The 56,144-nt window shown below is 69.3% G+C and carries 54 protein-coding genes (2 of these 54 only partly in view); 23 read left to right on the forward strand and 31 right to left on the reverse strand.

Annotation, left to right across the window (positions count from 1 at the left end):
- The 3 genes in view from cofD to Q9R39_RS02155 are tightly spaced (each overlapping or abutting the next) and all read left to right on the forward strand, a layout consistent with a single transcriptional unit that may run on beyond the window.
- Positions 1-560, forward strand: partial view of a 2-phospho-L-lactate transferase gene (cofD, locus tag Q9R39_RS02145; protein WP_159371176.1) — the 3' portion only. 478 nt of this gene lie to the left of the window's left edge; the window shows 560 of its 1,038 coding nt (coding positions 479-1,038); its start codon lies beyond the left edge, outside the window; the stop codon is at positions 558-560.
- Positions 557-1,906 (forward strand): coenzyme F420-0:L-glutamate ligase, encoded by a 1,350-nt coding sequence (locus tag Q9R39_RS02150; protein WP_311277031.1) that lies wholly within the window; start codon positions 557-559, stop codon positions 1,904-1,906. The genes cofD and Q9R39_RS02150 overlap by 4 nt, the downstream gene beginning before the upstream one ends.
- Entirely contained in the window at positions 1,903-2,499 is a 597-nt protein-coding gene (locus tag Q9R39_RS02155; protein WP_078112950.1) for an NUDIX hydrolase, read from the forward strand. Before Q9R39_RS02150 ends, Q9R39_RS02155 begins: the two co-directional genes overlap by 4 nt.
- Here Q9R39_RS02155 and glgC read toward each other — a convergent pair.
- Positions 2,496-3,710 carry a glucose-1-phosphate adenylyltransferase gene (gene glgC, locus Q9R39_RS02160; RefSeq protein ID WP_078112951.1) on the reverse strand — a complete coding sequence of 405 codons (1,215 nt, stop codon included), beginning with the start codon at positions 3,708-3,710 and terminating at the stop codon, positions 2,496-2,498. The genes Q9R39_RS02155 and glgC overlap by 4 nt on opposite strands.
- 129 nt (positions 3,711-3,839) lie before the next feature.
- On the opposite strand from glgC, the gene glgA reads away from it, so the two are divergent.
- Entirely contained in the window at positions 3,840-5,003 is a 1,164-nt protein-coding gene (gene glgA, locus Q9R39_RS02165) for a glycogen synthase (RefSeq protein ID WP_226513690.1), read from the forward strand.
- Here the strand turns inward: glgA and Q9R39_RS02170 are convergent.
- The 10 genes from Q9R39_RS02170 to Q9R39_RS02215 form a co-directional block, all read right to left on the reverse strand.
- Positions 4,982-5,953, reverse strand: coding sequence for a putative RNA methyltransferase (locus tag Q9R39_RS02170; RefSeq protein ID WP_078112952.1), 972 nt, complete (start codon positions 5,951-5,953; stop codon positions 4,982-4,984). The two genes, glgA and Q9R39_RS02170, sit on opposite strands and share 22 nt — an antisense overlap.
- Before the next feature lie 2 nt (positions 5,954-5,955).
- Complete coding sequence (locus Q9R39_RS02175; protein WP_004019232.1) at positions 5,956-6,123, reverse strand: DUF3117 domain-containing protein; 168 nt, start codon at positions 6,121-6,123, stop codon at positions 5,956-5,958.
- Positions 6,124-6,228: 105 nt separating this feature from the next.
- A complete protein-coding gene (locus Q9R39_RS02180) occupies positions 6,229-6,627 on the reverse strand; it encodes a DivIVA domain-containing protein (protein ID WP_055475940.1) in 399 nt (132 codons plus the stop codon).
- Between the two features lie 138 nt (positions 6,628-6,765).
- Positions 6,766-7,794 (reverse strand): glucosyl-3-phosphoglycerate synthase, encoded by a 1,029-nt coding sequence (locus tag Q9R39_RS02185; RefSeq protein ID WP_055475896.1) that lies wholly within the window; start codon positions 7,792-7,794, stop codon positions 6,766-6,768.
- A complete protein-coding gene (gene folP, locus Q9R39_RS02190; RefSeq protein WP_137809065.1) occupies positions 7,791-8,615 on the reverse strand; it encodes a dihydropteroate synthase in 825 nt (274 codons plus the stop codon). Before folP ends, Q9R39_RS02185 begins: the two co-directional genes overlap by 4 nt.
- A gap of 71 nt (positions 8,616-8,686) precedes the next feature.
- The gene (locus Q9R39_RS02195; RefSeq protein ID WP_078112954.1) at positions 8,687-10,492 is read right to left on the reverse strand and encodes a long-chain-acyl-CoA synthetase; all 1,806 of its coding nucleotides are present in this window, start codon (positions 10,490-10,492) and stop codon (positions 8,687-8,689) included.
- Between the two features lie 55 nt (positions 10,493-10,547).
- A complete protein-coding gene (locus Q9R39_RS02200) occupies positions 10,548-11,105 on the reverse strand; it encodes a TIGR00730 family Rossman fold protein (RefSeq protein ID WP_078112955.1) in 558 nt (185 codons plus the stop codon).
- A 43-nt stretch (positions 11,106-11,148) separates the two neighbouring features.
- The gene (locus Q9R39_RS02205) at positions 11,149-11,928 is read right to left on the reverse strand and encodes a TIGR00730 family Rossman fold protein (protein WP_065632642.1); all 780 of its coding nucleotides are present in this window, start codon (positions 11,926-11,928) and stop codon (positions 11,149-11,151) included.
- A 46-nt stretch (positions 11,929-11,974) separates the two neighbouring features.
- Positions 11,975-13,072, reverse strand: coding sequence for a succinyl-diaminopimelate desuccinylase (dapE, locus tag Q9R39_RS02210; protein WP_065632641.1), 1,098 nt, complete (start codon positions 13,070-13,072; stop codon positions 11,975-11,977).
- A 4-nt stretch (positions 13,073-13,076) separates the two neighbouring features.
- A complete protein-coding gene (locus Q9R39_RS02215; protein ID WP_137809066.1) occupies positions 13,077-13,592 on the reverse strand; it encodes a DM13 domain-containing protein in 516 nt (171 codons plus the stop codon).
- A gap of 178 nt (positions 13,593-13,770) precedes the next feature.
- On the opposite strand from Q9R39_RS02215, the gene dapD reads away from it, so the two are divergent.
- Together dapD and Q9R39_RS02225 are read left to right on the forward strand one after the other, a co-directional pair.
- Positions 13,771-14,736: a 2,3,4,5-tetrahydropyridine-2,6-dicarboxylate N-succinyltransferase gene (gene dapD / locus Q9R39_RS02220; RefSeq protein WP_311277032.1), complete on the forward strand. Its 966-nt coding sequence runs from the start codon at positions 13,771-13,773 to the stop codon at positions 14,734-14,736.
- Positions 14,737-14,784: 48 nt separating this feature from the next.
- The gene (locus Q9R39_RS02225; RefSeq protein ID WP_086534711.1) at positions 14,785-15,027 is read left to right on the forward strand and encodes a DUF3072 domain-containing protein; all 243 of its coding nucleotides are present in this window, start codon (positions 14,785-14,787) and stop codon (positions 15,025-15,027) included.
- A gap of 12 nt (positions 15,028-15,039) precedes the next feature.
- Here Q9R39_RS02225 and dapC read toward each other — a convergent pair whose 3' ends face one another.
- Both dapC and fdxA read right to left on the reverse strand, forming a co-directional pair.
- The gene (dapC, locus tag Q9R39_RS02230; RefSeq protein ID WP_269553265.1) at positions 15,040-16,182 is read right to left on the reverse strand and encodes a succinyldiaminopimelate transaminase; all 1,143 of its coding nucleotides are present in this window, start codon (positions 16,180-16,182) and stop codon (positions 15,040-15,042) included.
- Positions 16,183-16,192: 10 nt separating this feature from the next.
- Positions 16,193-16,522 (reverse strand): ferredoxin, encoded by a 330-nt coding sequence (gene fdxA, locus Q9R39_RS02235; RefSeq protein WP_058252527.1) that lies wholly within the window; start codon positions 16,520-16,522, stop codon positions 16,193-16,195.
- Between the two features lie 441 nt (positions 16,523-16,963).
- Here fdxA and Q9R39_RS02240 point away from each other — a divergent pair, with 441 nt between their 5' ends.
- Both Q9R39_RS02240 and Q9R39_RS02245 read left to right on the forward strand, forming a co-directional pair.
- Positions 16,964-17,617, forward strand: a complete 654-nt coding sequence (locus Q9R39_RS02240) for a cysteine dioxygenase family protein (RefSeq protein WP_311277033.1) — start codon at positions 16,964-16,966, stop codon at positions 17,615-17,617.
- Entirely contained in the window at positions 17,614-17,988 is a 375-nt protein-coding gene (locus Q9R39_RS02245) for a rhodanese-like domain-containing protein (protein WP_058252526.1), read from the forward strand. The genes Q9R39_RS02240 and Q9R39_RS02245 overlap by 4 nt, the downstream gene beginning before the upstream one ends.
- Positions 17,989-18,018: 30 nt before the next feature.
- Here the strand turns inward: Q9R39_RS02245 and cofG are convergent, their stop codons facing one another.
- From cofG to typA, 7 genes are all read right to left on the reverse strand, one after another.
- Positions 18,019-19,266: a 7,8-didemethyl-8-hydroxy-5-deazariboflavin synthase CofG gene (gene cofG / locus Q9R39_RS02250; RefSeq protein WP_068970765.1), complete on the reverse strand. Its 1,248-nt coding sequence runs from the start codon at positions 19,264-19,266 to the stop codon at positions 18,019-18,021.
- A complete protein-coding gene (locus Q9R39_RS02255) occupies positions 19,263-20,765 on the reverse strand; it encodes an NAD(P)/FAD-dependent oxidoreductase (protein WP_311277066.1) in 1,503 nt (500 codons plus the stop codon). Before Q9R39_RS02255 ends, cofG begins: the two co-directional genes overlap by 4 nt.
- Positions 20,766-20,818: 53 nt before the next feature.
- Positions 20,819-21,958, reverse strand: a complete 1,140-nt coding sequence (locus Q9R39_RS02260; RefSeq protein WP_068970766.1) for an FO synthase — start codon at positions 21,956-21,958, stop codon at positions 20,819-20,821.
- A gap of 60 nt (positions 21,959-22,018) precedes the next feature.
- Positions 22,019-22,417 carry a facilitated glucose transporter gene (locus Q9R39_RS02265; RefSeq protein ID WP_068970767.1) on the reverse strand — a complete coding sequence of 133 codons (399 nt, stop codon included), beginning with the start codon at positions 22,415-22,417 and terminating at the stop codon, positions 22,019-22,021.
- A gap of 4 nt (positions 22,418-22,421) precedes the next feature.
- The gene (mshB, locus tag Q9R39_RS02270) at positions 22,422-23,312 is read right to left on the reverse strand and encodes an N-acetyl-1-D-myo-inositol-2-amino-2-deoxy-alpha-D-glucopyranoside deacetylase (RefSeq protein ID WP_068970768.1); all 891 of its coding nucleotides are present in this window, start codon (positions 23,310-23,312) and stop codon (positions 22,422-22,424) included.
- Positions 23,309-25,282 carry an ABC transporter family substrate-binding protein gene (locus Q9R39_RS02275; RefSeq protein ID WP_068970772.1) on the reverse strand — a complete coding sequence of 658 codons (1,974 nt, stop codon included), beginning with the start codon at positions 25,280-25,282 and terminating at the stop codon, positions 23,309-23,311. The genes mshB and Q9R39_RS02275 overlap by 4 nt, the downstream gene beginning before the upstream one ends.
- A 69-nt stretch (positions 25,283-25,351) precedes the next feature.
- Entirely contained in the window at positions 25,352-27,262 is a 1,911-nt protein-coding gene (typA, locus tag Q9R39_RS02280; RefSeq protein ID WP_058252521.1) for a translational GTPase TypA, read from the reverse strand.
- Between the two features lie 209 nt (positions 27,263-27,471).
- Between typA and Q9R39_RS02285 the strand changes: the two genes are divergently transcribed.
- Positions 27,472-27,648, forward strand: a complete 177-nt coding sequence (locus Q9R39_RS02285) for a hypothetical protein (protein ID WP_091344396.1) — start codon at positions 27,472-27,474, stop codon at positions 27,646-27,648.
- A gap of 7 nt (positions 27,649-27,655) precedes the next feature.
- Here the strand turns inward: Q9R39_RS02285 and Q9R39_RS02290 are convergent, their stop codons facing one another.
- From Q9R39_RS02290 to Q9R39_RS02305, 4 genes are all read right to left on the reverse strand, one after another.
- Positions 27,656-28,504: a DMT family transporter gene (locus tag Q9R39_RS02290; protein ID WP_265966694.1), complete on the reverse strand. Its 849-nt coding sequence runs from the start codon at positions 28,502-28,504 to the stop codon at positions 27,656-27,658.
- Between the two features lie 70 nt (positions 28,505-28,574).
- Entirely contained in the window at positions 28,575-29,618 is a 1,044-nt protein-coding gene (locus tag Q9R39_RS02295) for an ABC transporter ATP-binding protein (RefSeq protein ID WP_058252520.1), read from the reverse strand.
- Positions 29,615-31,270, reverse strand: coding sequence for an ABC transporter permease subunit (locus Q9R39_RS02300; protein ID WP_311277067.1), 1,656 nt, complete (start codon positions 31,268-31,270; stop codon positions 29,615-29,617). The genes Q9R39_RS02295 and Q9R39_RS02300 overlap by 4 nt, the downstream gene beginning before the upstream one ends.
- 7 nt (positions 31,271-31,277) lie before the next feature.
- Positions 31,278-32,345, reverse strand: coding sequence for a thiamine ABC transporter substrate binding subunit (locus tag Q9R39_RS02305; protein ID WP_068970770.1), 1,068 nt, complete (start codon positions 32,343-32,345; stop codon positions 31,278-31,280).
- Between the two features lie 299 nt (positions 32,346-32,644).
- On the opposite strand from Q9R39_RS02305, the gene Q9R39_RS02310 reads away from it, so the two are divergent.
- The 5 genes from Q9R39_RS02310 to Q9R39_RS02330 all read left to right on the forward strand — a co-directional run bounded on the left by Q9R39_RS02310 (position 32,645) and on the right by Q9R39_RS02330 (position 37,399).
- Positions 32,645-33,475: a hypothetical protein gene (locus Q9R39_RS02310; RefSeq protein ID WP_311277034.1), complete on the forward strand. Its 831-nt coding sequence runs from the start codon at positions 32,645-32,647 to the stop codon at positions 33,473-33,475.
- Positions 33,476-33,611: 136 nt separating this feature from the next.
- The gene (locus tag Q9R39_RS02315; protein ID WP_165629803.1) at positions 33,612-34,268 is read left to right on the forward strand and encodes a GAP family protein; all 657 of its coding nucleotides are present in this window, start codon (positions 33,612-33,614) and stop codon (positions 34,266-34,268) included.
- Between the two features lie 233 nt (positions 34,269-34,501).
- Positions 34,502-35,404 carry a hypothetical protein gene (locus Q9R39_RS02320; protein ID WP_311277035.1) on the forward strand — a complete coding sequence of 301 codons (903 nt, stop codon included), beginning with the start codon at positions 34,502-34,504 and terminating at the stop codon, positions 35,402-35,404.
- Positions 35,405-35,456: 52 nt separating this feature from the next.
- Positions 35,457-36,740 (forward strand): lipase family protein, encoded by a 1,284-nt coding sequence (locus tag Q9R39_RS02325; protein WP_311277036.1) that lies wholly within the window; start codon positions 35,457-35,459, stop codon positions 36,738-36,740.
- Entirely contained in the window at positions 36,737-37,399 is a 663-nt protein-coding gene (locus tag Q9R39_RS02330; RefSeq protein WP_311277037.1) for a lysoplasmalogenase family protein, read from the forward strand. The genes Q9R39_RS02325 and Q9R39_RS02330 overlap by 4 nt, the downstream gene beginning before the upstream one ends.
- Before the next feature lies 1 nt (position 37,400).
- Here Q9R39_RS02330 and Q9R39_RS02335 read toward each other — a convergent pair whose 3' ends face one another.
- Positions 37,401-37,946, reverse strand: a complete 546-nt coding sequence (locus Q9R39_RS02335; protein WP_311277038.1) for a hypothetical protein — start codon at positions 37,944-37,946, stop codon at positions 37,401-37,403.
- A 49-nt stretch (positions 37,947-37,995) separates the two neighbouring features.
- Here Q9R39_RS02335 and Q9R39_RS02340 point away from each other — a divergent pair, with 49 nt between their 5' ends.
- A complete protein-coding gene (locus Q9R39_RS02340) occupies positions 37,996-38,583 on the forward strand; it encodes an HhH-GPD-type base excision DNA repair protein (RefSeq protein WP_280359874.1) in 588 nt (195 codons plus the stop codon).
- A gap of 69 nt (positions 38,584-38,652) precedes the next feature.
- Positions 38,653-39,606, forward strand: coding sequence for a hypothetical protein (locus tag Q9R39_RS02345; protein ID WP_396275636.1), 954 nt, complete (start codon positions 38,653-38,655; stop codon positions 39,604-39,606).
- Between the two features lie 27 nt (positions 39,607-39,633).
- Here the strand turns inward: Q9R39_RS02345 and Q9R39_RS02350 are convergent, their stop codons facing one another.
- From Q9R39_RS02350 to Q9R39_RS02360, 3 genes are all read right to left on the reverse strand, one after another.
- Positions 39,634-41,451 carry a DUF222 domain-containing protein gene (locus Q9R39_RS02350; protein ID WP_311277039.1) on the reverse strand — a complete coding sequence of 606 codons (1,818 nt, stop codon included), beginning with the start codon at positions 41,449-41,451 and terminating at the stop codon, positions 39,634-39,636.
- A gap of 433 nt (positions 41,452-41,884) precedes the next feature.
- Positions 41,885-43,180: a WS/DGAT domain-containing protein gene (locus Q9R39_RS02355; RefSeq protein ID WP_311277040.1), complete on the reverse strand. Its 1,296-nt coding sequence runs from the start codon at positions 43,178-43,180 to the stop codon at positions 41,885-41,887.
- Between the two features lie 26 nt (positions 43,181-43,206).
- Entirely contained in the window at positions 43,207-44,448 is a 1,242-nt protein-coding gene (locus Q9R39_RS02360; RefSeq protein ID WP_311277041.1) for an acyl-CoA dehydrogenase family protein, read from the reverse strand.
- Positions 44,449-44,623: 175 nt separating this feature from the next.
- Between Q9R39_RS02360 and Q9R39_RS02365 the strand changes: the two genes are divergently transcribed.
- The 4 genes from Q9R39_RS02365 to Q9R39_RS02380 all read left to right on the forward strand — a co-directional run bounded on the left by Q9R39_RS02365 (position 44,624) and on the right by Q9R39_RS02380 (position 50,909).
- Positions 44,624-47,029 (forward strand): acetyl-CoA acetyltransferase, encoded by a 2,406-nt coding sequence (locus tag Q9R39_RS02365; protein WP_396275637.1) that lies wholly within the window; start codon positions 44,624-44,626, stop codon positions 47,027-47,029.
- 143 nt (positions 47,030-47,172) lie between these two features.
- Entirely contained in the window at positions 47,173-48,414 is a 1,242-nt protein-coding gene (locus Q9R39_RS02370; protein ID WP_311277043.1) for an AI-2E family transporter, read from the forward strand.
- Positions 48,415-48,504: 90 nt separating this feature from the next.
- A complete protein-coding gene (locus Q9R39_RS02375; protein ID WP_065631040.1) occupies positions 48,505-49,737 on the forward strand; it encodes an acyl-CoA dehydrogenase family protein in 1,233 nt (410 codons plus the stop codon).
- Positions 49,738-49,757: 20 nt separating this feature from the next.
- Positions 49,758-50,909, forward strand: coding sequence for an acyl-CoA dehydrogenase family protein (locus Q9R39_RS02380; RefSeq protein WP_058252504.1), 1,152 nt, complete (start codon positions 49,758-49,760; stop codon positions 50,907-50,909).
- 61 nt (positions 50,910-50,970) lie between these two features.
- Here Q9R39_RS02380 and Q9R39_RS02385 read toward each other — a convergent pair whose 3' ends face one another.
- Positions 50,971-51,759, reverse strand: coding sequence for an enoyl-CoA hydratase (locus Q9R39_RS02385; protein ID WP_065631042.1), 789 nt, complete (start codon positions 51,757-51,759; stop codon positions 50,971-50,973).
- A gap of 59 nt (positions 51,760-51,818) precedes the next feature.
- Between Q9R39_RS02385 and Q9R39_RS02390 the strand changes: the two genes are divergently transcribed.
- Positions 51,819-52,904, forward strand: coding sequence for an NADH:flavin oxidoreductase/NADH oxidase (locus Q9R39_RS02390; RefSeq protein ID WP_311277044.1), 1,086 nt, complete (start codon positions 51,819-51,821; stop codon positions 52,902-52,904).
- 61 nt (positions 52,905-52,965) lie between these two features.
- Here the strand turns inward: Q9R39_RS02390 and Q9R39_RS02395 are convergent, their stop codons facing one another.
- A complete protein-coding gene (locus tag Q9R39_RS02395; RefSeq protein WP_205333538.1) occupies positions 52,966-53,643 on the reverse strand; it encodes a TetR/AcrR family transcriptional regulator in 678 nt (225 codons plus the stop codon).
- 82 nt (positions 53,644-53,725) lie between these two features.
- Here Q9R39_RS02395 and Q9R39_RS02400 point away from each other — a divergent pair, with 82 nt between their 5' ends.
- The gene (locus Q9R39_RS02400) at positions 53,726-55,033 is read left to right on the forward strand and encodes a cytochrome P450 (protein WP_311277045.1); all 1,308 of its coding nucleotides are present in this window, start codon (positions 53,726-53,728) and stop codon (positions 55,031-55,033) included.
- Positions 55,034-55,311: 278 nt separating this feature from the next.
- Positions 55,312-55,647 carry a transglycosylase family protein gene (locus Q9R39_RS02405; protein WP_311277046.1) on the forward strand — a complete coding sequence of 112 codons (336 nt, stop codon included), beginning with the start codon at positions 55,312-55,314 and terminating at the stop codon, positions 55,645-55,647.
- A 105-nt stretch (positions 55,648-55,752) separates the two neighbouring features.
- Here Q9R39_RS02405 and Q9R39_RS02410 read toward each other — a convergent pair whose 3' ends face one another.
- Positions 55,753-56,144: the 3' portion of a hypothetical protein gene (locus Q9R39_RS02410; RefSeq protein WP_058252499.1), read on the reverse strand. Its footprint extends 28 nt past the window's final position; the window shows 392 of its 420 coding nt (coding positions 29-420); its start codon lies off the right edge, out of view; the stop codon is at positions 55,753-55,755.

Genomic DNA, 56,144 nt, shown 5'->3' on the forward strand with positions numbered 1-56,144 from the left:
TCGCCAAACCCGACGGCGAGGACGGCGAACGGGTCGCGATCCACTTCCAGGAATGGTGGGTACGCCATCGCGCGCAGATCCCCACCTTCGGCTTCGCGCAGGTCGGTTCGGACGACACGGCGCCGGCACCCGGCGTCCTCGACGCGATCGCCGACGCCGATGTCATCCTCCTCGCGCCGTCGAACCCGGTCGTGAGCATCGGCGCCATCGTCAGTGTTCCCGGGATGCGCAGCGCGCTGCGCCAGACCAAGGCCCCGGTGGTCGGGATCTCACCGGTCATCGACAACCGTCCCCTGCGCGGCATGGCCGACGAGTGCCTGTCCGTGATCGAGGTCGAGTCCTCGGCACAGGGGATCGCCGGACACTACGGCGCCCGCAGCGGCAACGGGATTCTCGACGGTTGGCTCATCGCCGAGGGTGACCACGCCGCTGTCGACGGCATCGCCGTCGGCGCCGCACCGCTGCTCATGACCGACCCCGCGGCCACCGCGCAGATGGTGCGTGCGGCCTGCGCGCTCGTCGACGTACCGCTGCCCGAGACCAACAAGGGCGTGCGGTGACCGCTCGCCCCGACCACCGCGCACCGGGACATCTCGAGATCCGGCCGGTGACCGGCCTGCCCGAGTTCACCGCCGACTCCGACGTCGCGGGTGAGATCCTCGGCGCCGCACCCTGGCTCGAGTCCGGCGACGTCCTGGTGGTCACCAGCAAGATCATCTCCAAGGCCGAAGGGCGGATGGTCGACGCGCCCAGCGACCCCGAGGAGCGGGACGCACTGCGTCGTCGCCTCGTCGACGCCGAATCGGTGCGCGTCCTGGCCCGCAAGAACCGAACCCTGATCACCGAGAACCGCCTCGGCCTGGTGCAGGCAGCGGCCGGGATCGACGGCTCGAATGTGCGCAGCGACCAACTGGCACTCCTGCCGGAGAACCCCGACCGCAGTGCGGCGTCACTGCGGCGTGCCATAGCCGACGCCGCCGGCCTCGACGTCGCGGTGATCATCACCGACACGATGGGTCGGGCCTGGCGGACCGGACAGACCGACGTCGCCATCGGCGCGGCCGGCATCGCCGTGACCCATCCCTACGAGGGCGGCGTCGACGACTACGGGAATCCGTTGATCGTCACCGAGATAGCGGTGGCCGACGAACTCGCCGCTGCGGCGGACCTCGTCAAGGGCAAGCTCGCCGCCGTCCCGGTCGCCGTCGTCCGCGGATTCGCTCCGGCCGACGACGGCACCACCGCCGCCGACCTCATCCGTCCCTACGACGAGGACCTGTTCCGTCTCGGGACCGAAGAGGCGATCGCACAGGGCCGCCGAGAGGCCATCCGCACCCGGCGTTCGGTGCGCACCTTCGCCGACCGGCCCGTCGACCCCGCGGAGATGCGCGACGCCCTCGCCGAGGCGCTCACCGCCCCGGCACCCCACCACACACATCCGGTCCGCTTCGTGTGGCTGCGTTCCGCCTCGCGACGCCGCGAACTGCTCGACGCGATGACGCGCGACTGGCGCACCGACCTCGAATCGGACTCCAAGACAGCCGAATCCATCGAGAAGCGACTTCGACGCGGGCAGATCCTCTACGACGCCCCGGAACTGGTGATCCCGTTCCTCGTACCCGAGGGCGCCCACGACTACCCCGATGATCGTCGCAACGCCGCCGAGCACACGATGTTCACCGTGGCCGCGGGCGGGGCGGTCGCGACCCTGCTCACCGCGCTGGCGGTCCGCGACATCGGCAGCTGCTGGGTCGGGTCGACCATCTTCGCCGCGCCGGCGGTGCGCCGCGTCCTCGATCTGGATCCGAGTTGGGAACCGCTGGGGGCCGTCGCCATCGGACATCCGCTCGAACCGGCCGGGTTGCGCGACCCCGCCCCCACCGCGGAGTGGGTCGTCGAACTGTGACCGCCGAGTCGCTGCACGCCTCCGCCGTCGAGGCCCTGACACGGTGGGAGACACCCGATCCCGCCCAGGACTCCCTGCGTCACGCATATCTCGAGTTCCTCGCCGCGTCCCCGGACGGGTGTCTTCGGGCCTGCGCACCAGGACATCTGACGGGTTCGGCGATCGTCTTCGACGCGACGCGCCGACACGTTCTGCTGACCCTGCACCCCCGCGTCGGGAAGTGGATACAGCTCGGCGGTCACTGCGAACCCTCCGACGATTCCCTCGCCGGCGCGGCGCTACGCGAGGCGCGAGAAGAGTCGGGCATGCCCGAACTCGTGCTCGACACCGCCGACCCCACGCTCGCCGGTGACGGGATGGTCCACCTCCACACCCACCCGATCACCTGCTCCTTGGGAGTCCCCACCCGCCACCTCGACGTCCGCTACCGGGTGGTCGCCGCCCCGACGCCCGACGGCGAACTCCCCCGCGTCGTATGCAGTGACGAGTCCGTGGACCTCCGCTGGTGGCCGGTCGACGCGCTTCCGGACGACGCCGGAGACGACATCGCGACGCTCATCGACGCGGCCCTACGCGACGGGCGGCGGCGCTAAACCTGGATGTTCTTGCCGACGGTGACCACACCGCCGGCGCTCACCGAGAACCGTTCGCGGTCGGCCTCGAGATCGACACCGAGCTGCTCGCCGTCACCGACCACGACGTTCTTGTCGAGGATGGCCTTGCGGACCACCGCGCCCTTGCCGACGCGCACGCCGGGCATCAGCACGCTGCCCTCGACCACCGCGCCGTCCTCGACGATGACGTTCGACGACAGCACGGAGTTGCGCACCGTGCCGGCGGAGATGATGCATCCGGAACCGACCACGGAGTCCTCCGCGACCCCGCCCTGGACGAACTTGGCGGGCGGCAGGTTGTGGGTCTCGCCGCGGATGGGCCAGCGGCCGTTGTAGAGGTTGAAGATCGGGTGGACCGACACCAGGTCCATGTGCGCCTCGTAGAACGCATCCAGGGTTCCGACGTCGCGCCAGTAACCGGTGTCGCGTTCGGTGGCACCGGGTACCTGGTTGTCCTTGAAGTCGTAGACGAAGGCGGTGTCCCGGCGCACGAAGGCCGGGATGATGTCACCGCCCATGTCGTGGTCGGAGTCCGAGTCGGCGGCGTCGGCGCGCAGCGCGTCGACCAGCGCCTCGGTGGTGAACACATAGTTGCCCATCGACGCGAACGTCACGTCGGGATCGTCCGGCGTGCCGGGCGGATCGGCCGGCTTCTCCAGGAAGCGGGTGATCTTCCCGCTCTCGTCGGAGTCGATGCAGCCGAAGGCCACCGCCTCTGCTCGGGGCACGCGGATCCCGGCCACCGTGACGTCGGCGCCGGATTCGATGTGCGCGGCCACCATCTGCGACGGATCCATCCGGTACACGTGATCGGCTCCGAAGACGACGATGTACTCGGGTCGTTCGTCGGTGATGAGGTTCATCGACTGGAAGATCGCATCGGCACTGCCGGTGTACCAGCGTGGTCCGAGTCGCTGCTGGGCCGGCACCGGGGTGATGTACTCGCCGTGGAATCCCGACGTCCACCAGGTCTGCGAGATGTGCCGGTCCAGCGAATGCGACTTGTACTGTGTCAGCACGCAAATGCGCTCGTAACCGGCGTTGACCAGGTTCGACAGCACGAAGTCGATGAGCCGGTAGGCGCCGCCGAAGGGCACCGCAGGTTTGGCGCGGTCCATCGTCAGCGGGTACAGACGCTTGCCTTCGCCGCCTGCGAGGACGATGCCGAGGACGTGCGGCTCAGATCTCACTCCCCCAACTTAACCGCGATCGAAGCCGTCGGCCAGATGACCGGGCGGTCAGTATGCGTGGCGTCGGTCGCGACCAGGGTTTGGCAGCACCGATGGCGATCTGCGCGCGTTGGCACTAGCGTCGAGATCATGCGGGTGGCGATGATGACACGGGAATATCCACCTGAGGTCTACGGCGGCGCCGGGGTCCACGTCACCGAATTGGTCCGGTATCTGCGCGATCTCATCACCGTCGACGTGCACTGCATGGGCGCCGAGCGGGAGACCGCCGCGGTGTACACCCCCGACCCGGGGTTGGCCGGGGCGAATGCGGCGATCACCACGTTGTCGGCCGATCTGCGGATGGTGGTGGGTGCGTCCGGTGCCGACGTCGTGCACTCCCACACCTGGTACACCGGCCTTGCCGGGCACCTGGCGGGACAGCTCTACGACGTGCCGCACGTGCTGACCGCCCACTCGCTCGAACCGTCGCGCCCGTGGAAGGCCGAGCAACTCGGCGGCGGGTACCGGGTGTCGAGCTGGGTGGAACGCAACGCGGTGGAGTACGCCGACGCGGTGATCGCGGTGAGCTCGGGGATGCGCACCGAGATCTGTGACACCTACCCGCGTCTGGACCCTGAGCGTGTCCATGTGGTGCGCAACGGGATCGACACATCTCAATGGTTCCCGGTCGACGATCCGTTCGGACCCGACTCGACGCCGACCGCACTCGGGCTCGACCCGGACCGCCCGATCGTGGCGTTCGTCGGCCGGATCACCCGGCAGAAGGGCGTCGCACATCTGGTGGCCGCGGCGCACCGGTTCGATCCGGACATCCAGCTCGTCCTCTGTGCTGGTGCCCCCGACACGCCGGAGATCGGCGCCGAGATCGAGAGCGCGGTGGGCGAACTCTCCGCCTCGCGTCCCGGCGTCCACTGGGTGCGCGAGATGCTCCCACTCCCCCGGATCCGCGAGATCTTGACCGCGGCAACGGTCTTCGTGTGCCCATCGGTGTACGAACCGCTGGGCATCGTCAACCTCGAGGCGATGGCCTGCGGTACCGCGGTGGTGGCCTCGGCGGTCGGCGGCATTCCCGAGGTGGTGCGCGACAACGTCACCGGCCGCCTCGTGCGGTACGACCCCGTCGATCCGGCGACCTTCGAACACGATCTCGCCGACACGGTGAACGCGGTGGCCTCGGATGCGGCGGCGTCGGCGATGGGGGTGGCCGGCCGCGAACGCGCCGAGGCCGAGTTCTCCTGGGCGTCGATCGCCGAACAGACGCTGGGTGTCTACGAGTCCGTACGGCGCTGAGCGGGTGAGCGTCCGCGGACGGGCCGACACGTGGTCACCACGACCGACACCGTGGCCGGCACCCGACCGTCCCCGGCGAAGGCCGCGGCCCGCGAGCGGATGTCGGCCTCGTCGGAGTGAAATGCCGACGGGCCCATGGCGACCAGATCCCCCACGGTCTGCGCGTCGACGTCTGCGGAGTACCGGACAGGTGACTCGTCGACCACTTCGAAGCCCGCGTCGAGCGAGGCACGGAGGCGCTCGGATTTGGCCTCGTCGACACGCAGCATCGCCATCGGCTCGATGAGTTCGCCGAGGTGGTCGGGCCCCGGACTCACGATGATCAGTGCGCCATCAGGGGCCAGTACGCGGGCGAACTCGCTCGCGTTGCGCGGCGCGAACACCGAGAGCACCACCGCGACAGCATCATCGACGACGGGCAGTCCGAGCCAGACGTCGGCGACGACGGCAGCGAGGGGCCGGGGTCCCCGCGCCATGGCCCGCCCGCAGTACTTCGAGAGGTCCAGGCCGATTCCGGCGGCCGAGGACCGTCCGTCACCGCCGGGCACCCCACTCGCCTCGACCGCGGCGCGAAGATAGTGTCCGCCACCGGCCCCCGCGTCGAGGATCACCGGCCGGTCGTGTCCACCCGTGACCTCGGCCGCGCGGCCGGCGACGAAATCGACCACGGGGAGCAGGAAACCGGAGTCGTGCACGCGGGCTCGGGCGGCCACCATGGCTGCGGTGTCGGCGCGCAGCGCGCCGGACCGGCCGTCGAGCAGTGAGACATAGCCCTGACGGGCGAGGTCGAAAGAATGCGCCTGCGGACAGCGCAGCGACGCGCCGTCGGCCGACAGGCGCCCGGTACACACCGGGCAGCGCAGGATCTCGAGTACCGAAGTGAGGCCATGCGCCCGGTGCGGAGTCGGTGGGTCCGCCCGGGCCTCATGGGAACTGCCCTCGTGGGGCATGTTCAGCCGGTTACCCCGCGGAGTTCCTCGCCCAGCGCGGCTGCTTCGTCGGCGGTCAGCTCGACGACCAGTCGACCTCCACCTTCGATCGGAATCCGGACAACGATTCCACGCCCTTCTTTGGCCGCTTCGAGGGGGCCGTCCCCAGTACGTGGCTTCATTGCCGCCATTCTCAAGCTCCCTTCAAGGTCCCTGCTCCGAACATGATACGTGCCCGGGTCGCACACGATTGTCAGTGCGCGACACGCGCGCCGCGCGGTCTCGACGTACAGCCCCTACTGGGGGGTGCTCGGCGGGCCGGACCGCCCGGCGTCCACGCCGCCGTTCCCGGTGATACCAGCGGCGGGATCGTCCGGAGCCGCGCCCGCTTCCGCCCCGGGCACCGACTCCCGTTCGCGCAGACGCGTGATCACCGACCGCAGGTCGTCGACCTCACGCGCGAGACGTGCCAGCGCCCAGTCGACTTCGGCCTGCTTGTAACCACGCGGGGTCTGGGCGAAGCGCAACGCACGCACGTCGTCACCGGTGATGCCCACCGACGGCAACCGGGTGAGCGTGGTGTCGGGCTCGACCGGCGGCAGATCTTCTCCGCGTCCGAACACGAACCAGACGACAGCGAACACGATCGCGACGACGAGTCCCATGATCAGCAGGTACAGCAGCAGCGTCTGCATGCGTTCCATCCTGGCAGAAGCGCCCGGACGACGGCCCGGCACAGCACCGACCCGGCGACGGCCACCCGCGTCAGGGCGGGCGGCGTCGCCGGGTCGGGGCCGGGTTCATCAGGTCCGGCCCATCAGGTCCGGAGCCGCCTAGGAGGCCATCTCCTCGGCCTTGGGGGTCAGGGCGCGCACGGTGTTCATCGGCGGACGATCCTCGAGATAGACCTCGGTGGTGTGCGGCGTGAAGGAGCCGTCGGGTTCGGCGGTGAACTGGGTGAGCCCGACGCCCGAGTCCTCGATGCCGCAGCGGCGCATCAGGGTTCCGACGATCTGGCGGCTCATGACCCCCAATTCCACCAGCGGGCGGTTGCGATGGGTTCGGACCCCGAGGTTGACCTGACCGATCCCGGCCAGGCCGTACCGGTCATAGGTGTCGATGAGAAGGCCGATCTCGACCCCGTAGCCCGGCGCGAACGGCACCGACGAGAGCAACTCGCGGGTGCCGGCGTACTCGCCGCCGAGTGGCTGGAGGACCGCGGTGAGATCCGGCTTCTGGGATGCCAGGAGGGGGCGTGCCACGAGCTCGGTCACGCGTCCGCCACCGTTCGCGTCGTGCGTACCGCCCGTGCGCAGCGGGCGCCGGTAGTAGCCCTTCACGAGCTGGATCTCGGGGTTCAGCAGGAGCGGACCGAGCATCTTGGGCACGAACATCGGGTCCGGGTCGATGAGGTCGGAATCGACGAATGCGATGATGTCGCCGGTCGCCACGGCGACCGAACGCCACAGCACCTCACCCTTGCCCTTGACCGGGTCCAGCTCGGGTACCGCCTCCTCGCGGGAGATCACCTGCGCGCCGGCGGCGAGCGCGCGCTCGGCGGTGGCATCGGTGGACCCGGAGTCCAGCACGATGATCTCGTCGACCAGGGTGCCGTACAGCGGCATGATCGTGGCGATGACGTCGGCGACGGTCTCTTCCTCGTTCAGCGCGGGCAGCACCACCGAGATGGTCCGGCCGTTCTTCGCGTCGACGAGGTCGTCGATCGTCCAGTCCGGCTGCTCCCAGGTGTGGGTTGCCGACCAGCGCTGCTCGGTCCCCGGGGTCTGGGCGACCGTCGGCCACATGGCGGCCTTGTCCCGGCTGACGGTGCTGGGCTTACGTCGCTTCTGCTGCTTGGTCATGCGAGTCCCCTGACTGTTCGGGCGGGTGGTTTCGCTCCCGCGATGGCAGCGACCATGTCGACCACGCGACGAGTGGCAGCGACTTCGTGGACGCGGAAGATCCGGGCGCCTTGGGCGGCGGCCAGACTTGTCGCGGCCAGAGTCCCTTCCAATCGGTGCGTTAGGTCTGTACCCAGAGTCTCCCCTACGAAATCCTTGTTGCTCAGCGCCATCAGGACCGGCCAGCCCGTGTTAACAAGATCTTTTACACCGCGTAACAGAGCCAGCCCGTGGTGAGTGTTCTTGCCGAAATCGTGCGTCGGATCGATAACGATCGAGTCTCGACGCACCCCGGCAGCGAGCGCCCGGTCGGCCGCGGAGGTCACCTCCCGGATCACGTCGGCCACCACCGCGTCGACCGAATCCCCGTATGCGACGCGGTGCGGCCGGGTCCGCACCCGCGCGCCACCCGTGTGCGAGCAGACGATCCCGGCCCCGCGTTCGGCGGCGACGTCGACGACGTCGGGGTCGAATCCCGCCCAGGTGTCGTTGATGAGATCCGCGCCGGCGGCGCAGGCCTGGTCGGCGACCTCGCTGCGCCAGGTGTCGACGCTGATCAGCACGTCCGGATGGCGGTCGCGGATCCAGGCGATCATGCCGACGACCCGGGCGGCCTCGGTCGCGGCGTCGACCTCGCGTCCGGGTCCGGCCTTGACCCCACCGACGTCGATGATGTCGGCACCCTCGGCGACGACCCGGTCGACGTGCGCCTGGGCGGCGGCGTCGTCGAAGCTCGCACCTCGGTCGTAGAACGAATCAGGGGTGCGGTTGACGATCGCCATCACCAACGCGCGGTCGGTCGGCACCCGCCGCCCGCACAGCGTGTCCGATGCCGACGTTTCCGGGCCGGAACTCACCCCTTGGGCACCTTGGCGGCGGCGACATCGTCGGGGTAGTCGTCGTAGAACTCCGTGTAGCCCTTCTCCTTGCCGAGCAACACGTAGAGCCGTTCGGCCTCGGCGTCGGTGTACCCCTCCTTGCGCAGCTCGACCTTGCGGTTCTTGAAGGTCGAGGTCTGCTCGAAGTCGTCGACGATCCGAACGAACAGCGGCACCGCGTACGACGGCAGCGCGTCGTAGAGGTGGCGGGCGAACGCGCTCGGATCGAGGTCGGCGCCCTCGCGCAGCTTGATCGCGATCATCCCGGCGCGACCGTCGGTACCGGGGACCTCGACGCCGTATGCCACCGACTGGGCGACGGCCTGATAAGAGTCGACCGCCCCCTCGACCTGGGTGGTGGCGACGTTCTCGCCCTTCCACCGGAAGGTGTCGCCGAGCCGGTCGACGAAGGCGATGTGCGCGAAGCCCTGATCGCGGACCAGGTCACCGGAGTTGAAGTAGGAGTCGCCGTCCTTGAAGGCGTCCCGGATGATCTTCTTCTCGGTCTCCTCGGAGTCGGTGTAGCCGTCGACGGGGACCCGGTCACTGATCTGGGCGAGCAGCAGGCCGGTACCACCCCGGCCGACCTTCACGAGCCGACCGTCGTCGCCGCGTTTGGGGTTCCCCTCCTCGTCGTATTCCACGATCTTGTACGGGAGCGGGCAGAAGCCGGCGGTCTTGTCGACGCTGAACGCGTTGACGAATGCGAGGTTCAGTTCGCTGGCCCCGTAGAACTCGACGACGCGGTCGACCCCGAAACGCTCGCGGAACTCGTCCCAGATGTCCGGGCGCATACCGTTGCCGACCACGGTGTGCACGGAATGCTGACGATCCGTGGGCTTCTCGGGCTGGACGAGGAGATAGCGGCAGAGCTCGCCGATGTAGCAGAAGGCCGTCGCACGGTTGAGGATCACGTCGTCCCAGAACTTCGACGCCGAGAACGAGCGTCCGATGGCGATGCACGCACCCGAGGCGAGGACCGAGGACAGTGACACCGACAACGCGTTGTTGTGGTAGAGCGGCAGCGGCACGTACATGGTGTCGCTGTGGCGCAACCGAACGGCGAGACCGCCGATGCCGGACAGGCTCGCCAGCCACCGGTTGTGGCTCATCACGCTGGCCTTCGGCATCCCCGTGGTGCCGGAGGTGAAGATGTAGAACGCCTTGGTCGATGCGGGCAGCTGCTCGGTGACCTCGGGATCGGCCTCCGAGAGTCCCTCGGCCGCGGCGTCGAACGCGGCGAAATCGTAGACGTGTTCGGGCAGGACCGATTCCGGGATCGACTCGAAGGCCTCCGCGCACTCGGGATCGTGGATGAGGACCTTGGCCTCGAGGAGGCCGACGCTGTGCTCGAGCACCTCGCCGCGCTGGTTGTAGTTCAGCATCCCGGCGATCGCGCCGAGTTTGACGGTGGCGAGCATCAGCAGCAGGTCGGTCGTGCAGTTCTTGGAGAGCAGCGCCACCACGTCGCCCTTGCCGACGCCGTCGGCGGAAAGTGCTGCGGCGTAACGGTTCACGCGGCGGTTGGCCTCGCCGTAGGTGGTCGTGCGGCCTTCGAACCGGACGAACGGCCGGTCGGGGTGTTCGGCCGCGTGCTTCTGGAAGACCGAACCGATGGTCCGCTTGGCCTCCGGTGGGCGTCGGATGAGCCCCGGCGCGTGCTTGATCATCCCGGTCGCATGTGGCGCCATCTTCACCACGCCGCGAAGGATGTCGGGGATACCGACGGTCTTCTTCACACTCTGCTGCCGACTGTCCTGCTGCTCGACCCCTTGGGACATCTGCCCTCCGCTCTCCCGCTGGCGTTTCGAGTGCCCCGCGCACTCAGGCGCTACCTTACCGGCCGGTAGCAAGGCCTTCCCGTGCTGTCGCCAACTCCACCGCGTCGTTGACCGACCGCGTGATGAGCAGCCGGTCGAGCGATCGTCGGGCGACGAACCCGGTTGTCGACAACTCTCGCAGCCAGTCGAGCAACGGCGCGTAGAAATCGACAGGATCGAGCAGGACGACCGGTTTGTCGTGCATCCCGAGGTAGCCCCCGGTCCAGGTCTCGAAGAGCTCCTCGAGCGTCCCGATCCCGCCTGGAAGGGTGATGAACCCATCGGCACGCTCGTCCATGAGGCGTTTGCGTTCGCGCATGGTCTCGGTGACCACGAGTTCGCCCGACCCGAGGTCGGCGACCTCGTGCTTCATCAGTGCGCGCGGGATGATGCCGACCGTGTGGCCACCGGCCTCGCGAGCGGCGTTGACCAGCGCGCCCATCATGGAGATGTTCCCGCCACCGGAGACGACCACATGCCCCTGTTCGGCGAGCGTCCGACCCACTTCGGCGGCGAGATCGAGGTAGGGCTGGTCGACGGGACCGGAGGCGCAATAGACGCAGACAGTACTCACCGGGCAATCGTGCCATCGTCGGCCGGGAAGGTCATATCGACCCTCAGGGTGTCGCGGCCTCGATCGCGGCGACCACGTCGTCGGGATCGTCGACGACGGTGAGCAGGTCCAGATCCTCGGGCGAGATCATCCCGCGCGCGGCGAGGACGTCGCGCATCCAGGCAAGCAGGCCGCCCCAGAAGTCGCTGCCCACCAGCACGATCGGGAACCGGACCACCTTCTTGGTCTGCACGAGGGTCAGCGCCTCGAAGAGTTCGTCGAGGGTGCCCATCCCGCCGGGGAGACAGACGAACGCCTGCGCGTACTTCACGAACATCGTCTTGCGCACGAAGAAGTAGCGGAAGTTCATGCCGAGATCGACCCACGGGTTGAGGCCCTGTTCGAAGGGCAGCTCGATGTTGAGTCCGATCGACTGCGCCCCGGCCTGATGTGCGCCCTGGTTGGCGGCCTCCATCGCACCGGGTCCGCCACCGGTGATGACCGCGTAACCGGCCTCGCCCAGCGCTCGGCCCACGCGGACACCGAGCGCGTACTCCGGCGACTCCGGATGCAGTCGCGCCGAGCCGAAGACGGTCACGGCCTCGGCGACCTCGCTCATCGCATCGAACCCGGCGACGAACTCGGACTGGATGCGCAGGACCCGCCAGGAGTCACGCATGGTCCGTTCAGAACGACGCGTGGCGTCGCGCGGGTCGACCCATTCCAGCAGGCGGCGGTCCGTGGTCTTGCCGCGCTGGTCTCGCCGAATCCGGATCGGGCCGACGTAGCAGGTGTCGGGGTTCGTTCCGTCTTCGACGGGTTCCGGTTCGGGCGTGGTCGACATGGCGGTCACGCTAGCAGCGCTGTCCGGTCCCGCCGGTCTCGCCAGTTCAGGACAGGTAGGTGCGCAGTAGGTCGGTCACCGCGCGGATCTGCTCCACCGGCACCCGTTCGTCGACGCGATGCGCGAGATTGGGATCGCCGGGGCCCAGGTTCACCGCGGGGATGCCCAGCGCCGAGAACCGCGACACATCGGTCCAGCCGTACTTCGCGCGGAAGCGTCCGCCCGCGGCCGCCACGAGCGCCGCGGCCGCCGGGTGCCCCAGCCCCGGCAGGGCGCCGGCCGCGGAATCGGTGACCTCCAGCCCGATCCTGCCGTCGGCCAGGTCGGCGGCGAACACCTCGCGCACGTGGTCGAGCGCCTGGTCGATCGAACGGTCCGGGGCGAAGCGGAAGTTGACATCGACGTGCGCGGCGTCGGGGATCACGTTGCCGGCCACCCCGCCGCCGACCGCGACCGCCGACAGACCCTCGCGGTACTCGCAGCCGTCGATGTCGACCCGACGGGCCTCGTAGCCCGCCAGCGTGGTCAGGACACCGCCGAGCTTGTGAATGGCGTTGTCGCCCATCCACGACCGGGCCGAGTGCGCTCGGGTTCCCGTCGTCGACAACCGGACCCGCAGCGTCCCCTGGCATCCGGCTTCGATGAGCCCCGCGGTCGGCTCGCCGAGGATCGCCACGTCACCGGCGAGCCACTCGGGGAGTTCGCGTTCGATGTCGTTCAGGCCGTTGAACTCCGCGGCAATCTCCTCGCAGTCGTAGAAGATCAGCGTCAGATCCGAGGCCGGCTCCGGCAGCGTCGCCGCGAGGTGGAGGAACACCGCGTCACCGGACTTCATGTCGACGGTGCCGCATCCGTGCAGCACGTCGCCCTCCGCCGGGTCCGTCTCCCGGCGGTGCGGGAGGTTGCCGGCGACCGGCACGGTGTCGAGGTGCCCGGCGAGGATGACCCGCTGGGCGTGTCCCCGGTCGGTCCGTGCGAGGACACGGTTGCCGTGGCGGAGGATCTCGAATCCGCTCGTCTGCGCGCGCAGGGCGGCCTCGACCGCGTCGGCGATGGCCGACTCGTTGCGCGACTCGCTCTCGATGTCGACGAGCGCGGCGGTCAGTTCGACGGGGTCGGCGGTCAGGTCGAGGTCGGTGCTCACTCCCTCACCGTAGTGAGCCCATCTCCGCGGCGCCGAAGGAGACGCTGAACTTCACGCACCAGAGGAACACCGACGGATAGTCGCCCAGCTCGACGTCGGCGGGGATCTCGTAGACCTGGTTGCCCTTGTTCCCCTTGATCATGCCGAGGTCGACGTGCGGGACGCCCGCGGCCGTACGCCACCCGGCGAACCCCTCGAGCACGTCCCCTTGCGACAGCCACACGTGGACGTCGGGCCCGGTCGTCGTGTCCAGGTCCTCGATCGCCAGCACGCGTGAGCCGTCGGGCTGTTCGATGATCGAGACCGTTCCCGATGTCGAGTGCTCGTGGCTGATCAGGCTGCCGCGCGAGATGACCACCGGCCCGGCGGGCGGCGGCTGCCCCGGCGCCGACGTCGTGGGGGTGACCGCGACCGGGATCGCGTCGTCGACCTCGGTGTCGACGAAGATCAGCCACGGCTGGAAGACGACGGCACCGACCGCCAGCGCCGCCACGAGCACGACGCCGAGCCCGCCCACCACCCACGGCCAGCGGCGTCGGCGGCGCCGGGGCGGTACAGGTGGCGGCGGATGACCGGTCATGCTGGCGACCCTACGAGCGGCGCACAGCGCGTGACCAGGTCTTTGGGCCGAATGGATGACGCCGGGGCACCGGTGGCGGGGCGGGGGCGCCGGGGTCGATCACCTAGACTCACCTGTCGTGACATCTACTGGCGCACACGCAACTGGCATCGCGACCGTGATCGACGGGGGTTCGACTCCCGGCGTCGTCCTCGACGTCTGGTTCCCCGAACCCGAACTCGACGGGGTCGAGACCGCGGAGACCGTGATCCTCGACGACGAGTCGACACCGGCCCACCTCCGTGAGCTGGTGGGCGTCGACGAGGCCCGCGGGGTCAAGACCGTCGCGGTCCGCACCGGGATCGCCGACATCACCGCCGCCCCCATCGACGCCTACGACGTCTACCTCCGACTCCACCTGCTGTCGCATCGCCTCATCACCCCGCACGGCGCCAACCTCGAGGGCATCTTCGGGATGCTCACCAACGTGGTCTGGACCAATCACGGCCCGTGTGCGGTCGAGAACTTCGAGTCGGTACGGGCGAAGCTGCGCGCCCGCGGACCGGTCACCGTCTACTCGATCGACAAGTTCCCGCGCATGGTCGACTACGTGGTGCCCGGCGGCGTACGGATCGGCGACGCCGACCGCATCCGCCTCGGCGCGCATCTCGCGGCCGGCACCACCGTGATGCACGAGGGCTTCGTCAACTTCAACGCCGGCACCCTCGGGTCGTCGATGGTGGAGGGTCGCATCTCCGCGGGCGTCGTCGTCGGCGACGGCTCCGACATCGGCGGCGGCGCCTCGACGATGGGCACCTTGTCGGGCGGCGGCAAGGAGATCATCGCGCTGGGCAAACGCTGCCTACTCGGCGCGAACTCCGGCTGCGGCATCCCGCTGGGTGACGACTGCGTCATCGAGGCCGGCCTCTACGTCACCGCCGGCACCAAGGTCACCGGACCCGACGGCACGCAGATCAAGGCGCGCGACCTGTCCGGCCAGTCCAATCTGCTCTTCCGTCGCAACAGCCTGACCGGCGCGGTCGAGGTCGTGCCGTGGAAGGGCGACGGCATCGCCCTCAACGAGGCGCTGCACAAGAACGACTGACGCCCTGGCTCACTGGCCGGATCTCCCATCCCGACGTATGGTGGGCACATGAGCACATCGAACAATCGTTCGACGAACGAGACCGACGACGTCCTCGGCGCGGGCGCCGGAAACTCCACCGAGAAGGACCCGGACGACTGGGTGACCGGCGACGAGCCGATGACCGGCGCGCAGCGGAGCTATCTCGACACCCTCGCACGGGAGGCCGGCGAGACCCTCTCGGCCGACCTCACGAAAGCCGAGGCGTCCGAGGAGATCGACCGTCTGCAACAGAAGAGCGGTCGCGGCTGAGCAGGGCCGGTGTCAGGCGGCCAGTCGAGCGACGGCCGCACTGATCCGCTCGTCGGTGGCGGTGAGCGCCATCCGAACGTGGCGCTCACCCGCCGGACCGTAGAAATCGCCTGGAGCACAGAGGATTCCGCGATCCGCGAGCCAGGCGACGGTCTCCCGGCACGGTTCGTCCCGGGTGGCCCAGAGATACAGGCCCGCCTCAGAATGGTCGACCCGGAAGCCCGCACCCTCCACGGCTGCTTTGAGCAGCCGACGACGCTCGGCATAACGCTCGCGCTGCTCGTCGACATGTGCGTCGTCGGCCAGTGCGGCGGTCATCGCTCCCTGGACGGGGAACGGCACGATGAGTCCGGCATGCTTGCGGACTGCGAGCAATTCGGCGATCAGTTCGGGGTCGCCGGCGAAGAATCCGGCGCGATACGACGCCAGGTTCGAGATCTTGGACAGTGAGTGGACCGCCAGCAGCCCGGTGTGGTCGCCGTCGCAGACCCTCGGGTCGAGGATCGACAGCGGCTCGCCCTCCCAACTCAGACCGAGATAACACTCGTCGGACACGACGACGGTCCCCCGCTCGCGTGCCCATCCGACGACTTTGCGGAGATGATCGAGGCCGAGGACCTTGCCGGTCGGATTCGACGGCGAGTTGATGAACATCAGCGCCGGGTTCATCGGTCCCAGCGCGACGGTCGAATCCGCCCGCACCGCCCGCGCACCGGCGAGCAGGGCGCTCACCTCATAGGTCGGGTAGGCGACCTCGGGGATGACCACGTCGTCGCCGGGTCCGAGCCCGAAGGTCGAGGCCAGGCCGGCGATCGCCTCCTTGGTACCGATGACCGGCAGGATTCCCGTCTCGTCGAGCGACGTGACCCCGTGGCGTCGGATCAGCGACCCCGCGGCCGCCTCCCGCAACTCGCGGGTCCCGATCGTCGTCGGGTAGCCCGGGAACGCCGAGTTCTCGGCGAGTGCGTCGCGGATGAGTGCGTGCACCGGGTCGACGGGCGTCCCGACCGACAGGTCGACGATGCCGTCGGCGTGGGCCTGAGCCGTCGCCTTCGCATCGGCGATCGTGTCCCACGGGAAGTCGGGCAGGCGCCCGCTGACGCGGGTCGAGGAGACGCGCAGGGGCGCAGCCGTACGGGAGACAGGACTGCTCATGCGGAGGCGGTCAGTCCTCTTCGTTCATCGGCGGGAGACCCTTGATGAACGCCGGATCGGCCTCGGTCTTGCCGACCTTGCTGGCGCCGCCCGGGGAGCCGAGGTCGTCGAAGAAGTCGGCGTTAGCGCTGACGTAGGGCTCCCATTCGTCGGGAACATCATCCTCGTAGAAGATCGCCTCGACCGGGCACACCGGCTCACACGCACCACAGTCGACGCACTCATCCGGCTGGATGTAGAGCATGCGTCCACCCTCGTAGATGCAGTCGACGGGGCACTCCTCCACGCAAGCCTTGTCCAACACGTCGACGCAAGGCTCCGCGATGATGTAGGTCACCACTCACTCCTTCGCTAGGGAAGATCCGGGTCGGCGCGACGAGAAACGCAGTTCGGCGTCGAACGGCACTCCGGCGTCGGCGCCGGTGCGGCCCGAGGGCTGGTCGAACCGCACCCCACAGTATCCGCCCCGGGAGACGCTGCGACGAAATCGGCCCCCGTCCAGAGGCGCCCGAATCCGGGTTTGAGTAACGAGGATCACATCGCCGACCGCGAGACGCCGCTCCGGGTTTCGTTCAGCGTGCCGCCAAACCTCGACGCCGCGACGATCCGCGTGCAGAGTCGGGCGCATGATCGTCGTCGACGAATCCGTCCTCACCGGACACCGACCCGCGGGCGCGTGTGCCCGGGTGCCGCACCGACCCACCGCGCGGTCGATGTCGATGTGCTGTTGCTGAACCGATCGGCCTCACCACATCCTCTTCGACTCTCGCAAGGATTCGCCATGACCTCCACCCTCGCCCGCACCGAACGGGCGCCTCAGTCCGCCTTATCGTCTCTTTCCTCCGCCCGGAATCGTGCTCGGACGTCGTCGCCGCTGCGCGAGCGTCCGGGTACCGCGGCCCCGCGCGCCCTTGGTCACCTGCCGACGCGGCTCCGGCCCGCCGACCTCCTCCGCATCACCGACCAGGGCGTCGCAGACGTCCTCGACGGTGGCCACGACGACCTGCTCCCGGAGGTCTGGGACGAACGGCATCGCTGGTCGACGCGCCTGCACGCCGACGACGACGTCGACGTGTGGCTGATCAGCTGGACCCCGGGCGAGGCCACCGAACTCCACGACCACGCCGGTTCGCTCGGTGCCCTGACGGTGTTGTCGGGCAGCTTGCGCGAGTACCACTGGACGGGAGACGATCTGGCGGTGCGCATCCTCGACGCCGGCGACCAGGCCGCCTTCCCTCTCGGGTGGGTGCACGACGTCGTGCGGAACCCGGTCGTCGCCGCCCCGGAGATCGGTGCGGAGACCAGCCCTCTGGTGACCCCGACGCTCAGCGTGCACGCCTACTCACCGCCGCTGACCGCGATGTCCTACTACGACATCTCCGAGGGCGGCCACCTGCGCCGCGACCGGACCGTTCTCACCGACCAGCCCGAATGAGCACTCCCCGCACCATCGACGACGTGCTCGCCGACGCACGGTCGCGGATCGCGCGGGTCGAGGCCGTGGACGTCCCCGCCGAGCTGGCCGACGGGGCGGTGCTCGTTGATATCCGTCCCGCGGCGCAGCGCGCGGAGGAGGGCGAGGCCCGGGGTGCTCTCGTCATCGAACGGAATGTCCTCGAATGGCGGTGCGACCCGGCGAGCGACGCGCGCATCGACCAGGCCGTCGACCATGACGTCCGCTGGATCGTCCTGTGCTCCCAGGGATATACGTCGAGCCTGGCCGCCGCGGCCCTGCAGGATCTCGGGTTACATCGCGCCACCGACGTCGTCGGCGGATACGAAGCGCTCGCACCCGTTCTCGGCTGACTGCCACGCACCCGACGACAGGTGCGTCCCTCAGGCAACCGCCGGCCAGGGACGCGGGGCCGGGCGGGTGTCGACGGCGAGGCCGGTCACCGGGTCGGCGAGCGCGGCGACGTGCTGGGTCAGTGCCGGGTCGATCCAGTCGGCACCGTTCAGCACATACGGCGGCTGCGCGGTGATGCGTTCGGTGAGAACGAAATCCGACTCCGCGGTGCGGGCGGCCAGGGCGTCGAGGTGAGGCCACGGGCGTTCCGGGTTGACGTGATCGGGAGTCAGCGGCGACACCCCACCCCAGTCGTCGACGCCGGAGGCGATCAGCGCGGCACATTCGGCGGGCGACACCAGGTTCGGGGGCGCCTGGATCCGCATGTGTGGGCCGAGGACGACCCGGGCGACCGCGACGGCGGCGAGGAACTCGGTCATCTCCGCGTCGGGGGTGGAGCGCATCGCGGTGTCCGGCTTCGCCCGGAAGTTCTGCACGATCACCTCCTGGATGTGCCCGCCTCGGGCGTGCACATCCGCGAGAGCCAGCAGCGATTCGGCCCGCTCGGTGAGTGATTCGCCGATCCCGACCAGAATCCCGGTGGTGAACGGGACACGAGCGGTGCCCGCGTCACGCAGCACCTGCATGCGGACCAGCGGGTCCTTGTCGGGACTTCCGTAGTGTGCCTGGCCTTTCTCGGTGAACAGGCGACGCGACGTCGTCTCCAGCATCATGCCCATCGACGGTGCGACCGGGCGCAGACGGAGCAGTTCCTCGAGGCTCATCACCCCGGGGTTGAGGTGCGGCAGCAGACCTGTCTCCGACAACACGGCGACCGCGGCGGCACGAACGTAGTCCAGCGTCGAGGAGTAACCCCGTTCGGCCAGCCATTCGCCGGCCTGCGGCCACCTGTCCTCGGGGCGGTCACCCAGCGTGAAAAGCGCCTCCTTGCAGCCGAGTTCGGCACCGCGGCGCGCGAGGTCGACGACCTCGTCGAGTTCCAGATAGAGCCCCTCCCCCGCGCGGGCGAGTTTTCCGGGGACCGTGACGAAGGTGCAGTAGTGGCACCGGTCGCGGCACAGGCGCGTCAGCGGGATGAACACCTTGCGGGAGTAGGTGATCTGCCGGGACCGGCCGACCGCGGCCAGCCCCTCGTCTCGGAGCGCCCCGGCGATCGATTGCAGTTCGACCAGGTCGTCTCCTGCGCAGGACAGGAGCGTCACGGCCTCGTCGAGACCGATCGGCGCCCGGTCGCGCGCGGCGTCCAGGGCCGCGCGGACGGTCAACTTCTCGGTCATTCCTCACCCTCCTCAGGTGTTCCGGTGCCGGCGTCGGGACGGGGTTCGTACGGTTCGGGGTCGAAGGTGCCGTTGCGTTCGCGGAACGACGCCGCGGTGCCCGGCCACAACAGGGTCAGGCGACCGCTGTCGGGGTCGACATACCAACTCTCACAACCGGTCAGCCACACCGTCGACTCGCTGCGAGCGTCGATCTCCCGCGTGTATTCGTCTTCGGCGGCAGGCGAGACCGCCAGCGTCGTGATCCCGTTGCCGGCCATGTACTCCAGCGCGCCCAGGACGTAGTCGAGTTGCGTCTCGATCATGTAGATCGCCGAGTTGTGGCCGAGCGCCGCGTTGGGCCCGTCGAGGACGAACATGTTCGGGAATCCGCTGACCACGGTCGAGGCATAGGACGTCATGCCCGCCGACCAGTGGTCGGACAGCCGCCGACCGGCACGACCGGTGATGCGCGATGCGGCGGGCGGGCGTGCGGATTCGAAACCGGTTGCCATCACCAGGACGTCGAGATCGTAGGTGTGACCACTGTGCGCGGTGGCCTTGGTCTCGGCGACCGACGTCAGAGCACTCGACTCGAACACCACGTTGGAGCGTTGTAGCGCCGGATAGAAGTCGTCGCTGAGCAGGATTCTCTTGCAACCGATCTCGTAGTCGGGGGTCAGCTGTTCACGGAGGTCGGCATCGGCCACCTGCCCGTGGAGGTGATCCCGTGCACGGGAACGGATCTCGTCGATGTCCGGATGCAACCCGAGCCGCTGCCGAAACGCCGCATCGGCTTCGGTGAGCAGTCGGTCGCGCACCTCCGCCGCGACGACGGGGTCGAGCATGGCGGCCCGCTCGTCGTCGGTGTAGAGCCGGTCCGCGCGCGGCACGACATACGGTGGCGTGCGGCAGAACACGACGAGATCGTCCGCGGCGTCGGCGAGATGCGGGATGAGCTGCACCGCCGACGCACCGGTTCCGACGATCCCGACCCGCGCAGCCGCAACGTTGACGTCGTCGTGCCAGGCGGCCGTGTGGACGACCTGTCCCGGGAAGGTGTCGAGTCCGTCGATGTCGGGGATGCGCGCCTCCGACAACCGTCCGACCGCAAGCACCAGCGAGCGAGCGCGGAAGGTGACGGCCCGGCCGTCCGGCGCCGCCGCCGTGATCACCCAGTGCGCCCCCTGCTCGTCCCAGACCGCTTCGCGGAGTTCGCGATTGAGCTCGATGCGGTCGGCGAGTCGTTCGTCGACGACGATCTGTTCGAGATAGCTGCGGATCTCGGCGCCACGAGGGAACCGCGCCGACCAGTCGGCCGGCGGCCGGAACGAGAACGAGTACAGATGGGCGGGGATGTCGCAGGCGATGCCGGGATAGGTGTTGTCGCGCCACGTGCCCCCCACGCCGTCGGCGCGTTCGAGCACGACGAAGGACTCCCGCCCGCGGCGCGCGAGCTGCGTCGCCATCCCGAGCCCGGCGAAGCCCGCGCCGATGATGGCGACATCCACGTCGTCCATCGTCAGCGCGCGCTGCTGCGCTCCGGCCGCCCGCCCGGAAGACATGCTCCGGCTCACGCGGACACCTGTGGCAGCGGGAGTTGCCGGTCGGGCTCCGGCACCCCGTAGCGGGTGGTGCGCTGGCGCGGCCTCCGTCCGGCTCGCGCCGCGATGTCGACGACAGCCGCGGCGTCGAGGACACGACCTGACTCCGGTCCCGCGCCCGGCATCAGGGTGCCGTCGAGCAACAGCCCACCCAGATCATCTGCCCCGCCGCGCAACACCAGATCGACGGTGGCCGCGGGCAGTTTGGTCCACGCCACCTGCAGATGGTCGAGGAGGCCTGCGGTCATGAGGCGGGCGACGGCGTGCAACGCGCGGGTCTCCCGCTCCGACGCGGTCCGCGAGGCGGTGTCCGCCAGGTGGGGCGGCACGTTCTCGGGAAGCAGCGGCATCAGGATCAGTTCGCTGAAACCGCCCGTGCGACGCTGGATCTCGAGTAGCAGTCGAAGATGGGCGATCTGGTGTGCGGGCGTCTCGACGTGCCCGTAGAGCATCGTCGCGGTGGAGAAGAGACCCACGCGGTGGGCGGTCTCGATGACGTCGACCCAGCTGCCGACCGGCGGCGCCGTGCCGGTGGGTGAGAGTGTCGCGCGAACGGTGTCGTCGAGGATCTGGGCGGCGGTCCCCGGCACCGACCCCAGGCCCGCCGACCGCAGCCGCTCGAGGTGTTCGACGATCGTGATCCCGGCACGCTCGGCGCCGTCGACGATCTCCGGGGCCCGATAGGCGTGCAGGTGGAGCCCGTCGGCGGCACCCGTGATGTCCTCCACGAGCCGGACGTATCCGTCGGCCGGCAGTTCGGCTGGCAGGGGTCCCTGCATGCAGATCTCGGTCGCGCCGAGTGCGACCGCCTCGGCGACCAGTTCGTCGAGACCCGGGTCGTCGGGTCCGAGCCGGCTGACGACCCCGGTGTCGAAGTTGCGGTTGACCACGAAGGTCAACACCTCCGGGTCGGTCACCTGCCGACGGACGGTGTCGGCCAGATCGCACAATTCGTCGAGCTGCGCACCCGAGGCACCCAGGAGTGCGACCCAGCCGTCATCGTCGAGGGCGTCGGCCCCGAGAGTCGGGTCGTCACGGACACGGCTCAGTGCGGCCGTGACGCGCTCGATCGGGGCCATGATGTCTTCGGCCCACGCGCGCAGAAGCATGTCTCTCACTCTAACGCCGCCCGTCGCGGCACAACGCGGAGCGCCCCTGCGGAGCGGTGGTCAGTCGGGTTCGGGCAGCCGCCCCGTCCAGCCCAGCGCGGCGCACGGCCCGACACCGAGGACGACGAGCAACAAGGTCTGTACGAGGTAACCACTGCTGATCGAGAGCACGACGTCCCCGCCCGGGCCGGGGAGCCCACCGGCGATCACGACGACGAGCCCCCACGCGGCGAGGGGCCCGTACCGCCACGGGGTCGCGGTGAGGCCGGCCGCGAGCCAGAGCAGGACCGCATTGACCACGCCGGCGACGAGTGCCGCGACGGGCAGGGCGACGCCGCCGAAGCGCTGATAGGTGAACGCAACACTCAGGAGCCCGATCGCGAACCCGTCGACGACGAGGAACCCCAGGAGCAGTCGGTCGAGGACGGAACCCGATACGGGCCGAACAAAGCGGGCCATCGAGTCAGTCGATCCCGGCGAACAGGTCCGACTCGCGCGTGTCCGTGGCACCGAGGGACTCGTGACGCTCTGGTTCGGTGAGGATGAAATGCTCGGCGCGGGCGATCGGCTGCAGGATGTTGTTCGACAGCGCGTATTCGGTTCCGGACGCCGCAACGGTCACCTGTGTGGCGTGGGCGGCCAGGGCGGCCACCTTTTGTGGGAGGTACGCGCTGATGTCGATCTCGGTGGTGATGTCGGCGTCGGGATAGCTCGGCAGCTCACCGTCGCGGGGCATCCGCCAGCCGTCGGGAACCGCGGCCACGCCGGCGAGCCCGGAGTCCAGTGCGCTGCGTTCGGTCACCGATTCGTAGATCTTGGTCGGGCCCGGACCGGCTTCCCGGGCGCGGGCGACCGCGGCCGTCGTGACCTCGTGCACCAGTTTGTGGTCGGGATGGCCGTACGTACCAGAGGCGTCGTAGCTGACGACCACCTGGGGTGCGAAGTCGGTGAGCACGTCGACCAACGCTCCGACGGGCTCGTCGAACGGTGCCCGCACGAGTGCGCGCGGGTGGTTCGCGGACGGCGCGCCGGCCATCCCGGAGTCCCGCCATCGGCCCGCACCGCCGAGGAATCGCGGCCGCAACGCGGGTCGGCCGGCGGGACTGAGCTCGGCCAGTGCCCGCGTGAGTTCGAGGACCCGGAAACCGCCGAGCTGGTCGGCGCCGCCGTCGGCGACCAGCTGCGCCCACTCGTCGCCGATCACCTCGCCCTCCTCCCCGAGCGTGAAGGTCAGCACCCGCACGTCGACGCCCTCGGCGAGATACCGGGCGATGGTGCCGCCGGTCATGATCGTCTCGTCGTCGGGATGAGCGTGGACGAGCAGCAGCCGGCGATCCGCCGGAACACCGGTCACGTCAGCTCCCAATCGACCGCGGTCCCGAAGATCGAGACCTGGATGGGTCCGGTGAGCGGGACGTCGCGCACCGCGGACGTAGTTCCCACGACCATCGAGTCCTGGTACAGCGGCCGGTAGATCGCCTGCGCGGCGAGGAGCGGCTCGGCCTCGTTCAGCGTCGGGATCGGGTCGTCCTCGGAGAGTGCGGTGCGCGCGAGCTCGATGAGCCGCGGGTCACACAACCCGGACACGTTGCTGGCATAGCTGTCCCCGGGATCGCCACCGCTCGGCGCGATGCTGGTGGGCGTCGGCGGCGTCGCGGGCGACGGTTCGGTACCGGGCTTGGGCTGGTTGCAGTCGACCTGCGACGCGAGCGACGACGCCGGCGGCACGCCGAGCCCCGACCACCCGACGACCAGGTCGACGCGCTGGTTGGTGAGCGCCGACCCGTACAGCTCGCTGTTGGGCAGCGTCACGACCTGAGCGCGCACCCCTGCACCTCGAAGCTGGTCGACGATGCTCGACGCGGCCGACGTGGTCCGCGGATCGCCGGCGACCGCACCGACACGGACGATGAGGTCCTGCCCGTCGCGCTGGAACGGCAGGATTCCCTCGGGCAGTTCCGGTACCTCGACCAGACCCTCGATCGGGGTCTCGCTCATCCCGGGCGTCGCCGAGCCGCCGGCGGACGGCGCCTCGGACGCGGGCGTGGACCCGGACGGGGACGACGGCGACACCGAGGAGGGCTCCGACGACGACGCAGACGGCACCGGGGATGCCGAGCCGACGGGCTCGGGCGCGGCGCGGCGGTAACCGGCGGCGCCGAGCAGGGCGTCGACCTCGGCCGGTCCGAGGCGCGGGCGGTCGACCGGCGAATAGCCCGGATCCGACGGCGCGAAGACGGTGTTCGCGAACGGTTCGACGACCCAGTCGCCGGCACCGGCGAAGGTGGTCAGTCGCGGATCGACCAACCCGAGGATCGCGCGCCGGACCTCCACCGAGCTCATCGCGTCGGTGCGGGCGTTCACGCTGACACCGAGTGACCGCGACGTCAGGCTGCGGGCGGTCTCGAGACCGGGCAGCGCGGTCAGTTCCGCGTCGGTGGCCGGCGAGGCGCCGAGGGCCACGATGGCCGAGTCGCCGGATCGTACGGAGTCGAGCATCTGGGCCGACGTGCCGGCGCGGCGGAGGACGATCTGATCCAACCGGGGCGGGGTGACCCAGTACCGGTCGTTGCGGGCGAGGCGGACCTCGTCGCGGGTCTTGTCGATCCCCACGATCGCGTAGGGCCCGGCCGAGACCGGCTTGCCGGTGTCCATCCCGGTCTGGAAGCCCGCCGGCGCACCCTTGAGCACGTGACTGGGCAGCAATCCGGTGAACAGCTCTCGCCACGCGGGGTACGGCGACTCGAACCGCACCTCGACGACCTTGCCGCCCTCCCGGGACTGCACCGAGTCGATGAGCCGGTAGCCGGCCGGTGCCACGACGTTGGGCTGCCGGGACATCTGTTGCCACAGGAAGTTGAAGTCGTCGCCCGTCACCGGCAGGCCGTCGGACCACTGGGCGTCGGTGTGGATGCGGTAGGTCACGGTGAACGGCGCCCGCGACGTCACCTCCGCGGAGGTGACGAACGAGCGCTGCAGTTCCCACACCGTCCCGCCCGGGGTCTGGACCGGCGCGAACGCGCTGGGCAGCGTCATCGCCGCGACCGCCGTCGTCACCGGGTTCTGATCGGCGGCGATGTGCGGGTTGAAGCCCGATCCGACCGAGTCGGTGGCGATGTAGATCGTCTTCTCCACCGGGTACTCGGTCGGGGTCGGCGGTGGCCCGGTGTCGCGGACCGGGGGCGGCGGATCCGACATGCAGGCGGTGAGCACCACGAGCAGGGCGACGCTGCACGAGAGGATGCCGAGCAACCGCCCACGGACCCGGTTCGCGGCCTCGCGGCCCGGTCGTGGTCTCGCGCGATTCACCTCGGATACCCCCATGACGAAGAAGCTTCTCGGTCCGTCGGACGCGCCCGCCACCGTGATGCGGCGCCGGAGCGCCATCGACACTCAGCTGACGGCGGCATCCCGGGACTTGGCCCGCGAGCGCTCACGGGCGCGCGTCGTCGAGTCGAGGTGCACCTTACGCACTCGCACGACCTCCGGGGTGACCTCGACACACTCGTCCGCGGCGCAGAATTCCATGGCGCCCTCGAGGTCGAGTTGCATCGGCTTGGCGAGCGTCTCCATCACGTCGGCCGAGGACTGACGCATGTTGGTCAGCTTCTTCTCGCGGGTGACGTTGATGTCGAGATCCTCCTGGCGCGGGTTGATCCCCACGACGTGGCCCTCGTACGAGTCGTCGCCCGGGTTGACGAAGAACGTGCCGCGGTCGGCGAGCTGGATCATCGCGAACGGGGTGACCGTTCCCGACCGGTCGCTGACGAGCGAACCCGTGTGGCGGGCCCGGATCTCGCCCGCCCAGGCGTCGTAACCCTGGAACACCGCGTTGGCGATGCCGGTGCCGCGGGTCTCGGTGAGGAAGTCGGTACGGAACCCGATGAGGCCGCGCGAGGGCACGATGAACTCCATCCGGACCCAGCCGGTGCCGTGGTTGTTCATCTGCTCCATGCGGCCCTTGCGGGCGGCGAGCAACTGGGTGACCGCGCCGAGGTACTCCTCGGGCACGTCGACGGTCAGATGCTCGAACGGCTCCTGGACCTTGCCGTCCACCTTGCGGGTGACGACCTGCGGCTTGCCGACGGTCAGCTCGAAGCCCTCACGACGCATCTGCTCGACGAGGATGGCCAGGGCGAGCTCGCCGCGTCCCTGCACCTCCCAGGCGTCGGGCCGGCCGATGTCGAGCACGCGCAGCGACACGTTGCCGATCAGCTCGGTGTCCAGACGCTGCTTGACCATGCGGGCGGTCAGTTTGTGGCCCGAGACCCGGCCCGCCAGCGGCGACGAGTTGGTGCCGATGGTGACCGAGATCGCCGGCTCGTCGACGGTGATGCGCGGCAGCGGCTGCGGGTTCTCCAGGTCGGCGAGGGTGTCGCCGATCATGATCTCCGGCATACCGGCGACGGCCACGATGTCACCGGCCGATGCGGACTCGGCGGGCGCCCGGTCGACGCCGACGGTGGCGAGGAGCTCGGTGATCTTGGCGCGCTCGACGACGGCCTCACCGTCGACCTCGCGGCACCAGGACACCTGCTGACCCTTGCGGAGGGTCCCGTTGTGGATGCGGACGAGCGCCAGACGGCCGAGGAAGGCCGAGGCGTCGAGGTTGGTGACGTGTGCCTGCAGCGGGGCGTCCGGGTCACCCTTGGGCGCCGGGACGTGTTCGAGCAGGACGTCGAAGAAGGAGTCGAGGTTCTCCCCCGCCGGGATCTCGCCGTCGGCCGGCTGCTCGGTGCTGCAGACACCGGCGCGACCCGAGGCGTAGAGCACGGGGAGCTCGAGGACGAGTTCGGCGGCCTTCGCGGCCTCCTCGTCCAGGTCAGAGGCGAGGTCGAGGAGCAGATCCTGCGTCTCGTCGACGACCTCCTGGATGCGGGCGTCGGGACGGTCGGTCTTGTTCACGACGACAATCACCGGCAGCTCGGCGGCCAGCGCCTTGCGGAGCACGAAGCGCGTCTGCGGCAGCGGGCCCTCGGAGGCGTCGACGAGCAGGACCACGCCGTCGACCATCGACAGGCCGCGCTCGACCTCACCGCCGAAGTCGGCGTGGCCGGGGGTGTCGATGACGTTGATGACGACCTCGGTGCCGTCCGGCTGGCGCCGGTGGACCGCGGTGTTCTTGGCGAGGATGGTGATGCCCTTTTCACGTTCGAGATCACCGGAGTCCATCACCCGGTCGACGACCTCGGCGCGCTCGCCGAACACGCCGGACTGGCGCAGCATGGCGTCGACGAGTGTGGTCTTTCCGTGGTCGACGTGCGCGACGATCGCGACGTTGCGGAAGGTGGGGACAGCGCTCACTGGCTCTCTTTCGTGTGGTTGGGGACCGGCAGCGGCGGCCGGCGTCCGGGTCACTGCCGAACGTCTGGAACGTTCGCAGCCGAACGGCTCTGACCGGCGCGAGGAGCAGATCACCTAGGGATTCAACGTCACAGACTATCGGCTCGGGCGGTGAGACCGCGATCACAGCACCCACAAGAGTTGTAGTTAGGGTCTGCTAACCTCGCCGTATGGGCAAGGTCGACCCGACCAAGGTGGGCTCTCTGAAGCCCAAGAAGAAGTGTTGCAAGAGTTCGACGCGCTGTGTTCGCTGCCCGGTGGTCATTCACCGGATGCGCAAGCTCGACACCTCCGACATGTCGAAGAAAGAGCTGCACAAAGCACTGAAGAAGGCGCGCGCCGCCTGATTCCCGGTCACCCCGGTGGCATCTCCGCCTCACGATCGTCGGACCGGTTGTCGTCGTCGACCGATCGCACGGCGACGGCCACCGCGACGAGCGCGATCCCGACCGCTTCCAGGGGCCGCGGCACCTGCGCCAGCGCGAGCAACCCGATCGCCGACGCCGTCACCGGCAACAGCGCGAGCAGGATCGCGAACCTCGCCTGGCCGACCCGCCGCAGCACGATCTGGTCGAGTGCGTACGGCACCGCGGTCGAGGCGATGCCGAGTAGCAACCCCTGGGCCAGGACCACCGGCAACGCGGCCCCCGCGCGTACCGCGTCGGCCACCCACCACGCGAGCGGCGCGGTGAGCAACGCGGCCACCGCGAAACCGGTCGCCAGGTCCTCGACGCCCGTGCCTCGCGCCGCGACCCGTTTGCCCAGGACGATGTACCCCGCCCAGCAGGCGGCCGCGGTCAGCGCCAGGACGACGCCGATCGCGGTTCCCGACCACCGGACGTCCGCGATCAGGACCACGCCGACCGCCGCCAGGACGAGTGCGGCGACGTCGCGACGCGTCGCAGAACCCAAGGCGGCCACCACGATCGGGCCGAGGAACTCCAGGGCGACGGTCGTGCCCAGGGGCAGGTGCGCGAGCGCCTCGTAGAAGGCGATGTTCATCCCGGCGGTGATCAGCCCGAAGCATCCGGCGAGGCGCAATCGCTCCCAACGCCAGGCCGTCCGGGCCGGTCGCACCCACAGCAGCAACACCAGCGCGGCCCCGGCGATCCGCAACCACGCGACGGCGGCCGGGGAGATGACGTCGAACAGGCCGACGGCGACGGCCGCGCCGAGATACATCGATGTCGCTCCGACGACCATCAGTCCCGGCGGGACCAGCACGTCTCGCCGTGTCACCGGCACGACGACCGCCTCGCCGGCCCACGCGGCGTCACGACCCGATCACCGCGACCCGTTCCGGCACCAGACGCATCCGCACCCGGTCGCCGATCGCGACGAAGGCATCGGTGACCGCATCGATCTCGCCGACCGGGGTGTCGATGCGCACGCGCGGGCCGGCCGGGAGTTCGGCGACGAGCACGACGGTCGCCGTCGTTCCCGGCCTCTCCGGCGCATCGGACGGCGTAGGTCCGATCGCCACCGACTCGGGCCGCAGGCCGAGCCGGCACGGACCGTCGGGACGATCCAGCGGCATCTCACCGAGGACGGTCTGCGCGACGCCCGACCGGACCTGGGCATCGACGACGGTCGTGGCGCCGAGGAAACGCGCGGTCCACTCGTCGACCGGGTGTCGCCACAGCGCCGCCGGAACGTCGGTCTGGATCATCACCCCGTCCCGCATGACCGCGATCTCGTCGGCCATGGTGGCCGCCTCGGCGTGGTCGTGGGTCACCACCATCGTCGGCACGCCGGCCGCTCGGACGATCTCCGAGATCTCCACGGCCAATTCGTCTCTCAACCGCCGGTCGAGCGCGGCGAGCGGCTCGTCGAGCAACAGCAGACGCGGACGCGGGGCCATGGCACGCGCGAGCGCGACCCGTTGGGCCTGGCCGCCCGACAGGGTCTCGACGAGACGCTTGTCGTAACCGGTGAGTCCGACGACGTCGAGCATCTCGGCGACGCGATCGGCGATGGCGCGGCGCGACCAGCGCCGCACCTTCAGCCCGTACGCGACGTTCGACGCGACACTGCGCCCGCCGAACAGTTGCCCGTCCTGGAAGACGACCCCGAAGTCCCGCCGATGGACCTCGACGCCGGCGAGGTCGACTCCGCCGAACCGCACCGTTCCACCGACCGGCGACTCGAGTCCGGCGATCGTCCGGATCAGGGTCGACTTGCCGCACCCCGACGGGCCCAGGATCGCGGTCACCAGTGACCCTTCTCCCCCGAGCCGCCACGACAGACCGTCGATGACGGTCTCGCCGCCGTACGCGACCGTGAGGTCGGAGACCTCCAATGAATTCGCAGGGGTCACAGCAGCGGCACCTCCGAGCGGGGCCGGAACGCCTCGACCACGACGACTGCGACGACCGTCGCGATGACAAGGACCACCGAGGCCGCCATGGCGGTGGCCAGGTTCTCGGCGCCCGGGCGGTTCAGAGCGGACCCGATGAGTACCGGAAGGGTGGTCGTGTCCGCGCGCGCGAGGAAGCTCGTCGCGCCGAACTCGCCCAGGGCCATGACGAAGGCGAACCCTCCGGCAGCCCCCATCGACCGTCCGACGATCGGCAGGTCGACGGTCGCGAACACGCGAAACGGCGTGGCTCCCAACGTCGCCGCGGCATGCCGCAACCGGACCGGCACCGACTCGAGTGCGGGCATCATGATGCGGATGACCACCGGAATCGCGATGAGGGCCTGGACCATTGGGATGACCGCGGGCGATGCGGCGATCTCGTACGGCAACGACGCCAGCACGATGAGGTAGCCGAATCCGAGTGTGACAGCACTGATCCCGAGCGGGATGAGCGAGACGGCCGAGCCGATCGCCCCGACGACTCCGTGCGCGCGATGCAACGCGACGGCGGCGAGCGTCCCGACCACCAGGGCGATGGCGGTCGCCGCGGTGGCGGTCACCAGCGAATAGCGCAGGCTCTCCAGGGGTGTCACCCCGTTGACGGGTTCGGCCAGTGCGCGGTAGCCGGCGAGGGTCCAGTCGCCGTGCGCGACCGGTCGGACCGACCGCACCATCAGCACCAGGACCGGTCCGACGAGGAGGACTGCTGTCCACGCCCCCACCACCCAGACCGCCGACCGCGTCCAGCGGCCGCCGGCGACCCTGCGGCTCCGTTCGGCCCGCCGGGCGCCGCCACCCGATCCGCGACTCGCCGGATCGGCGAACACCCGCGTCAGCAGCAGCGCCGCCATGACCACCACGATCTGCAGCATCGACAGCGCGACCGCCTCGGGAATCCGGAAGTATCCGATGGCCTGCGTGTAGATCTCGGTCTCCAGGGTCCGCAGCTCCCCGGCGCCGAGAATGATCACGACGCCGAAACTGGTGGAACAGAACAGGAAGATCAGCGCGGCCGCCGACGCCGTGGCGGGCACCAGGCGCGGCACGACCACGGTCATGGTCGCCCGAATCCGGCCCGCCCCGAGCGACCGTGCCGCCTCGAGCAGCCGCGGGTCGAGGTTGCGCCAGGCCGCCCCGACGACGCGGACGACGACGGCGATGTTGATGAACATGTGTGCCGCGAGCACGGCCGGCAGCCCGGATTCGATGTGCAGGAACGCCAATGGGCCGGACAGCAGAGAACGGAAGGCGACACCGACGACGACCGTCGGCAGCACGAATGGCACGGTCACCACGACGGCGAGCACGACCGCGGTGGTCCCGCGGACCCGGGCGAACAACCACGCGATGGGTGCGGCGGCGACGAGCGCCAGGACCGTCGAGGCGGCCGCCTGGCCCAGGGTGACGCCCAGAAGCCCCAGGGCGTCGGTGCGGTCGAGCAGTTCGATCAGGCCCACCCCGGAGTCACGGGCGATCGTGACGGCGCGCCGGACGAGCGCGATCACCGGCCAGGCGAACAGCACCACGACGAACAGCGCCGGGACCACCCACAGCGCAACCGGTCCGGCGGCCCGGGCCACCCGGGTCACCACTGTCCCGGCCGGGGTCACCGAGTCGTCACCGGCCGACCGCGGCACGCCACTGATCGAGCCACATCTCGCGGTTCTCCGCGATCGTGGCGGGCGGCAACGACGACATCCAGGCGGGCACCTCCGCGCGCGCCGGCCATCCCGCGGGCAGCGGGGTGTCGCGCTGCACCGGGTAGACATACATCGAGTTCGGGAGTTCTTTCTGCACAGTGGGACTCAGCATGAAATCGACGAGCCTGCGGGCGCCGGTCGAGTTCCGGGTGCCCTTCAGGATGCCGATGTACTCCACCTGCGGGAAGCAGCTGTCGAGCAGCGCGCTCGTCCCGGGCGTCGCCGCCGGCGACGAGGCGTAGGACAGCACGATGGGTTTGTCGCCACGGCCCTCTCCGGCGGTGAAGAGCTGGTTGTAGGCGACCTCCCAGCCCGAGACGATGGTCGCGCCGCCGCCGACGACCTGCTTCCAGTAGTCCTGCCAGCCGTTTCCGAGCGCACCGACGGTGGTGAGCAGGAACGCCGTGCCCGGCGAGGAGGTCGCCGGGTCGGTCACCGCGGTGAGCGAGGCGAATTCCGGGCGGGTCAGGTCGCGGAAGCTCGCCGGCGGGGTCAGAGACCTGGATTCGAACCAACCGTCGTCGATGTTGAGGCACACATCCCCGCGGTCGACGGCCGTGAGCTGCCCCTCCGCGCCGGGCACCGCGAAATCGGCGGCACCGTCGGCCGCGGCGGGTGACTCATAGGACTCCAGGGCGCCGGCGTCGATCGGACGCGAGGCGAAGGTGTTGTCGATGCCGAAGACCGCGTCTCCCTTGGGCGCACCCGGGGTCAGTGACACCGTCGACGCCAATTGCCCGGCGTCCCCGGACTTCACGATCTTCAGGGTCAGTCCGGTCTCCTGGCGGAACCCGTCGATCACCGACTCCGGCAGTTCGAAGGAATCGTGGGTGAGCAGCGTGACCTCGGCGCCCGACGACGAGTCGTCGGCGCACGCACTCGCCGACGTCGCGGCGAGAATGACGGCGGCCGCACCGACCACCAGTCGCGTCAGTCGCGACCTCCCGCGTGGGCGACCCGACGCGTCAGCGCGCAGCTCTGTCACTTCAGACTCCTGTTCGACCGTCCCCGATCCCCGATTCTCCTCATCCAACCAGGTTGCCGCCTGTCCTTACGATCCAACCACCCCGACGTCACTTCGATAACAATTGCATCAATTACCACAACAACCCCACCCGTAACAGGCCGGCGATCTGGACAGTGGAACCCGCGGGGGGCTTAGAATGACCCGCGACGACCCGGGTGAGAGGATGGACTGTCCGCTACCCGACACCCGGGCGGATGACACGACCCGCGAGGCGCTGATCGACTGATCGTCGGCGCCACGACCGTTAGGACACACCAGTGCGTTTCTCCCGGCCACTGAGGTTGCGATCCGGCCATGCCCCGCGTCGAATCCGGACCCGTCGACTCCTCGTCGCCGTGTCGGCGCTCGCGGCGGCGACCTCACTCGCGATGCCGATGGCCGCGCAGGCCGCCCCGGCCCCGAAAGTCGACCAGCGCGTGCTGGACTCGCTCGGCGCGTTCGCTCCCGCGATCATCGGCTCCGTGGCGACGCCCGGACCCGACGGCAAGGTCTCGGTCGACCTGCTCCGCCAGGCCCAGTCGTTCGCCGACACCCCCGGTATGCCAGCTGAGGTCAGCAAGATCTGGCGCTCGATCGCCGACTTCCTCGGCGAACCCGGCCGCAAGCAGGCCGCGCGTCAGCTCGCCGCCGAGCCCAAGCCCGGCGATCCCGAGATCCCGCAGGGCCCGAACGCCCCGAAGATCCAGGAATTCCTCTACCCGACCTTCGGCCTCGGCTGCATCCCCGGCGGCGGTTCGCTCGGTCGCGCCCTGGTCACCGCCGGACCGCAGGAAGCACCCGCCCCCGGCCCCAAGCGCGGCGAGAGCGGATACGTCTACACCTCGCTCGGCACGGGTCCGGCGATCGACAACAAGGCCGCGCCGCTCACGGTCAGCTGGTTCAACGTCGACACCGGTCGCACGGGTACCACGACGCTCAAGCGGAACCCGAAGATCAATGTGAAGGAAGGCCCCGGCACCTTCACCGGTATCTCGCGGACCGGCAAGGGCCGCGTCATCTCGGCGATCCACGGCAACGTCACCACGAAGACGAAGGGCAAGGTCGTCTCCTGCACCATCGTCCCGGTGATCGGGCTCGCGATCATCTGATCTCTTCTCCTCTCACAGACGAAGGCACCCCGGCTCATCGCGGGGTGCCTTCGTTCGTTACCGGTCGAGAGCTCCTCACGGGATGCGACCATGGCGTACGACGACACGGTCGGCACCATGTCGTGAGGAGTTCTCGATGGGACCCGTGCTCGGTGAGTTACTACCCCTTGCGGTGGGTGTCGCGGTGTCGCCGATCCCGATCATCGCGGCGATCCTCATGCTCCTGGGACGCCATGCGCGCACGACGAGTATCGGTTTCGCGATCGGCTGGCTTGTCGGCATCGTCGTCGCGGTGGCCGTCTTCGTGGCCCTCGGAAGCGCCGTCGACCTCGACGGATCGTCGTCGAGCACCGGTTGGATGAAGATCGCGCTCGGTGTCGTTCTGCTCGTCGTCGGGTTGCGTCAGTGGCGTTCCCGGCACGCGGAGTCCGCGACGCCGAAGTGGATGTCGGCCATCGACGAGATGCGTCCGGTGACCGCCATGGGTATCGCGTTCGCGCTGGCGGCGATCAATCCGAAGAATCTCGTTCTCTGCGCGGCGGCGGGTGTCTCGATCGCCTCGGGCGCGCTGTCGATGCCGCAGGACGTGATCGCGGTGGCGATCTTCGCACTCCTGGCCTCGACCTCGGTCGTGGTCCCGGTCGTGGGCTACCAGCTCGCCGCGGCCCGCCTGCGCGAACCACTCGACCGCCTCAAGTCGTGGCTGCAGGCGAACAACGCGACGGTGATGGCGGTGCTGATCCTGGTCATCGGAGTCGTGTTGATCGGCAAGGGAATCGGCGGCGCGAGCTGAGCGTGCCGGCGGTGGTCGGCCTCTGTGCGGCGGTCCGAGGCCGTGCTCAAGGGCACTGAACCCGCAGTTCGCCGCGGTTTCGGTCTCTCGCGGATCGCGCCCATGTCACAGGTCGGACTCGCGACTTGCCGGGTTCCGAGTCTTCGTGGTCTCTTGTAACTCGAGTCCCATCTGTCACACCCGCCACACGTGGCGGGTGCTCGGCCGTCACAGCCGGTTGCCCAAGGAGAGCCATGTCCATCACGTCTCGGTTCACGCGTTCCGACGCTCCCCGTCGCGTCACTCGCAGCCGCGCGATCCAGCGCTGCGGCGCCGGTCTCATGGGTGTGGCGATGGCGGCGGCCACCCTCACCGCCACTTCAGCGCCGGCGACGGCCGAGCCCCTCATCCCTGCCAACCTGCTCGGCGCGCTGTCGATCCCGTTCGACGCCGAGCTGGCCGGGGCGGTCCGCCTGCTCAAGGCCGCGGGTGTCGACCAGATCGCCGTGCAGGCCGCCCAGACGATCATGGGGAGCGCCGGACAACTGTCGGTCGAGGACATCGCCGGGCGTGCGGGAGCTCTCCCGCTCCCCGCGGCCGCCGAGGGCGCGCCCGCGTCGGCCGCCACTCCGGTCGCGGCCCCGACCGACCCCATCGCCCTGCTGCGCACGCTCGGCATCCAGACACTCACCCCGTCGGTGTCGCCGTTCTGCACCGCACCCACCGCCGACAACCCGCTCGGACTCGTCACCGCCGGTGCGGGCGCCGTGGCGGGTCCGTGGCCGATGAAGACCGACCCGCTGACCCAGCTCAAGCCGCTGCTCGACATGATCCCCGGCGTGAAGCTGCCCGAGAAGCTCGGCCTCGTCGAGAAGGGCGAGACCGCATACGCTTTCGTGCCCGCCTCGCCGACTGCCGGTAGCGGCGGCACAATGCAGGTCGCCTGGTTCAACACCAGCACGCTCCAGGGCGGCTTCGCCGATCTCGACCCGATCACCGACCGCACCGCGCTGACAGCGCTGCCCCTGCTGTCCGGGGTCCGGCTGGCACCGGTGAAGACCGGCAGCGGCACCATCCTGTCGGCAGTCTTCGGCAACGCCAGCAACGGTACCCAGAACTGCTGGTTCCTACCTGCCGTCGGCATCGTCAATGCTTGACGCACAACGCCTTTCGCATCCGGTCACGCCTCACAGAACGAACTGACGACACATGAACCCCCACGGCAACACTTCGAAACCACGGAGTGCCCATCTCGCACGCGCCCTCGCGGCCGCAGCCGCCCTCACGATCGTCGTGGCCCCGGCCGCCTTCGGCATGACGGCGACGGCCGCGGCCGAACCGACTCCGGGAACATCGACGCCAGGAGTAGCCGAGCCGTCGGCGGAACCGTCGTCGACGGACAACAGCGCGCCCGCCGACGACAACGCGGGCACCGTCGACACGCGAGGTCCGGGCCAGACGCCGGGCGCCGTCTACGCCAATCGCGAACTCCCCCGGGCACGTACGGTCGCGGGCGCCGGGTCCGGTAACGACTTCACCTACTGGAGCACCGGCGCCGACGGCAAGGCCCATCTGTCCTCGGGCGTGTTGATGGTGCCGGGCGGGCGGGCGCCGGCCGGTGGTTGGCCGATCGTCGCCTGGGCCCACGGTTCGCGCGGCATCGCCGACCGGTGCGCACCGTCGTCGCGGCCCACCGCCGAGGACACCGACGAGCTCAAACGATGGCTCGGCCGCGGATATGCCGTCGTCAGTACCGATTACGCGGGCGTCGGGACCCCCGGCACGCCGCAGTACTACGATCTCGAGGCCACTGCCCGCAACATCGTCGACGCGGTGCGCGCCTCTCGGGACATCGCCGACAACCTGTCGCGCTCGTGGGCAGTGGTCGGCGAGGGCCAGGGAGCCGCGGCCGCGATCACACTGGCCCGACTGGCCCCGACCATCCAGGGCGGCAAGCTCGACTTCAGGGGCGCCGCAGCGAGTTCGATTCCCGCCCAGTTCGGTTCGTTGGTGGCCAATCTCGGGCCGTCGTCCGCGGCGATGCCGTCCGGGCTGGCCGCCGATGCGCTGTACACGCTGAGCGCCATCCGCAACGCGCACTCCGACCTCGATCTCGACGCCTACCTGACCGACGCCGGCAAGAACTGGCTGACCAAGGCCGCCGCGTCCTGTGTCACCGAGTTCGTGCGTGAGGTGGACGGTCTCGCCATCGGTTCGCTGTTCACCAAACCGCTGTCGGGGAACACCGAACTCACCGCCCTGCTGACCAAGGCAACCGAGCTGCCCACTCGCGGCTTTGAGCGTCCGGTCCTGATGACGCAGACCCTGCAGGACACCTCCGTCGTCGTACCGCTCACCCTGAAGTACCTCAACGACGCCCGGGTCGGCGACAGCAAGGTGTCGGCGCGTACCTATCTGACGCTCGACGGCGCCCAGTCGAAGCGGTTCTCCGACGCCGACATCCGCGCCTTCGTCGCCAGCGTCCTGCGGTGAACCGGACGTTCCGCACCGCCTATGCGGCCACTGCCGCGGCAGCGACGATCGCCGGGTCGGCCGGTGATCGACGCAGCGCCGCGATCACCAAACCGCTGCCGATCGCGCTTCTCGCGGCGCGGGTGGCCGCCGGAGCACGACGCCGCCCGGTCGCCGACACCGTCGCCCTGGCGTCCGTCGTCGGGTTCTCCGCGCTCGGCGACCGGTTCATGTTGCAGGAGGAATTCGAACACGACGACCCGGCCACGAAGGATCGTTTTCTCCGCAGGGGTGCAACGTCTTTCGCGGGCGCACAGTTGAGCTACGCGGTCGCGATGTGGCGTGCCGGCGCACGACCGACGGTTCGGTCCGTCGCGCCGCGGGTGGGCGTTCTCGCCGAGTCGGCGACGGTGCTGAGCCGACACCGCCCTGCCCTGCTGCCGGTTCTGGGGACGTATGGCAACACGCTCGCGACGATGTCGGCGCTGGCAACGGACGTGCCGGCGCCGCAGCCGCGCTTGCGGGCCGGCGGGTGGTTCTTCCTGCTCTCCGACCTCGCGATCATCAATCGACGACACCTGGTCACCGACACTCGACTCCGGATGGCCGGCGAGGCCTGGGTGCTCGCGAGCTATTTCACCGCGCAGTACCTGCTGATCGGCGGACTCGCCGACCGGTGAGTCAGGCGACCGCGCGCCCCGAGCAGGTCGAGTACTTCGGATTGGTCATCGGGAAGAAGGCCAGCGCACCGATCTTCTGACGGATCGTGAAGGCGACGGGACCGCTGCCCGGATGGATGTCGACCTGCCATTTGACCGTGTACCCGCGGCCGGGAACCGTGGTGACGCCGGTACGTCCGGTCCGCAGGTTCCGCCACGACACCGACACCTCGTAGGTGTATTCGAGGGCCACGGCTCGGGCACGGTCGGTGCCGATGAGCGCGAGGACGGGTCCGGGTAGTCCGTCCGCGGGGTGCCGGATCTGGTTGAACACGTCCACACGGACCTTGACCGTGCCTGCCGGCCACGGGTTGACGCTGTCGCACCGCAGGGTGGTGACGTAGTTCGCCCCGTCGTCTGCCGGCGCGGCCCCGGCGACGCCGGCACCGAACAGCGATACCGCCAGCGCCATCACGACGCCGGCCACCGTCGCGACCGTTCCCACTCCGACGCGCCCCCGCCGACGTCTGCCGTTCTCGAAGCCGACCGTGTTCTCCCCGCTCATCATGGGGGCAGTCTAGAGCCGCACGCGGGTGCCGTCTGCCAGAATCGACCCCATGCCGAAGATCCAGATCGCGCAGGAACCCGCGGCCGACGAACTCCTGTCGAACGATTCGTTCGCCCTCCTCACGGGAATGCTCCTCGACCAGCAGTTCCCGATGGAACGGGCCTTCGCCGGGCCGGCCAAGATCCGTGACCGGTTCGGCACGATGGATCCGGTCGAGATCGCCGACGCCGACCCCGAGGCGTTCGCCGACCTGTGTGCCACTCCCCCGGCCATCCACCGCTACGGTCGGTCGATGGCCGGCCGGGTCCAGGCGCTCGCGAAAGTCGTCGCCGAGGAGTACGGCGGCGACGCCGCACGCATCTGGACCGAGGCCGCCGACGGCGCGGACCTGATGAAGCGGTTGCGCGCCCTGCCCGGGTTCGGCGACCAGAAGGCAAAGATCTTCGTCGCGCTCGTCGCCAAGCAACTCGACGTCAAGCCGTCGGGCTGGACCAAGGTCGCCGGCGATTACAGCAAGAAGGGGTTCCGGTCGGTGGCCGACGTGACCGGCCCGGATTCGCTGCAGAAGGTCCGCGACTTCAAGAAGGCGGCGAAGGCCGCCAAGGCGGCAGAGGCACCGGCGACCGGGGCGCAGTAGCGACACCGCCCCGCGGAATCACCGAACCCTCGCCCCGAACGCCGGTCGGCTGGCCTAGGGTCGGAAAGCATGGAGTCCCTTCCGGATCGGCCGCCACCCGACCGTCGCCGCGCCGACCGTAGACCGGTGGCCACGGCGGACGCAGGCCGTGCGCTCGTCGAGATGCCGTTCCGACTCGGTTTCGCGGTCACCGGGGTGGTGCTCAGCGCAGCCGAGTCCGCAGTCGCCATCGCCCGCATCACGGCTGGGAGCGTGCAGAACGAGATCGCACTGGCAGTGGGCGTCGACGCCGACGAGCTCGGATCACTCCGGACGCCGCTCGCTCTCCTCAACCAGCTGTCCGAACTACTCGGCCCCGAGCGGCCGTTCGGCAGGATCCTGGCCAACGGCGGTCCGCTGGAGCGACTGCTCGATCCCGGGGGTGTCGTCGACCGGCTCACCGCCCCGAACGGTCCGCTCGACAAGCTCACCGCCGAGGGCGGACTCCTCGACCAGGTCGCCGAGGAACGAGGCATCCTGGTGCGCCTCACCGCGAAGGGTGGACCGCTGGACCGGTTGACCCGGCCGGGTGGCGTGGTCGACCAGTTCACCGAGAACGAGGGCATCCTCGAGCGCCTCACCTCCGAGGGCGGCATCGTCGACAAGTTGACCGCGCCCGACGGTGTGCTCGAGAAGGTGACCGCCGCGGGAGGCATCCTGGACCGGCTCGCCGAGGACGACGGCCTGCTCGATCAGCTCCTGGGCGAGAACGGCGCGGTCGAGCGTGCGATCGCACCGGGCGGGCCGCTGGACCGGATCTCCGAGCTCACCGAGGTCATCGGGCAGCTCGGACCCAACCTGCTCGCCATGCAGGAAACGGTCCACGAGCTCGCCGAGACCGTCGACCTGCTGAACCAGACGGTCGCACCGCTCGGCGGTCTCGCCGAACGACTTCCCAAACGCCTCACCCGTCCGCCGAAGGGGTCGGGCGGCAATGGACACGGAGACGCTTCGGCGGACACGAACGGGTACCCGCGGGGTTAGCCGCCACAGGCCACGCCGAGCGCCGGGTCAGAATGGCGGGGGCTCGTCGTCGTGGGTTGTCGCTTGATGGTGGGTTGCTTCGCTCCGGGCGCGTAGGTTCGCTTCGCGTTGTTTCTTGTTGCGGGCACGTTCTTCTCGCCGCTTCGCGTGTTTCGCGGCGGTGCGTTCGGTGATCGTGCGCGGTGGTCGGCCTTGCTGTTGTCTGCCTTGCCGCTCGGGCACGATGATCCGCGGTGTCGGTGGTGCTTTCGCGGCTTGTTCGAACCGGATGCGCCGCAGGTTGGGGAAGAGGTCTTCGAGGGTTTCGGCCTCGCCGGGGATCACAAAGCCCTCGGGCGTGACGTATTCGGTGACCAGGCGGCCCTCGTCGTCGCGGTACTGCACATCGGTCCAGTCACCGTGGGTCTTGTGGAGATGACCGGGACGGCATTTGGCGTTGAGGTTCTCACTCGAGGTCGCACCCCCGCGTGCCGGCCGGGCGTGGTCGTACTCGGCGACGTGATCGACATCGGCGGTGAATGCCGAACGCGTGCAACCCGGCTCGGTGCAGTAGCCGTCGCGCACCCGCACGAACTCCGCGCACGCACTTGTCGGACGATACGGGTCACCAGGCAGGGCAGCCGGGTAGACCACCACGACCTCCGACGACACCGGCTCCGCCGACGATGAGGCCGAAGTCGGGGGCGTCGACGCGTCACCCGCGCCGCCGGCGTCGGTGTTGGTGTTGGTGTCGGCGTCATCTGTAGCCTGCTGTGGCGCGGCGATGTTCGCCGTACGCGTGGTGTCGTCGTCGTATCCGCCCTCGCCGGTCGCGGCTGGGCCGCCGGCGACGACATGCGACGGTGGTGTGCGGACCGGGGTGACCGGCCTGATCGTCGCGTCGGGCCGGGCGGCGAGGTCACGCACATGCTCGTCGGAGATCACTCCGTGCCCGTCGACCCAGCCGGGTCCGGACCCCCCGGCCAGGGTGTCGGCGTCGGTGACGACGTGGATCACGATCTCGGTACCCGCCGCCGCACCGGCAGGATCGACAGGTGTTGTGGTGCAGTCGGACTGACCGCACGCACACGTGAACGCTGTTCGGGTGAGCAACGCGCACATGGCGTCGGACTTGCGTTCCCCGAGGGTGCGGCCATCCCGGTCGCACACTGATGCGGCCAACTCCCGTACCGAGGCGTCGGAAGCTCGGATGTTCTCGGCGGCCATGACCGCGGTGATCTCACCGGTGCCGTCACCGTGGTTCTCGGTCCACACCCCTCGTTTGTCGAGCGCTTCGCGGCGCCGTTCCCGGACGGCGTCGGCGTCGTGGCCGAAGACCAGACGGTCGATCATGTCGCGCAAACCTGACGTCGACCACGACCCGGACCGGGAGCGCAGCAGGTCGGCGATCGATTCGTCGAGCACCTCGATGATCCGGCGGCTGGCGGGGTCGTCGGGGTCGAGAAGGTGATCATCGGACACCAAGTGCGTGCGGCCGATGATCTCGCGGATCTGGTGCGGCCCGATGATGCCGTCGCGCAACGTCTCCAACACCCGCGGCAACCGATCACGAAGACACAGTGCCTCGTCGACCAGCATCCCCGCCCGGTAGCGGGTGATCCCGGCCTCGCGCGAGACCCGGGCGACGATGTCACCGAAACCGTCGGAGACGTAACTGTTGCCGACGGTGGTCAACAGCCGATCACACAACACCAGGATCGTCTGGTAGCGGCACCACGCCAGATACGACTCGCCCGCGCGGATCGACCCCAGACGCTGCATATGGGTGGCGGTGTCGGCATCGGCCGGACAAGCAGGATCGACCCCGGCGAGGAACTCGCCCGGCAGATCCGTCCATGCCCCCACAGTGACTCCCCCCGAAGTCGTTGCCACCCGGCCTGGTTGACCGGTCCAACTGATACATCCAAGGTAGACCCGACCACCGACAAGAAATCGCGCCCGACGAGCAGTCCTCGACATCTGGCTATGGTCGGCGGCGCAGTCACGTCGAATTTGATGAGACCGATGGCATTTCGTCGCCAGACCCTTCGTGACGCGGCCCGGCCGCCGTCGTGGATCACGAAAGAACCGTTGTGCGCAGAGCGAGCCCTTCTACTGTTCTCTGAGGAGCGAGCTTGCGAGCGTCACGAAGGGTCATGGTGAGTCGGGTTGCGAAGACCTTCGTGACGCGCCCTCCGCAAGCTCCGGGCGCTCCTCAGGGAGCAGGAGTAGACGCGCCCTCCGCAACTGGGTCTGGGGTTCTTTCGGTGTAGAGCGGAGGGGCCGCCGCGGCGCGCAGTCAGCCACCCAGCGCTCGCGCGAGCAGTTCCACGTACCGGTCCACATCGTTCACGACATCCGGGCTCGTGGTCACCGAGATCGCGACCCGGTCGCCGATCCCGTGTACGCCGTGAGTCAATCCCTGAGCCGGCGACAGCGCGGGAAACCCTGTGGTGAAGAGGATCTCGCCTCCATCCAGGTCGAGATCGGCGGCTCCGCGGTTCACCGAGGAGACCACGGTGACGCCGGTGACCGTCGCCGGCGGGGTGTCGAGATCGAAGGATCGGATCCCCCATCGGGTCAGGATCGCCGGTGTCGACTCCGACGCCCGACGCTGCGCGGCCCGCAGCGGGTCGGCCTCGGCTGCTCGAGCGGCGGCGATCTCGGCGCCGATGAGTCGTGCGCGCTCGACCAGATCGTCGACGTCGACGTGCAGATCGATCCCCGCGTTGCGAAAGTGATTGCGCGCTCGACGTTCTCCGCCGCGCCCGACCGTCAGCTCCGCGCCGTATCGCCGATCCCGGTCACCCAGATACTCCGGGAGCGCCACCGAGATCGCGGTGAGTACGGCGACCGTGACCGGTACTCCGGGTCCGCTGAGTTGATCACGCGCGACGACCAGCACGCGCAGAGTCCGCCGCGGTCCGGGAGGGACGTTCAACCGAGTCGGCGCATATCCCGCCGTGCCCGGCACGGATGCCGCGGCGAGACGCGCCGCGCGAACCCCACGCCACGCTGTCGTGACGAACTCGCCGGGAAATCGAAGCACTCCGCCGAGCGCCGTACCGGCGTCGACCATCAACTCGCGGAAGGGTGAACGCACCTCGGACACCGGTCGTCGTGGAGGCGCAGGAGCCGTGAACCAGTCGCGCGCGATCCGCGACATCCGACGTCCGTCACCCAGGGCGTGACAGACCTGGAGCACGACGACGACAACCGGACCCGTCGCCGCCGGGACGTCGACGACCGGACCGAAGAGGTGCGCCCGCCACGCCTCCCGCGTGGGATCGAGCGGTTGGGCGATGAGCCCGGCGATCTCCGTCAGACACGACGACCACGTGCGGCTCGACGGGGCCACGCGGACCTGGTCGTCGGCGGGCCGGACGGATTCCCAGTACGGGCGGTCGGCCGTGCCCGGGACATCTCGTATCCGGAGGCACAGATCGTCGACATGCGCCGCCCGCAGCCGGAGTCGCGCCGCGCAGTCCTCGATCGAACTGCGCGGCGCGGCACAGCAATACACCAGGAACTCGTCGTTCGGGATGCGCTGCGACATCCAGTACGACACCGCGTCCGCCGCGGCCATCCGGTGCATGGCCGCCAGCGTAGCGGCACGGCGTGCTACTTCTGCCCGGCGCTCCAGGCGTACGGCAGGTCGGTGCCGTTGAGCACGTGGTCGCCGACGGCCTGCAGTTTGAAGATCAGCGGGTTGTGCACCGAGATCACCCGGGCGTTGCGCCAGTGGCGATCCAGGCGCAGACGCTCGGAGGTGATCGACGCGCCGCCGACCTCGAACAGTTGAGTGGTCGCGTCCAGTACTGCGGGGATGACGGCGGCCTGGGCACGGGCGACGTCGAACTCGACGCGGTCGAGGAGTTCGGCGTCCTCCCAGCCGGCGAGCGCGAGCTCATCGAGCTCGTCGGCGATGTCGAGGACCAGCGTGCGCGCGGTGTAAGCCGCCGCCGACAACCGGCCGATCACCTGCTGCACCAACGGATCATGACGCGGCAGGTCGGCGGTCGAGTGCGTGAAGGTGCGCGTGCGATTACGCACCCACTCCACGACGTCGTCGGTGGCGCGTGCCGCGATACCCGCGAGCACCGAGAGCTGCACGAGCTGCAGGTACGACGTCGCGTAGGTGCGCCCCTCCCCGCCGTAACCCGGGCCGAGCACCCGATCGGCCGGCACCTCGACGTCGGCGAATTCCGTGGTGCCACTGGCGGTCAGGCGCTGGCCGAAGCCGTCCCAGTCGTCGTGCTGGGTGACGCCATCGGCGTCGGCGTCGACGAGCACCGAGACCCGCTCACCGTCTTGGTCGGCGGCGACGAGGATGTGGTCGGAGTAGAGGCTGCCGGTGCTGTAGTACTTGGTGCCGTCGAGCCGGAACCCGCTGCCGTCGGTGCTCGCCGGATCCGGGGTGAGGCGCGTCTGGTACCGGTCGATGGCGCCGACGCCGGGTTCGGTGATCGCGTTGCCCACCAGCGTCCCCTCGCCGACCTTGCGCAACCACTGCTGCGCAGCCTCGTCCGGGAGGGCCGCGAGCTGGTCCTCGACGAACGACCAGTGCACCCGCAGGGCCTGCGGGAGATTGGACTCCGCGGCGGCCAGGTCGATGAGCAACCGGAACAGCTGACGGATCGACGCGCCATAGCCGCCGAATTCCACCGGCACACGCAACGCGCCGAACTTCGCCTCCCGTAGCCACGCGACCTCGTCGTATGCAAGCCTGCGGTCGTCCTCGCGCTGCACGGCGCCTTCGGCGATCCGGGCGAAGATCGGTGCGAACACCTCGTCGAGACGCTCGTCCGTCGTTCCGGTGGCGGGCCGGTTGGTTTGCTCGGTGGACGGCACAGTGGACGTCATCGGGGGTCCTTTCGATCGCAGACTGGTCGGCGACAGTCTGGTCGGCTCGGCACCGGCCGACCACGGTTGCAACCGCGCTGACCGCAACGCTGACGTTCTGGGCGCGTGCACCCCACACTGGCGCTCCGACGCTCGTCCGCCACCTCCGATGAGACCCCGGTCACGCCATGTGTCAATGTTTGGTATGCCAACAACGCTCGTTGATATCGATCCGACCACCCCCGTCGTCGTCGGCGTGGGCCAGGCATCGGAACGCCTGACCGATCCCGGATACGAGGCGCTCGGCGAGGCCGACCTCGCCGCCCGGGCGGTGACCGCCGCATTCGCCGACTCCGGAGGCGACGTCGCCGGGTCGATCGACACGATCGCCGCGATCCGCTCGTTCGAGATCTCGAGCCCGTTGTCGTCGTCACCGCTGGGCCGACCGGACAACATGCCGCGCGCGGTCGGCAACCGGATCGGGGTGGACCCACGCCGCGCCGTGCAGGCCGTGACCGGCGGCCAGACCCCGCAGACGATGCTCACCGAACTCGCGGCGGCCATCGCCGCCGGCGACTCCGAGGGGGCCGTGGTGTTCGGCGCCGAGGTGATGTCGACGGTCCGCCACCTCATGTCACAGCCGGAGGATCAGCGCCCGAACTTCGCCGAGGAGGTCGGCGGGCAACTCGAGGACCGCGGTTTCGGGCTCAAGGGCATCATCTCGGTCGCCGAGATGCGGCACGGCCTCGCGTCGGTGTTGCCGCAGTACGCCCTGCTGGAGAACGCCCGCCGGCACGCCTCCGGCCTGGGCCGCGACCCCTACATCGCCACGATGGGTGAGTTGTTCGCACCGTTCACCGAGGTCGCCGCCGCCAACCCGCACTCGGCCGCCCCGACGGCGCGCACCGCCGACGAACTCGTCACCGTCACCCCCGAGAACCGGATCGTGTCCGATCCGTTCACTCGGTACATCGTGGCGCGCGATCAGGTCAACCAGGCCGCAGCCGTGGTCGTGATGTCGGTGCGGGCCGCGCAGGCCGCCGGCATCGACCCCGCGAAATGGGTTTTCCTGCACGGTCATTCGTCGACGGTGGAACGCCCGGTCCTGGCTCGCCCCGAATTGTCCTCCGCTCCTGCGGCTCCCGCGGCGGTGCGGCATGCGCTGCAGGTCGCCGGGATCGGGCTCGACGACATCTCCGTGGTCGACATCTACAGCTGCTTCCCGATCGCGGTGTTCAACGTCCTCGACGGGATCGGCATGTCGCCCGACGATCCGCGCGGGCTGACCGTGACGGGTGGCCTGCCGTTCTTCGGCGGGCCGGGCAACAACTACTCGCTCCACGCGATCGCCGAAGTCGTCACCCGCGTCCGGCGATCGCCGGGTGACTACGGTCTCGTCGTCGCCAACGGCGGTGTGCTGAGCAAGCATGCCGCGGGTGTCTATTCGACGACGCCGGCACCGTGGCGTCCGGACACCAGCGGTCCGGTCCAGGCCGAGCTCGACGCGGTACCGACCGTTCCCACGATCGCCGACGCCGACGGTGCCGCGGTCGTCGAGACCTACACGGTCATCCCGCAGAAGAACGGCCGCCGCACCGGTGTGGTGATCGGCCGGCTGGTCGATCCGACCGTTCCGGAGGGACTCGGCGCCCGCTTCGTGGCCAATCTCGATTCCGACGACGACGAACTCTTCGACCTCCTCCTCACCGCCGAGGACCCCGTCGGCACGCCGATCGTCGTGCAGTCCTTCGACAAAGGCAATCGGGTGGCCCTGACCTCCGCGGCCATGAACTCCCGGCACCCGGTCGTCGCGCCCGCATTCCGCGACTCCTACGAGCACGTCGAGATCCGTCGCGACGGTCGGCTGCTCGAGGTGACCATCAACCGGCCCGACGCGCGCAACGCGTTGAACCCCGCCGCGAACGCCGAACTCGACTCGATCTTCGAGGCCTACTTCGCCGATCCCGACCTGTGGGTGGCGATCTTGACGGGCAAGGGCGACAAGGCCTTCTCGGCGGGCAACGATCTCGCGGCGACCGCGGGGCCCGCCGCCCTGTCGGTGCCGAAGAACGGGTTCGCCGGACTCACCTCGCGGCGCAGCCTGCCCAAACCGGTGATCGCGGCGGTCAACGGCTTCGCGCTCGGCGGCGGCTGCGAGATCGCGATGGCCTGTCACATCGTCGTGGCCGACGAGGACGCATCGTTCGGACTGCCCGAGGTGAAGGTGGGTTTGGCGGCCGCCGCGGGCGGTCTGGTCCGCCTGCCGCGGATGGTCCCGCCCGCGCTCGCACGCGACATGATCCTGACCGGGCGTCGGATCTCCGCCGCCGAAGCCGCGGCCGCCGGACTGGTGAGCCGGATCGCCCCCGCCGGAAAGGTTCTCGAGACCGCACGCGGCGTGGCCGAGGAGATCCTGGCCGCCTCTCCGACGTCGGTACGGGCGTCGATCGCCACCATGGAACAGTCCGACGCCATCACCGACACGGTCGACGCCGTCCACGCCAGCACCTCGGTGCTCGACTCGCTCGTGATCAGCGGCGACACCCTCGAAGGGATCATGGCGTTCGTGATGAAGCGGACGCCGAACTGGAAGGGCCACTGAGAACCAACCGGAGACGTAAGCACGCCGAACGCGCGCGGATGGTCGTCGAATGCTGAACACTTGACGGCGGCCACTCCGCGCGCTCCCGCGCGTGGGTGGCCGCTGTTTCGACGTAACAGTCGTGTCCAGAAAGGCGGCACACCATGTCCGGTAGCAGTGAGGCACGCGGAACCAAGTCCTCCAAACGCACACCCCCACCACCGTCGTACCGGGTCGATCCCCCCGACTGGACACTGCCGCGGGGCACCATCGTGCTCCTCACGATCGCCGGGCTCGTCGTCGCCATCGGCGGCATCAAATCGGTGGCGTCGCTGGTCGGTCCGGTCTTTCTCGCGCTGATGCTCACCGTCGCCGTCCAACCGGTCCCGAACTGGTTGCGCAAGAAGGGCTTCCCGCGGTGGGCCGCCTTCGTGACGACGGTGCTCCTCGTCTACGGAATCCTCATCGGGCTGTTCGCGGCGCTGGTGTTCTCCGTCGCACGCCTGGCATCGATCCTGCCGCAGTACGACGACAAGTTCGACGACCTCGTCACCAGCTTCCAGAACTTCCTCACCAGCCACGGTGTCAGCCACGACAAGGTGCAGGACATGATCTCCCACGTCGACACCAGCAAGGTCGTCGGTGCCGTGACCGACGTGCTGGCCAGCACGTTCAGCGTCGCCTCGGCCCTGATACTCGTCCTCGCCCTGCTGCTGTTCATGGCCGCGGACTCGGTCGGCTTCGACGACCGGATGAACATCCTCGACCGGATGCGCCCCGACATCGCGTCGGCGTTCCGCTCCTTCTCCCAGGGGACGCGCAGTTACCTCTGGGTGTCGACGGTCTTCGGCCTGATCGTCGCCGTTCTCGACAGCGTGGCGCTCGCGCTGCTCTCCATACCCCTGCCGATCCTGTGGGGACTGCTGTCGTTCATCACCAACTACATCCCGAACGTCGGCTTCATCATCGGTCTCGTCCCGCCCGCGTTGCTCGGGCTCCTCGACGGCGGGCCGAGCAAGATGCTCGTCGTCATCGTCGTCTACAGCGCGATCAACGTCATCATCCAGTCGGTCATCCAACCGAAATTCGTCGGCGACGCGGTCGGATTGTCGACCACCCTGACCTTCCTGTCCCTGCTCTTCTGGGCCTGGGCGATCGGGCCGCTGGGCGCGATCCTCGCGGTGCCGCTGACCCTGCTCGCCAAGGCCTTGCTCATCGACATCGACCCCGCCACCCGCTGGGCAGACGTGCTGCTGTCGTCGGGCGGGCAGCCGAAGAGCCCGGACCCGACCGAGGCGGGGACATCCGACGACGACACGAGAGAACCCGCGAAGACCCCGGGCGCGAAGGGTGAGGATCCGCCACCCGGATCGGCCCCGGGCGTCACACTGGAACCGGAAACGTGAGGCGGGCTACGCAGCGCGCCGATCATTGGGTAGATTCCCTTTCGACCCCAATCTGACCACAACCGTTTACAGATAGGTTGCGCACCGCTCATGGACATGAACTGGTCTCCGGACGACGCTGCGTTTCGCGACGAGGTCCGCGCGTTCCTCGACGAGAAGCTGACCCCCGACCTACGCGCGGCGGGCACGCTGCGCACCAGCGTCTACTCCGACCACGAGGCCTCGATGAAGTGGCAGGCGATCCTGCACGAGCGTGGCTGGGCCGCTCCCGCGTGGCCGGTGCAGTACGGCGGATGCGACTGGTCGCAATCCCAGCATTACATCTTCAGCCGTGAGTCGATCCTCGCCGGCGCGCCGTCGCTGTCGCCGATGGGCATCCGCATGGTGTCGCACGCGATCATGGCGTTCGGCACCGACGAGCAGAAGAACTTCTTCCTGCCGGGCATCCTCGACGGCAGCGTCTTCTTCTGCCAGGGCTACTCCGAGCCCGAGTCCGGCTCCGACCTCGCGTCGCTGTCGATGGCCGCGGTCGACGACGGCGACGACCTCGTCGTCACCGGTTCCAAGATCTGGACCACCCACGCCTCCGAGGCGAACTGGATCTTCTGCCTCGTGCGGACCTCGCGCCAGGAACGCAAGCAGCAGGGCATCACGTTCGTGCTCATCGACATGAACTCGCCGGGCATCGAGGTGCAGAACCTCGTGTTCGCGTCCGGCGAGCAGGTGCAGGCGCAGGTCTTCTTCGACGGCGTGCGCGTGCCCAAGAAGAACGTCCTCGGCAAGATCGACGAGGGGTGGACCGTCGCGAAGTACCTGCTCGTCTTCGAGCGTGGCGGCGGCGCGGCCGCCCCGGCGCTGCAGGTCATGGCCGAGCAGCTCGGCCGGGACGCGGCGTCGGTGACGGCGCCGAACGGCGGCCCGCTGTCGGAGGATCCGGCCTTCGCGGCCAAGCTCACCGACCTGCAGGTGCGCGCGAAGATCCTCGAGGTCCTCGAGTACCGCGCGCTCGCCGCGATGAGTTCGGGCAAGGACCCCGGTTCCATCGCGTCGATGCTGAAGATCCTCGGTACCGAACTGAGCCAGGAGATCACGACCCTCAGCCTGGAGGCCGCGGGCCCGCACGGACGCGTCTTCCAGCCGCACGCCACCAAGCCGGGCGGACCCATCTTCCAGTACACCCCGCCCACCGACGGCTACGTCAGCGGCGAACCGTGGCAGGCCGTCGCGCCGCTGCACTACTTCAACGACCGCGCGGGCTCGATCTACGCCGGCAGCAACGAAATTCAACGAAACATCCTCGCCAAAGCGGCTCTGGGTCTCTGACGGGTCACAGGAGATAACCAATGGACTTCACACTCACACCCGAACAGCAACTGCTGTCCGACGGTCTCGACAAGTTCCTCGACGCGCGGTACGACCTGCAGGTCAGCCGCGACGCCGCGAAGGTCGGCGAGGGCTGGCAGCCGAAGATCTGGAAGGCCTTCGTCGAGGACCTCGGGGTCGTCGGCGCCTGTCTGCCGGAGGACATCGGCGGATTCGGCGGCGGCCCCGAAGAGCTGATGGTCGTCACCGAAGCACTCGGGCACGCCCTCGTGGTCGAGCCGTTCGTCGACACGGTCGTGCTCGGTGCGGGCCTGCTGCACGCGACCGGTAACCCCGTCGCCCTCGAGGCCGCCGGCCGCATTGCCGAGGGCGAGGCGCTCAGCGCACTCGCCGCGCTCGAAGACGGCTCGGGCGGGGTCCTCTCCCGCATCGAGACCTCCGCCGACCGGGACGGCGACGAGTGGGTGCTCAACGGCACCAAGGCCGTCGTCACCACGGCGCCGCTCGCCGACTACCTGATAGTCAGTGCCCGCACCGCAGGCGAACCCCACGATCCCGCCGGCGTCTCGCTGTTCCTGATCGATCTCGCCGACGGCGGGCCGACGGGGCTCGAGCTGCACAAGCTGCGCACCATCGACGACCGCCAGGCCGCCGACATCACGTTCACCGACGTGCGCCTGCCCGGCGACGCGCTCATCGCCGATGAGAACGCCATCGAGATCCTCGAGAAGGCGTGGGACACCGCGACCGCCGCGGTCGTCTCCGAGGCCGTCGGCCTGATGCGCAAGGTGTTCACCGACACCGTCGAGTACTCCAAGCAGCGCGAGCAGTTCGGGGTCCCGATCGGCAGCTTCCAGGTGCTGCAGCACCGCATGGTCGACATGCATCTCGAGCTCGAACAGTCGGTCGCCGCACAGTATTTCGCGATCCTGTCCCTCGAGGGCTCCCCGGCGGAACGGGCGGCGGCGGTCTCGGCCGCCAAGGCCACCGTCAGCCGCGCCGCCCGGTTCATCGGACAGAACGCGGTGCAGTTGCACGGCGGCATGGGGATGACCGAGGAGTTGGCCATCGGCCATTACTTCAAGCGTCTCACCGCGATCGAGTACGAATTCGGCACCGCGGACGCCCATCTCGCGCGTTTCGCGACCGCCACCGCGCAGATCGACGCCTGACCGCATCGTCGAATCGCCACCTCCCGGTTCCGGAGGTGGCGATTCGGCGTTCGGGCCTGACTCAGCTGTCGGTCCAGACCGGCTTCCGCTTCTGCAGGAATGCCGACATGCCCTCCTGCGCATCGCAGGTCATCGCATTGGTCGCCATCGTCTCCCCCATCTCGTCATACGCCGCCGACTCGTCGAGCTCGACCTGCCGGTAGAACGCCTGCTTGCCGATGGAGACGGTCCGCGCACTCGACCCGGCGATGTGGAGAGCCAGCTCCCGCACAGAGTTCGAGAGCTCGTCGTCGTCGACGACACCGCTGAGCAGCCCCCAGTCCGCGGCGGTCTCGGCGCCGATGGGTTCGCCGGTGAGCAGCATGTGCATGGCGCGTTTGCGTCCGATCGCGCGGGACAGCGCGACCATCGGAGTCGAGCAGAACAGCCCGATCCGCACACCCGGCGTGCTGAACCGCGCGCTGCGTCCCGCGACCGCCAAGTCACACGTCGCGACCAGTTGACACCCCGCCGCGAAGGCCATGCCGGCGACTTCGGCGATGACGGGCTGTCGCACCTCGTGGACCGTCCGCATCAGTTCCGTGCACGTCGCGAAGACGGCCCGCTCGTCGTCGAGGGTCCGGTCGACGAGTTCGCCGAGGTCGTGCCCGGCGGAGAACGCGGGTCCGAGCGCCCGGATCACGATGACCCGCACGCGCGGATCGTCGTCGAAGTCCCGAAGCGCGGCGGTGATGGCGCGCATCGTGCTCGTGGACAGCGGGTTACGGCGCCGCGCGTCTCCCAGCGTGATCACCCCGAGTGGTTCGGCGATCTCCGTCGACACCGCCTCGTGCAGAATTTGTTCGGTCATGCCCCGACACTATGCAGTGCCGCGGGAATACGACGTCGGATCGATCGTTGTGTCTCCTCGTGACCAGTACCGCACTCTTCGAACCGCTCACCCTCCGCGATGTCGCGATCCCCAACCGGATCTGGCTCGCCCCGATGTGCCAGTACAGCTGCTTCGCCGGCGACGGGGTGCCCACCGACTGGCACCTGACGCATCTCGGTTCCCGAGCTGCCGGCGGCTTCGGACTGATCCTCACCGAGGCGGCGGCCGTGGTGCCCGAAGGTCGGATCAGCGCACACGACGCCGGTCTGTGGAACGACGACCAGGCCGCGGCCTGGGGACGCATCGTCGACTTCGTCCACTCGCAGGGCTCGGTCATCGGCACCCAGCTCGCCCACGCCGGCCGCAAGGCCTCCACCTACGCACCGTTCGACGACCGCTCCGGCGCCATTCCGCTCGACGACGGCGGCTGGACGACATTCGGCCCGTCCGACGTCGCCTTCGAGGGACTGCCCGCCCCCACCGCCATGACGACCGAGCAGATCGCCGAGGTCGTGGACGCGTTCGCACAGGCCGCCCGTCGCGCCGACGACGCCGGGTTCGACGTCGTCGAGATCCACGCGGCGCACGGCTACCTGCTGCATCAGTTCCTCTCCCCGTTCTCGAACCGGCGCACCGACGCCTACGGTGGCGACTTCGAGGGACGTACGAGGCTGACCCTCGAGGTCGTGGACGCGGTCCGCGCGGTGTGGCCGTCGTCGAAGCCGCTGTTCATCCGGGTGTCCGGCACCGAATGGACCGAGGGCGGGTGGGATGTGGACGACTCCGCCCGTCTCGCCGCCCTCCTCGCCGGCCGCGGCGTCGACCTCGTGGACGTCTCCTCGGGTGGCAACGTCCTCGCCGACATCCCCGTCGGACCCGGCTACCAGGTCGACCTCGCCCGGTCGATCCACCGCCAGTCGGGTGTGCCCACCGCCGCCGTCGGCCTCATCACCGAACCCGATCAGGCCGAGAAGGTCGCCGGCGACGACGACATCACCGCCGTCTTCTTCGGACGCGTCGCGCTGCGGGAGCCGTCGTGGCCGCTGCGCGCCGCACACGAGCTGGGCATCGACAAGCGCGAGGCGCCGTATCCGCCGCAATATCAACGCGGTTCATGGCACTGAGCCCGGTCCCCGCTCCCTGAGGAGGCCCGGAGCTTGCGGAGGGCCGTCACGAAGGGTCTCGTCACACCGGCCGCGGCAACACCAGCGCGAGGGACGCCGCGGTCGCCGGCTCGATGATCGATGCGAGCGGGGCGCCGGACTCGACGGCACCGGCGGTCAGCTCCCGGAAGCCACCCCACAGGAAGATCGCGCGCTGACGGTCCATCGGCACCACCCCCGCCGCGGCCATCGTCGGGGTCGAGGTGAGGCCGACGAAGAGTTCGATCCACGCTTCCAGGGCCTCGTCCTTGACCGCCTGGGCGGCGCTGCCGAGCGCGGGCAACTCGCGGATCCAGCTCAGCGTCAGACCCGGATACCGCTCGCTCGCTGCAACATATGACGACACCGCTTGTCGCACCTGCTCTTCGATGGAGGCTTCCGCATCCACGCGCCGCGCGATCTCGGCGATCATGAACTCGTTGGTCACCGTCAGCAGCGCGAAAAAGCATGACTGCTTGTCGGCGAACTCTTGGTAGAACGACCGCCTCGAGGTCCGCGCGACCCGCACGATGTCGGCGACCGTGGTGTCGCGGTAACCCGCTTCGACGATGCACTCGAGCATCGCCGCGAGCAGCCGGTCCCGGCTTGATGCGCCCGCCGACGAGGTCAGCCAGGGCGCCGGGAGCGAAGCGAGCGGGCCCGATGTCGCAGGCGCCGGGAGCGAAGCGAGCGGGCCCGATCCAGTCACGCCTTCGAGCATAGGCCCTTGTCTCGCCCGGTACGTGAGCGTACCGTCGGGTGGTACGTGCACGTACCACCGCTGCGGCGAGAGGACCTCACTCGTGAACACCCCGACCCTGAGCGGTGAGGCGGTTCTGCCGCCCACCACGTCGATCCCGTCCACCATCCAGGGGCTCGGCGCGGTCGTGTCGCGGCGACATTTCTTTCGATATCTCCACGACCGGCACGGCTCGGCCTTTACCGTGAACCTGCCCGTCTTCGGCCCTTCCGTCGTCATCTCCGATGCCGCGATGGCGCGCGAGCTGTTCACCGCCGGCGACCAGGTCGAGAACGTCCAGCCCAACCTCGGCCGCATACTCGGCACCGGATCGATGTTCGCGCTGGAGGGCACCCGACACCGCGCCCGGCGCAAACTGCTCACCCCGCCGTTGCACGGCAAGCCGATTCGGTCGTACGAACAGATGGTGGTCGACGAGGTTCGCGCCGAGTCAGCGTCCTGGCCCACCGGGGTCGAGTTCGCCTCCATCGAACCGATGATGCGGATCACCCTGAACGTCATCCTCCGCGCGGTTTTCGGCGCCGAGGGCAGCGAGCTGGACCGACTCCGCGACATGATCCCACCGATGGTGACCGTCGGTTCGCGCGCCGCGACGGTACCCCCACTCCCACGCCTTCTCCGGCCGATCGACCCCAATCACCGGTACGCGCGACGCAATGCCGAATACCGAGATTACGTCGGCGGGCTGATCACGAAGGCGCGCAACGATTCTCGCCTGGATGAGCGCACCGACATCCTTGCGATCATGCTGCGCAGCACCTACGACGACGGCAGTCCGATGACCGACGACGAGATCGCCGAGGAACTGGCCACGATGCTCGCCGCCGGACACGAGACCACGGCGACGACCCTTGCGTGGGCGCTCGAGCGGCTGCGCCGGCACCCCGAGGTGGTGCGCGAACTGGTGGCCGAGGTGGACGCCGGTGGCTCCGACTACCGCCACGCCACCATCCTGGAGGTCCAGCGCAGCCGACCCGTCATCGACTTCGCCGGCCGGCATGTCGTCGCCGACCATCTCGACCTCGGCAAGTGGCGGATCCCGAAGGGATACAACGTCCTCGTCTCGATCGCACTCCTCCACGACGACAGCAGCGAATTCGCCCGGCCCGAGGTCTTCGACCCGACCCGTTTCCTGGGCACCAAGCCTCCGGCGGCATGGCTGCCGTTCGGCGGCGGCACGCGGCGGTGCATCGGGGCGGCATTCGCGACCATGGAGATGGACGTGACCCTGCGGACACTGCTGGCGGACTTCGAACTGATGCCGACCAGCGCCAGGTCCGAACGCTGGTTCTCGCGCGGGGTGGCGTATGCCCCGTCCCGCGGTGGTCGTATCGCTGTCGTTCCGCGCTGACCCCAGCTCGACGCCCGGGGCGCCGACGTGACGGGCCCCACATTCACGCTGTGACCTTCGTCATCGAACGCGGCCGAACATCGGCGACGGCGAGCCCCCGCCGAATTGCGGTATGCGCTGCGAATTCGCCGTCAAACTAACAGCGTTATCCCGGCGTTATCCGAATCGCCCAGGTCACGGGCTCGACGTGACCAAGCCGTTACCCAACCCGTATGGTCGCCCACGGTCCGAGATCAACCGCCCTGCCAACCCCGGGGTGGTGAGGAGGAACGAAGACCATGCGAATGACCAAGACCCACGTGACCAAGCTCGTAGCCCGCGCCGCCATCGTCGGCGCACTGACTACCGCTCCCTTCGGGATGCTGGCGTCCACCGCGCACGCAGCAGGCGGCAACTGGGACGCGGTCGCTCAATGCGAGAGCGGCGGCAACTGGGCCATCAACACCGGCAACGGCTACTACGGTGGCCTCCAGTTCTCGATGAGCACCTGGCAGGCCAACGGCGGAACCGGTAACCCGGCCGACGCCTCCCGCGAGGAGCAGATCCGCGTCGCGGAGAACGTGCTCGCCACCCAGGGCCCCGGCGCCTGGCCGGTGTGCGGCGCCAACCTCTGACGCAGGCACCGGCGCAGCACGTGCCGTGAGGCCGTGCAGTCATTGACACGACGAGGCCGGCGGGTCCTTTTCAGGACTCGCCGGCCTTGTTGCGTCTGCCGCTGTCTACGGCGTGGGCGCGGCGTCGTCGCCGCTGTCCCCGATCGTCGTGTCCAACGCACTCACCGCGATGCCGTACGGCAGGAACCGCACGTTGCGTCGTGGATCGGTGTTGGTCTTGTTGGCGCGCAGGGCCTCGAGTTCGGTCGCGTAGACCTGCTCGACGCGGGCACCGCCGTCGTCGTCGACGACGAACACCGCCCAGACACCCGAGCCGGCCTCACCGGTGGTCTCCTCACGGGGCTTGGTGCGAGTGCGGCCGCGGGCGGCCTCGTCGAAGAACATCGAGAAGGCTGCCGGTCCGGCCTGACCCTCGAAGAGCTTGCCGAACACGTCGCGCAGTCCGTCACCGGCTTCGCGCGCAAATCGGTCGAAGTCCTCGGGGCCGAAATTGAACG

It is taken from the genome of Gordonia sp. AC31 (genome assembly GCF_031844505.1).
GTDB lineage: Bacteria > Actinomycetota > Actinomycetes > Mycobacteriales > Mycobacteriaceae > Gordonia > Gordonia hongkongensis.

What these genes read in the sequence shown, in the direction of transcription:
- Q9R39_RS02345 (WP_396275636.1), top strand. Translation starts at nt 38,653, where the DNA reads ATGGAGTCCCTTCCGGATCGGCCGCCACCCGACCGTCGCCGCGCCGAC.
- Q9R39_RS02375 (WP_065631040.1), top strand. Translation starts at nt 48,505, where the DNA reads ATGGACATGAACTGGTCTCCGGACGACGCTGCGTTTCGCGACGAGGTC.
- Q9R39_RS02255 (WP_311277066.1), bottom strand. Translation starts at nt 20,765, where the DNA reads ATGGACGACGTGGATGTCGCCATCATCGGCGCGGGCTTCGCCGGGCTC.
- Q9R39_RS02260 (WP_068970766.1), bottom strand. Translation starts at nt 21,958, where the DNA reads ATGCTTCTGCGCGCGTGGGCCGAAGACATCATGGCCCCGATCGAGCGC.
- Q9R39_RS02335 (WP_311277038.1), bottom strand. Translation starts at nt 37,946, where the DNA reads ATGATGAGCGGGGAGAACACGGTCGGCTTCGAGAACGGCAGACGTCGG.
- Q9R39_RS02185 (WP_055475896.1), bottom strand. Translation starts at nt 7,794, where the DNA reads ATGACCAAGCAGCAGAAGCGACGTAAGCCCAGCACCGTCAGCCGGGAC.
- Q9R39_RS02170 (WP_078112952.1), bottom strand. Translation starts at nt 5,953, where the DNA reads ATGCCCCACGAGGGCAGTTCCCATGAGGCCCGGGCGGACCCACCGACT.
- Q9R39_RS02405 (WP_311277046.1), top strand. Translation starts at nt 55,312, where the DNA reads ATGCGAATGACCAAGACCCACGTGACCAAGCTCGTAGCCCGCGCCGCC.
- Q9R39_RS02385 (WP_065631042.1), bottom strand. Translation starts at nt 51,759, where the DNA reads ATGACCGAACAAATTCTGCACGAGGCGGTGTCGACGGAGATCGCCGAA.
- dapC (WP_269553265.1), bottom strand. Translation starts at nt 16,182, where the DNA reads ATGAGCAGTCCTGTCTCCCGTACGGCTGCGCCCCTGCGCGTCTCCTCG.
- Q9R39_RS02275 (WP_068970772.1), bottom strand. Translation starts at nt 25,282, where the DNA reads ATGGGGGTATCCGAGGTGAATCGCGCGAGACCACGACCGGGCCGCGAG.
- Q9R39_RS02360 (WP_311277041.1), bottom strand. Translation starts at nt 44,448, where the DNA reads ATGACGTCCACTGTGCCGTCCACCGAGCAAACCAACCGGCCCGCCACC.
- Q9R39_RS02315 (WP_165629803.1), top strand. Translation starts at nt 33,612, where the DNA reads ATGGGACCCGTGCTCGGTGAGTTACTACCCCTTGCGGTGGGTGTCGCG.
- Q9R39_RS02240 (WP_311277033.1), top strand. Translation starts at nt 16,964, where the DNA reads ATGACCTCCACCCTCGCCCGCACCGAACGGGCGCCTCAGTCCGCCTTA.
- glgA (WP_226513690.1), top strand. Translation starts at nt 3,840, where the DNA reads ATGCGGGTGGCGATGATGACACGGGAATATCCACCTGAGGTCTACGGC.
- cofG (WP_068970765.1), bottom strand. Translation starts at nt 19,266, where the DNA reads ATGACCGAGAAGTTGACCGTCCGCGCGGCCCTGGACGCCGCGCGCGAC.
- Q9R39_RS02290 (WP_265966694.1), bottom strand. Translation starts at nt 28,504, where the DNA reads ATGGTCGTCGGAGCGACATCGATGTATCTCGGCGCGGCCGTCGCCGTC.
- Q9R39_RS02365 (WP_396275637.1), top strand. Translation starts at nt 44,624, where the DNA reads ATGTTTGGTATGCCAACAACGCTCGTTGATATCGATCCGACCACCCCC.
- Q9R39_RS02205 (WP_065632642.1), bottom strand. Translation starts at nt 11,928, where the DNA reads ATGTCGACCACGCCCGAACCGGAACCCGTCGAAGACGGAACGAACCCC.
- Q9R39_RS02225 (WP_086534711.1), top strand. Translation starts at nt 14,785, where the DNA reads ATGAGCACATCGAACAATCGTTCGACGAACGAGACCGACGACGTCCTC.
- folP (WP_137809065.1), bottom strand. Translation starts at nt 8,615, where the DNA reads ATGGCGATCGTCAACCGCACCCCTGATTCGTTCTACGACCGAGGTGCG.
- Q9R39_RS02325 (WP_311277036.1), top strand. Translation starts at nt 35,457, where the DNA reads ATGAACCCCCACGGCAACACTTCGAAACCACGGAGTGCCCATCTCGCA.
- Q9R39_RS02340 (WP_280359874.1), top strand. Translation starts at nt 37,996, where the DNA reads ATGCCGAAGATCCAGATCGCGCAGGAACCCGCGGCCGACGAACTCCTG.
- Q9R39_RS02180 (WP_055475940.1), bottom strand. Translation starts at nt 6,627, where the DNA reads ATGCAGACGCTGCTGCTGTACCTGCTGATCATGGGACTCGTCGTCGCG.
- Q9R39_RS02285 (WP_091344396.1), top strand. Translation starts at nt 27,472, where the DNA reads ATGGGCAAGGTCGACCCGACCAAGGTGGGCTCTCTGAAGCCCAAGAAG.
- Q9R39_RS02195 (WP_078112954.1), bottom strand. Translation starts at nt 10,492, where the DNA reads ATGTCCCAAGGGGTCGAGCAGCAGGACAGTCGGCAGCAGAGTGTGAAG.
- Q9R39_RS02175 (WP_004019232.1), bottom strand. Translation starts at nt 6,123, where the DNA reads ATGGCGGCAATGAAGCCACGTACTGGGGACGGCCCCCTCGAAGCGGCC.
- Q9R39_RS02320 (WP_311277035.1), top strand. Translation starts at nt 34,502, where the DNA reads ATGTCCATCACGTCTCGGTTCACGCGTTCCGACGCTCCCCGTCGCGTC.
- Q9R39_RS02380 (WP_058252504.1), top strand. Translation starts at nt 49,758, where the DNA reads ATGGACTTCACACTCACACCCGAACAGCAACTGCTGTCCGACGGTCTC.
- Q9R39_RS02245 (WP_058252526.1), top strand. Translation starts at nt 17,614, where the DNA reads ATGAGCACTCCCCGCACCATCGACGACGTGCTCGCCGACGCACGGTCG.
- Q9R39_RS02395 (WP_205333538.1), bottom strand. Translation starts at nt 53,643, where the DNA reads ATGCTCGAAGGCGTGACTGGATCGGGCCCGCTCGCTTCGCTCCCGGCG.
- Q9R39_RS02370 (WP_311277043.1), top strand. Translation starts at nt 47,173, where the DNA reads ATGTCCGGTAGCAGTGAGGCACGCGGAACCAAGTCCTCCAAACGCACA.
- Q9R39_RS02265 (WP_068970767.1), bottom strand. Translation starts at nt 22,417, where the DNA reads ATGGCCCGCTTTGTTCGGCCCGTATCGGGTTCCGTCCTCGACCGACTG.
- Q9R39_RS02355 (WP_311277040.1), bottom strand. Translation starts at nt 43,180, where the DNA reads ATGCACCGGATGGCCGCGGCGGACGCGGTGTCGTACTGGATGTCGCAG.